The organism is Rhizobium sp. NZLR1b (assembly GCF_019685155.1).
Lineage (GTDB): Bacteria > Pseudomonadota > Alphaproteobacteria > Rhizobiales > Rhizobiaceae > Rhizobium.
This window is the reverse complement of sequence record NZ_JABDWC010000002.1, coordinates 338,405-395,611: the sequence shown is the minus strand read 5'-3', so window position 1 is coordinate 395,611 and position 57,207 is coordinate 338,405. Positions and strand designations below refer to the sequence as shown.

At 62.5% G+C, this 57,207-nt stretch carries 49 protein-coding genes and 2 pseudogenes (2 of these 51 only partly in view); 31 read left to right on the top strand and 20 right to left on the bottom strand.

Features of this window, described 5'->3' with window-relative positions; all coding sequences use genetic code 11:
• The 3 genes and pseudogenes from groEL to HJB84_RS04140 form a co-directional block, all read left to right on the top strand.
• Positions 1 to 471 (top strand): annotated as a pseudogene (groEL, locus tag HJB84_RS04150) (chaperonin GroEL); its annotated part reaches 606 nt to the left of the window's first position; the annotation flags it as partial.
• A gap of 68 nt (positions 472 to 539) precedes the next feature.
• On the top strand, positions 540 to 932 hold the full coding sequence (locus HJB84_RS04145; protein ID WP_207583535.1) for a hypothetical protein: 393 nt from the start codon (positions 540 to 542) through the stop codon (positions 930 to 932).
• A gap of 83 nt (positions 933 to 1,015) precedes the next feature.
• The gene (locus HJB84_RS04140; RefSeq protein ID WP_221115330.1) at positions 1,016 to 1,240 is read left to right on the top strand and encodes a hypothetical protein; all 225 of its coding nucleotides are present in this window, start codon (positions 1,016 to 1,018) and stop codon (positions 1,238 to 1,240) included.
• Positions 1,241 to 1,273: 33 nt separating this feature from the next.
• On the opposite strand, the gene HJB84_RS04135 is transcribed toward HJB84_RS04140, so the two are convergent.
• A complete protein-coding gene (locus HJB84_RS04135; RefSeq protein WP_207583536.1) occupies positions 1,274 to 2,179 on the bottom strand; it encodes a S1C family serine protease in 906 nt (301 codons plus the stop codon).
• Between the two features lie 288 nt (positions 2,180 to 2,467).
• Between HJB84_RS04135 and HJB84_RS04130 the strand changes: the two genes are divergently transcribed.
• Positions 2,468 to 3,871 (top strand): PLP-dependent aminotransferase family protein, encoded by a 1,404-nt coding sequence (locus HJB84_RS04130; RefSeq protein WP_221115329.1) that lies wholly within the window; start codon positions 2,468 to 2,470, stop codon positions 3,869 to 3,871.
• Positions 3,872 to 4,213: 342 nt separating this feature from the next.
• Positions 4,214 to 4,582, top strand: a complete 369-nt coding sequence (locus tag HJB84_RS04125; RefSeq protein ID WP_003587713.1) for a DUF983 domain-containing protein — start codon at positions 4,214 to 4,216, stop codon at positions 4,580 to 4,582.
• On the opposite strand, the gene HJB84_RS04120 is transcribed toward HJB84_RS04125, so the two are convergent.
• Complete coding sequence (locus HJB84_RS04120; protein WP_207583538.1) at positions 4,552 to 5,478, bottom strand: LysR family transcriptional regulator; 927 nt, start codon at positions 5,476 to 5,478, stop codon at positions 4,552 to 4,554. The two genes, HJB84_RS04125 and HJB84_RS04120, sit on opposite strands and share 31 nt — an antisense overlap.
• A gap of 145 nt (positions 5,479 to 5,623) precedes the next feature.
• Here HJB84_RS04120 and HJB84_RS04115 point away from each other — a divergent pair, with 145 nt between their 5' ends.
• From HJB84_RS04115 to HJB84_RS04100, 4 genes are all read left to right on the top strand, one after another.
• The gene (locus HJB84_RS04115) at positions 5,624 to 6,235 is read left to right on the top strand and encodes a glutathione S-transferase family protein (protein WP_221115328.1); all 612 of its coding nucleotides are present in this window, start codon (positions 5,624 to 5,626) and stop codon (positions 6,233 to 6,235) included.
• A gap of 60 nt (positions 6,236 to 6,295) precedes the next feature.
• Positions 6,296 to 7,249, top strand: a complete 954-nt coding sequence (locus HJB84_RS04110; RefSeq protein WP_207583540.1) for a pyridoxamine 5'-phosphate oxidase family protein — start codon at positions 6,296 to 6,298, stop codon at positions 7,247 to 7,249.
• Positions 7,250 to 7,356: 107 nt separating this feature from the next.
• Positions 7,357 to 7,818 (top strand): nuclear transport factor 2 family protein, encoded by a 462-nt coding sequence (locus tag HJB84_RS04105; RefSeq protein WP_221115327.1) that lies wholly within the window; start codon positions 7,357 to 7,359, stop codon positions 7,816 to 7,818.
• Positions 7,819 to 7,845: 27 nt separating this feature from the next.
• The gene (locus HJB84_RS04100; protein WP_207583542.1) at positions 7,846 to 8,406 is read left to right on the top strand and encodes a TetR/AcrR family transcriptional regulator; all 561 of its coding nucleotides are present in this window, start codon (positions 7,846 to 7,848) and stop codon (positions 8,404 to 8,406) included.
• Between the two features lie 108 nt (positions 8,407 to 8,514).
• On the opposite strand, the gene HJB84_RS33450 is transcribed toward HJB84_RS04100, so the two are convergent.
• Entirely contained in the window at positions 8,515 to 8,646 is a 132-nt protein-coding gene (locus HJB84_RS33450; RefSeq protein WP_259671014.1) for a hypothetical protein, read from the bottom strand.
• Positions 8,647 to 8,802: 156 nt separating this feature from the next.
• On the opposite strand from HJB84_RS33450, the gene HJB84_RS04095 reads away from it, so the two are divergent.
• A complete protein-coding gene (locus HJB84_RS04095; protein ID WP_207583543.1) occupies positions 8,803 to 9,489 on the top strand; it encodes a hypothetical protein in 687 nt (228 codons plus the stop codon).
• Positions 9,490 to 9,509: 20 nt separating this feature from the next.
• On the top strand, positions 9,510 to 9,815 hold the full coding sequence (locus tag HJB84_RS04090) for a Dabb family protein (RefSeq protein ID WP_207583544.1): 306 nt from the start codon (positions 9,510 to 9,512) through the stop codon (positions 9,813 to 9,815).
• Positions 9,816 to 10,101: 286 nt separating this feature from the next.
• Here HJB84_RS04090 and HJB84_RS04085 read toward each other — a convergent pair whose 3' ends face one another.
• A complete protein-coding gene (locus HJB84_RS04085) occupies positions 10,102 to 11,325 on the bottom strand; it encodes an MFS transporter (RefSeq protein ID WP_207583545.1) in 1,224 nt (407 codons plus the stop codon).
• 287 nt (positions 11,326 to 11,612) lie between these two features.
• Between HJB84_RS04085 and HJB84_RS04080 the strand changes: the two genes are divergently transcribed.
• The 12 genes and pseudogenes from HJB84_RS04080 (at position 11,613) to HJB84_RS04025 (ending at position 25,797) form a co-directional block, all read left to right on the top strand.
• Positions 11,613 to 11,861 carry a hypothetical protein gene (locus tag HJB84_RS04080; protein WP_207583546.1) on the top strand — a complete coding sequence of 83 codons (249 nt, stop codon included), beginning with the start codon at positions 11,613 to 11,615 and terminating at the stop codon, positions 11,859 to 11,861.
• Between the two features lie 54 nt (positions 11,862 to 11,915).
• Positions 11,916 to 12,587, top strand: a complete 672-nt coding sequence (locus tag HJB84_RS04075; protein ID WP_207583547.1) for a response regulator transcription factor — start codon at positions 11,916 to 11,918, stop codon at positions 12,585 to 12,587.
• Entirely contained in the window at positions 12,577 to 13,980 is a 1,404-nt protein-coding gene (locus HJB84_RS04070) for a HAMP domain-containing sensor histidine kinase (protein ID WP_116405261.1), read from the top strand. The genes HJB84_RS04075 and HJB84_RS04070 overlap by 11 nt, the downstream gene beginning before the upstream one ends.
• A gap of 118 nt (positions 13,981 to 14,098) precedes the next feature.
• Positions 14,099 to 14,524 carry a hypothetical protein gene (locus HJB84_RS04065; protein WP_207583548.1) on the top strand — a complete coding sequence of 142 codons (426 nt, stop codon included), beginning with the start codon at positions 14,099 to 14,101 and terminating at the stop codon, positions 14,522 to 14,524.
• Between the two features lie 51 nt (positions 14,525 to 14,575).
• Positions 14,576 to 15,770, top strand: a pseudogene (gene ccmI / locus HJB84_RS04060) (c-type cytochrome biogenesis protein CcmI).
• Positions 15,767 to 16,255: a cytochrome c maturation protein CcmE gene (gene ccmE, locus HJB84_RS04055; protein ID WP_207583550.1), complete on the top strand. Its 489-nt coding sequence runs from the start codon at positions 15,767 to 15,769 to the stop codon at positions 16,253 to 16,255. The pseudogene ccmI and the gene ccmE overlap by 4 nt, the downstream one beginning before the upstream one ends.
• Positions 16,252 to 18,249, top strand: coding sequence for a heme lyase CcmF/NrfE family subunit (locus tag HJB84_RS04050; RefSeq protein ID WP_221115326.1), 1,998 nt, complete (start codon positions 16,252 to 16,254; stop codon positions 18,247 to 18,249). Before ccmE ends, HJB84_RS04050 begins: the two co-directional genes overlap by 4 nt.
• Positions 18,246 to 18,701 carry a cytochrome c-type biogenesis protein gene (locus HJB84_RS04045; RefSeq protein WP_207583552.1) on the top strand — a complete coding sequence of 152 codons (456 nt, stop codon included), beginning with the start codon at positions 18,246 to 18,248 and terminating at the stop codon, positions 18,699 to 18,701. The genes HJB84_RS04050 and HJB84_RS04045 overlap by 4 nt, the downstream gene beginning before the upstream one ends.
• Positions 18,702 to 18,871: 170 nt before the next feature.
• A complete protein-coding gene (locus HJB84_RS04040; RefSeq protein ID WP_207583553.1) occupies positions 18,872 to 20,473 on the top strand; it encodes a Do family serine endopeptidase in 1,602 nt (533 codons plus the stop codon).
• Between the two features lie 67 nt (positions 20,474 to 20,540).
• Complete coding sequence (locus HJB84_RS04035) at positions 20,541 to 21,296, top strand: response regulator transcription factor (protein WP_405048986.1); 756 nt, start codon at positions 20,541 to 20,543, stop codon at positions 21,294 to 21,296.
• On the top strand, positions 21,293 to 22,702 hold the full coding sequence (locus tag HJB84_RS04030) for a HAMP domain-containing sensor histidine kinase (protein WP_221115325.1): 1,410 nt from the start codon (positions 21,293 to 21,295) through the stop codon (positions 22,700 to 22,702). Before HJB84_RS04035 ends, HJB84_RS04030 begins: the two co-directional genes overlap by 4 nt.
• A 137-nt stretch (positions 22,703 to 22,839) precedes the next feature.
• On the top strand, positions 22,840 to 25,797 hold the full coding sequence (locus tag HJB84_RS04025; RefSeq protein WP_207583555.1) for a bifunctional [glutamine synthetase] adenylyltransferase/[glutamine synthetase]-adenylyl-L-tyrosine phosphorylase: 2,958 nt from the start codon (positions 22,840 to 22,842) through the stop codon (positions 25,795 to 25,797).
• A 24-nt stretch (positions 25,798 to 25,821) separates the two neighbouring features.
• Here the strand turns inward: HJB84_RS04025 and HJB84_RS04020 are convergent, their stop codons facing one another.
• The 3 genes from HJB84_RS04020 to HJB84_RS33960 form a co-directional block, all read right to left on the bottom strand.
• Entirely contained in the window at positions 25,822 to 28,131 is a 2,310-nt protein-coding gene (locus HJB84_RS04020) for a PAS domain-containing sensor histidine kinase (protein ID WP_221115324.1), read from the bottom strand.
• Between the two features lie 191 nt (positions 28,132 to 28,322).
• A complete protein-coding gene (gene pepN, locus HJB84_RS04015; RefSeq protein ID WP_221115323.1) occupies positions 28,323 to 30,971 on the bottom strand; it encodes an aminopeptidase N in 2,649 nt (882 codons plus the stop codon).
• Positions 30,972 to 31,158: 187 nt separating this feature from the next.
• Positions 31,159 to 32,265, bottom strand: a complete 1,107-nt coding sequence (locus HJB84_RS33960) for a methyl-accepting chemotaxis protein (protein WP_221115322.1) — start codon at positions 32,263 to 32,265, stop codon at positions 31,159 to 31,161.
• A 337-nt stretch (positions 32,266 to 32,602) separates the two neighbouring features.
• Here HJB84_RS33960 and HJB84_RS04005 point away from each other — a divergent pair, with 337 nt between their 5' ends.
• Together HJB84_RS04005 and HJB84_RS04000 are read left to right on the top strand one after the other, a co-directional pair.
• A complete protein-coding gene (locus HJB84_RS04005) occupies positions 32,603 to 33,541 on the top strand; it encodes a DMT family transporter (RefSeq protein WP_207583559.1) in 939 nt (312 codons plus the stop codon).
• A gap of 245 nt (positions 33,542 to 33,786) precedes the next feature.
• The gene (locus tag HJB84_RS04000; protein ID WP_207583560.1) at positions 33,787 to 34,659 is read left to right on the top strand and encodes a hypothetical protein; all 873 of its coding nucleotides are present in this window, start codon (positions 33,787 to 33,789) and stop codon (positions 34,657 to 34,659) included.
• Here the strand turns inward: HJB84_RS04000 and HJB84_RS03995 are convergent, their stop codons facing one another.
• From HJB84_RS03995 to HJB84_RS03970, 6 genes are all read right to left on the bottom strand, one after another.
• A complete protein-coding gene (locus HJB84_RS03995) occupies positions 34,660 to 34,815 on the bottom strand; it encodes a hypothetical protein (RefSeq protein WP_207583561.1) in 156 nt (51 codons plus the stop codon). It abuts the gene before it with no gap.
• Between the two features lie 45 nt (positions 34,816 to 34,860).
• Entirely contained in the window at positions 34,861 to 35,052 is a 192-nt protein-coding gene (locus tag HJB84_RS03990) for a hypothetical protein (protein ID WP_007626614.1), read from the bottom strand.
• 132 nt (positions 35,053 to 35,184) lie between these two features.
• Positions 35,185 to 36,090: a uracil-DNA glycosylase family protein gene (locus tag HJB84_RS03985; protein ID WP_221115321.1), complete on the bottom strand. Its 906-nt coding sequence runs from the start codon at positions 36,088 to 36,090 to the stop codon at positions 35,185 to 35,187.
• Positions 36,091 to 36,158: 68 nt separating this feature from the next.
• Positions 36,159 to 37,451: an Hsp70 family protein gene (locus HJB84_RS03980; protein WP_221115320.1), complete on the bottom strand. Its 1,293-nt coding sequence runs from the start codon at positions 37,449 to 37,451 to the stop codon at positions 36,159 to 36,161.
• A gap of 220 nt (positions 37,452 to 37,671) precedes the next feature.
• Positions 37,672 to 40,788: an efflux RND transporter permease subunit gene (locus HJB84_RS03975; protein WP_221115319.1), complete on the bottom strand. Its 3,117-nt coding sequence runs from the start codon at positions 40,786 to 40,788 to the stop codon at positions 37,672 to 37,674.
• On the bottom strand, positions 40,785 to 42,092 hold the full coding sequence (locus HJB84_RS03970; RefSeq protein WP_221115318.1) for an efflux RND transporter periplasmic adaptor subunit: 1,308 nt from the start codon (positions 42,090 to 42,092) through the stop codon (positions 40,785 to 40,787). The genes HJB84_RS03975 and HJB84_RS03970 overlap by 4 nt, the downstream gene beginning before the upstream one ends.
• A 292-nt stretch (positions 42,093 to 42,384) precedes the next feature.
• Between HJB84_RS03970 and HJB84_RS03965 the strand changes: the two genes are divergently transcribed.
• Entirely contained in the window at positions 42,385 to 43,263 is an 879-nt protein-coding gene (locus HJB84_RS03965) for a phosphotransferase family protein (protein WP_221115317.1), read from the top strand.
• Between the two features lie 10 nt (positions 43,264 to 43,273).
• On the opposite strand, the gene HJB84_RS03960 is transcribed toward HJB84_RS03965, so the two are convergent.
• The gene (locus HJB84_RS03960) at positions 43,274 to 44,062 is read right to left on the bottom strand and encodes an SDR family oxidoreductase (protein ID WP_207583568.1); all 789 of its coding nucleotides are present in this window, start codon (positions 44,060 to 44,062) and stop codon (positions 43,274 to 43,276) included.
• A gap of 252 nt (positions 44,063 to 44,314) precedes the next feature.
• Here HJB84_RS03960 and HJB84_RS03955 point away from each other — a divergent pair, with 252 nt between their 5' ends.
• Positions 44,315 to 45,979, top strand: a complete 1,665-nt coding sequence (locus HJB84_RS03955; RefSeq protein ID WP_221115316.1) for an electron transfer flavoprotein-ubiquinone oxidoreductase — start codon at positions 44,315 to 44,317, stop codon at positions 45,977 to 45,979.
• A gap of 134 nt (positions 45,980 to 46,113) precedes the next feature.
• Complete coding sequence (locus tag HJB84_RS03950) at positions 46,114 to 46,728, top strand: L,D-transpeptidase (protein WP_221115315.1); 615 nt, start codon at positions 46,114 to 46,116, stop codon at positions 46,726 to 46,728.
• Positions 46,729 to 46,809: 81 nt separating this feature from the next.
• Here HJB84_RS03950 and HJB84_RS03945 read toward each other — a convergent pair whose 3' ends face one another.
• Positions 46,810 to 47,715, bottom strand: coding sequence for a DMT family transporter (locus HJB84_RS03945; RefSeq protein WP_207583571.1), 906 nt, complete (start codon positions 47,713 to 47,715; stop codon positions 46,810 to 46,812).
• A 144-nt stretch (positions 47,716 to 47,859) separates the two neighbouring features.
• Here HJB84_RS03945 and HJB84_RS03940 point away from each other — a divergent pair, with 144 nt between their 5' ends.
• Positions 47,860 to 48,333, top strand: coding sequence for an Lrp/AsnC family transcriptional regulator (locus tag HJB84_RS03940; protein WP_207583572.1), 474 nt, complete (start codon positions 47,860 to 47,862; stop codon positions 48,331 to 48,333).
• A 31-nt stretch (positions 48,334 to 48,364) separates the two neighbouring features.
• Here HJB84_RS03940 and mgtE read toward each other — a convergent pair whose 3' ends face one another.
• Complete coding sequence (gene mgtE / locus HJB84_RS03935) at positions 48,365 to 49,738, bottom strand: magnesium transporter (RefSeq protein ID WP_221115314.1); 1,374 nt, start codon at positions 49,736 to 49,738, stop codon at positions 48,365 to 48,367.
• Positions 49,739 to 50,002: 264 nt separating this feature from the next.
• Positions 50,003 to 51,229: an MFS transporter gene (locus tag HJB84_RS03930; protein WP_221115313.1), complete on the bottom strand. Its 1,227-nt coding sequence runs from the start codon at positions 51,227 to 51,229 to the stop codon at positions 50,003 to 50,005.
• 300 nt (positions 51,230 to 51,529) lie between these two features.
• On the opposite strand from HJB84_RS03930, the gene HJB84_RS03925 reads away from it, so the two are divergent.
• Positions 51,530 to 52,474 carry a diacylglycerol kinase family protein gene (locus HJB84_RS03925; RefSeq protein ID WP_207583575.1) on the top strand — a complete coding sequence of 315 codons (945 nt, stop codon included), beginning with the start codon at positions 51,530 to 51,532 and terminating at the stop codon, positions 52,472 to 52,474.
• 15 nt (positions 52,475 to 52,489) lie between these two features.
• Here the strand turns inward: HJB84_RS03925 and HJB84_RS03920 are convergent, their stop codons facing one another.
• Entirely contained in the window at positions 52,490 to 53,842 is a 1,353-nt protein-coding gene (locus HJB84_RS03920; RefSeq protein WP_207584279.1) for a glutamine synthetase family protein, read from the bottom strand.
• An 80-nt stretch (positions 53,843 to 53,922) separates the two neighbouring features.
• Between HJB84_RS03920 and HJB84_RS03915 the strand changes: the two genes are divergently transcribed.
• On the top strand, positions 53,923 to 55,290 hold the full coding sequence (locus HJB84_RS03915) for an aspartate aminotransferase family protein (RefSeq protein ID WP_221115312.1): 1,368 nt from the start codon (positions 53,923 to 53,925) through the stop codon (positions 55,288 to 55,290).
• 6 nt (positions 55,291 to 55,296) lie between these two features.
• Here the strand turns inward: HJB84_RS03915 and HJB84_RS03910 are convergent, their stop codons facing one another.
• On the bottom strand, positions 55,297 to 56,784 hold the full coding sequence (locus tag HJB84_RS03910; protein ID WP_221115311.1) for a glycosyltransferase family 39 protein: 1,488 nt from the start codon (positions 56,782 to 56,784) through the stop codon (positions 55,297 to 55,299).
• A protein-coding gene (locus HJB84_RS03905) for a glycosyltransferase family 39 protein (protein WP_207583578.1) crosses the window boundary here: on the bottom strand, positions 56,785 to 57,207 show its 3' portion. It continues 1,077 nt past the right edge of the window; the window shows 423 of its 1,500 coding nt (coding positions 1,078-1,500); its start codon lies beyond the right edge, outside the window — the gene reads right to left on this strand; the stop codon is at positions 56,785 to 56,787.

The following is a 57,207-nucleotide window of genomic DNA, read 5'->3' as shown; positions in this document are numbered from 1 at the left end:
GAGACGGAGGTCAAGGAAAAGAAGGACCGCATCGATGACGCGCTGAACGCCACTCGTGCCGCGGTCGAAGAGGGCATCGTGCCCGGCGGCGGCGTGGCACTGTTGCGCGCGAAGTCGGCGCTAACGGGACTGACCGGGGAGAACGCCGACGTGACAGCCGGCATCTCGATCGTGCTCAGGGCGCTCGAGGCCCCGATCCGGCAGATCGCCGACAATGCAGGGTTCGAGGGCTCGATCGTCGTCGGAAAACTCGCCGGCAGCAATGATTACAATCAGGGCTTCGACGCACAGACGGAGACCTATGTCGATATGATCGAGGCCGGCATCGTCGATCCCGCCAAGGTCGTGCGTACGGCTCTGCAGGACGCCGGCTCGATTGCAGCACTTCTGATCACCGCCGAGGTGATGATCGCCGACATCCCCGCAAGAGACTCTGCCCCTGCAGCCGGAAGTGGCGATATGGGCTATTGAGAACACCTGAGCCGTTTGGCCAGGGTGGTCCGACGGTGGAACCCGAACAACAGAGAGGGAGAATTCCAATGTCCATGCAGAGCAGCAGTAAGACATCGATCACCCAGCGTTTCGACAGTTACCAGCCATCCAAAACGTTACTCGTCTGGGCCTGCGTCGTCACAGCGATCGCCACGATGATTATCGGCTTCAGCTGGGGAGGTTGGGTCACAGGCGGCACGTCGAGCAAAGCGGCCGCCGCCGCCAGCGACATCGCACGCGGGGAGCTGGCGTCGGCCATTTGCGTCGAGCGGTTCAATGCGGCGCCGGATGCGAGTGCTAAACGTATCGAGTTCAGGGCGATTACCGAAGGCTACAAGCAGCGTCAGTTCGTTGAGGCCGGCGGTTGGGCGACCATGCCGGGGCAGACCTCAGCCGACAGCCGAAGTGTCCAAGGCTGCGCCACTGCGCTTGCCGTCTAACATCGTTTTTCCAGAGCGCTCCGATATGTGTGCGGAGCGCTGCCACCGTCAAAGCTGGAAATGACCAAAGCTGGAAATGACCAATGATCCGTTTCGTGAAAAAGAGCGACCCGCAGCCAGCCGCAGAAGACGCCGGCGAGGACTGCTTCGAGAAAGTCCGCGAGGCAGCAGCCGATGGGCATAAGAAAGCAGCCAACGATAGCCTCCGTAGCCGGGCGCCGCGGGCGGCGGAAGATGACGACCGGCTTATCGGAAATGGCGTCCTTGAGTCGGCCTCCAGACAGGCGGGATGTGGCCAATTTGGATAAGCGCCGGCGGTCTTCACGACGCCTGGAGCGACCTTACTGCAGCTGCGGCTTCTTGAGAAAGCTGTTGCGGTCGGCGGATTTGATGCGCAGCCAGGCTTCCCGGCCGTTCCTGAGTATCCGGATCGGAATCTCAGCGCCGGCCGGGCCGCTGCTCCAAACCTTGCGATAGAAGTCGGCCAGACCATCGACCTCTTCGTCGCGGATCTCCGAGATGATGTCGCCCTGTCGCAGGCCGGCCTTTGCGGCCGGACCGTCTTCGGCAACGCTCATCACCACCACGCCGCCATTGCTCTCGGCGGAGAATGCGCCGAGCCAGGGCCGCGGCGGCTTGTTGACCCGGCCGCGGTTCAGCAGATCGTCGAGGATCGGCGGCAAAAGGTCGATCGGCACGACCATATTGATATCGGCGACCTCGTCGCCCTGGCTCATCTGCAGGCGAAGCGAACCGATGCCGAGAAGCTTGCCGTCCGAACCGATCAGCGCCGCACCGCCCCATGAGGGATGGGCCGGCGCCGTGAAAATCGCTTCGTCCAGCAGATATTCCCAGTAGCCGGCGAATTCCTGCCGGGCGACGATGTTTGCCTCGACGAATTCTCCGATGCCATCGGCAAGCACGACGGGATCGCCGGCCTTGGCGCTTGCCGCGTCGCCGAGATCCACGGCCGGCGCATCAAGGGGCCCAAGCGCCTGCACCAGGCCGAAGCCGCTTTCCTGATCATAGGCGAGTGCATGCGCGGGAACGACGCGCCCGTCATGGGTGGTCAGCCAGACCTCTTCGGCCTCGGTGATGAGATAGCCGATGGTCAGCACCAGCCCATTGTCGCGAATGACCACGCCGCTGCCCTCCCGGACAATGCCCAGCGTCTCCGCTGTGAAGGCATCTTCCGGAATGGAAGAACGAACGGCCACGACTGACCGCAAAATCGGATCGATATTCATGCTTTCATCCCGATGAGGCACCGGCGCGAAAGGATGAAAGCCGGCGCATTTCACCCTGAATAAGTAAGAAGACGGACGGGTGGCGGCAAGGCTGCAGCGGATGGAATTTCCAAATCGGGGAAACCCAGGGGATGCATTCAATGCGCGATCAAATACGTTGTAAATGGCCGTTCCGTGCCAAGGTTCGGCACAACCAAACTTGTGGACGCGATATTTTTGATGACAGCGTCACCGTGCAACAATATACGGTCAATCCTATCAGGAATCAGGCTGACACGGATTTACGACATGAAAGACTGGCATCCCGATCTCAGCCGCAGCAGCAGCCCTCGTTATATGGCGATCGCCGATGTGATCGAAATGGATCTGCGCAGCGGCCATCTGGTGGCCGGCGACCGGCTGCCGCCGCAACGCGAACTCGCCAAGCGGCTGAATGTCGATTTCACGACGGTGGCGAGAGGTTATGTCGAGGCGCATAAGCGCGGGCTTGTCGATTCGCATGTCGGCCGCGGCACCTTCGTCACCGGTGGCGCCGATAAGGAGCGCCAAGGTTTCGCGCCCGGCGCCGCCCCCGATCCGCGCCGCGCATCCGTCGTCGATTTCTCGATGAACATGCCGCCGGAACCGAACGATCCGGAACTGCTCGCCCGCATGCGCGAGGGCATGTCGGCGGTGGCCGCCAACCTCATTCCGCTTCTGCGCTATCAGGGTTTTGGCGGCTCCGGCATGGACAAGGATGCCGCCGCCGCCTGGCTCAGCCGTCGCGGGCTGGTGCCCTCGCAGGAGCGGATATTCGTCACCCCTGGCGCCCATCCGGCCCTGCTGGCGATCTTCGGCCTGCTGGCAAAGCCGGGTGAAACCGTGCTTTCGGAAATCATTACCTATCCTGGCATGCGATCGATCGCTGCCCAGCTGCGGCTCAATCTGACCGGTCTGCCGATGGACGAGGACGGTATCCTGCCGGACGCTTTTGCCGAGGCCTGCGAGAGATTGAAGCCGAAGGCACTCTATCTCAATCCGACGCTGCAGAACCCGACGACGCTGACGATCCCGGCCAAGCGCCGTGAGGAAATCTCAGCTGTTGCCCGCAAATACCACGTGCCGATCGTCGAAGACGATGCCTACGGCTTCATTCCGCTGCAAGGCCCGGCGCCCCTCGCGGCAATAGCCCCCGATCTCACCTGGCATATCGGCGGACTGGCGAAATGCATCGGCGCGGGTCTGCGCCTTGCCTATGTCGTGGCGCCGGATAGCAAGGCCGTTTGGCCCTTCGTCAGCGCCATGCGCGCCAACAATGTCATGGCCTCGCCGCTGACCGTGGCGCTCGCCACCCGTTGGATCGAGGACGGCACCGCCGATACGATCCTGCGTTTCATCCGCGCCGAGGCCGCCGCCCGCCAGCAGATGGTCGCTGCCATCCTGCCGGCCGACAGCTACCGCGCCGATCCGATCAGTTTCAATATCTGGCTGCCGCTCTCCAACGGCTGGACCCGCTCCACCTTCGGCAGCCACACCCGCTCCTCCGGCATCGGCGTCGCGGCAAGCGATGTCTTCACAGTCGAGGGGACGGCACCCGAGGCCGTGCGTGTCTGCCTTGGCGGGCCGATCACCCGGGAGAAGCTGCAGGGCGCGCTGGAGTTCATGGCCCATGCGCTTGAGGGCCCGCCGGAAATGGCGGCTTCGTTCTTCTGACGTTCAAGCCTCGTGGCTGACGCCGTCGACGCATCCGAAAGCCGGAAGCGGTCGGGGTAATCGGCCGCGCCATGATTCACCCAAGATGAAGCCTAATGCATGTCGCCCGGAAGTGTGCAGCGGTTCCGGGATAAGGACATGCATAAAAACAAGAGCTAATGCGCATCGCATGAATCTAGTCCAATGCGACGCGCATTAGCCGTCAGCTGCCGCCAGCCGGCGGGACTGTGCGGCATTCTGACGAATTGACTGGTAATGTCGAGATGATGCAGTTATATTGAATGCATACATTGCTGAGCATTGATTGACTCGATGTTCCGCGCAGAAAAAGGCGATATCATCATGGAGACCGAATACCCCCCGCTTCCTCCGCTGCAGACCGGCATCAGGGGACGCTGCCCGCGCTGCGGCCAGGGCCATATGTTCAAGGGCTTCCTGACCTTGCAGCCGGAATGCGAGGCCTGCGGCCTCGATTATTCCTTCGCCGATCCGGCTGATGGTCCGGCTTTTTTCGTCATCTGCTTTGCCTGCATACCGAGCGTGCTGCTCGGCGTCTGGCTGGAGGTCGCTTTCACGGCGCCGATCTGGGTGCAGCTTCTGGTCACCGGCCCCTTCATGCTCGCCACCTGCATACCGCCGCTGCGGCCGCTGAAGGGCTGGCTGGTCGCCAGCCAGTATTTCTACAAGGCGGAAGAGGGCAAACTCGCCTGAGATCTGTTCAGCGTCGCGCGCAGGCGCGGCGTGGCGAAATTGATGAGCGCCCGCAATTTCAGCGGCACCAATCCCTGCTGGGGATAGACGAGATGCACCGGTGCCGGCGGCGGTTCGAAATCGACAAGCAGCGGCGTGAGTTGACCGGCCATCTCAGCGCCTGCGGCCTGGTAGGAAAGTACCCGGGTGATGCCGAGGCCGGCGACCGCCGCATCGACCGCAGCCTCGGCGGTGTTGACGCCAAGCCGTGAGCGGATCGGCACGATGAGGTCACGTTTTCCCTCGGTGAATGTCCAACTCAGCGTCGAGGCCATGGCCTCGAAGGTGACGCAGTCATGGGCGGTGAGATCGCCTGGCTGCTGAGGTGCGACGTGCCGCGTCAGATAATCCGGGCTGGCATAGACCGTCCGGCGGATTGCGCCGAGCCTGGTGGCGATCATGTTGCTGTCCGGCAGGTTGCCGATACGGAGCGCCACATCGATATGATCCTCGACGAGGTTGGACAGCCGGTCGCCAAGCATCAGCCGCAGATTGATATCGGGGTAGGCCTTCAGGAAATCCACCACCACAGGCAGGACATGCAGCCGCCCGAAGACGATCGGCGCAGTCATCGTCAACTCGCCCTTCGGTACGCTGTATTCACCGGCCGCCGCCCGTTCCGCCTCTTCCACCCGATCGAGAATTTCCCGCGCCGCCTCCACATAGGAGCGGCCTGCCTCCGTCAGCGCGACCTTCCTGTTGGTTCTCTGCAGCAACTGGGCGTTCAGATGTGCTTCCAGTTCGGAAACCTTGCGGCTGACAGTTGCCAGCGGGGACCGCAGATGCCGGGAGGCGGCCGACAGGCTGCCCTGTTCGACCACGGCAAGAAGCACGGTCATGGCGTCGAGGCGGTCCATCCTATCCTTCCATAAATTGGGAATATACCTTCCAGAATAGCACTCTACTGCACGCAAATGGAAGGCAATAAATTATGCCGCAGATGGTTCGAAGCGGCCATCATCAATCGCGGCCCGTCGATCGCAAAGATCAGAGGAAAACATCATGAAACTCTACTACCATCCGCTATCCGGTCATTCGCACCGGGTTCACCTGTTCCTGTCTCTGCTGGGCGTGCCCTATGAACTGGTCGAGCTCGACCTGGCGGCAGGCGACCACAAAGCGCCGGAGTTTCTGAAGCTCAATCCCTTTGGCCAAGTGCCGGTACTCGACGATAATGGCACGGTCATTGCCGATTCCTCTGCCATCCTCGTCTATCTCGCGCGCAAATATGGCCGTAACGACTGGCTGCCGGAAGAGGCATTGGCCGCGGCGCGAACACAGAAATGGTTGTCGGTTGCATCAGGCGAAATCGCCTACGGGGTGTGCGCTGCTCGCTTGGTGACCGTCTTCGGCGCCGATTTCCGTACTGAGGAGGTGATCACCCGGGCGCACCGCATTCTCGCGCTGATCGACGCGGAACTCGCCGACCGCAATTTCCTACTCGGCAACAATCCGGTGATCGCCGACGTCGCGCTCTACAGCTACATCGCCAATGCGCCGGAGGGCAATGTCGATCTCTCGGCTTATCCAAACGTCCGCGCCTGGCTCGCGCGCATCGAGGCGTTGCCGGGTTTCGTCGGCTTTCGCAAGACGAAGATCGGCCTTGCCGCATGAGACGTCGCCGGGACGGATCACCGTCCCGGTTTCCCAAATGGTGCCCGCAAGGAGGCCGTAATGCTGGAGCAGACAAGACAGGACGCCACATCACCCTGGCATCAAGGTGAACTCGCCATGCAGCGTAGCGTCGGGGTCGTCGAACGCATGGACGGACCCGGACGCAATTTCGTCCGCAAGGCAATGCCGGAGCAGCACCGCGCCTTCTTTCCAATGCTGCCTTTTGTCGTCCTCGGCGCCGTCGATGCCAAAGGCGATGTCTGGGCGACGGTGCGGGCTGAGCGACCGGGCTTCATGTCCTCACCGGATCCGGAGGTCCTGGATGTCGACCTGCGGCGCGACCCGGCCGATCCCGCCGATGCCGGCATGGAGGACGGCAATGCGATCGCAATGCTCGGCATCCAACTCGAGACCCGCCGGCGCAACCGGCTGAACGGCGTGATCCGCAGAACGGATGCCGAAGCTTTCCGCGTGCGTGTCGGCCAGAGCTTCGGCAACTGCCCGCAGTATATCCAGCCGCGCTCTTCCGTCTTTGTCCGCGATCCCGATAGGCCGACAGCGGTGGCGCCGCCGCATTCCGGTCAACTCGACCATCGCATGCGGCAGATGATCGAGGGTGCCGACACCTTCTTCGTCGCCTCCTATGTTGATCGCGACAATGGCGAGCGGCAGGTGGACGTCTCCCATCGCGGCGGCGATGCCGGCTTCGTCCGTCTCAGTGCTGGCGGCGTGCTGACCATTCCCGATTTTGCCGGCAATCGGTTCTTCAACACCCTCGGCAATTTCCTCGTCAACCCGAAGGCCGGTCTGGTCTTCATCGATTTTGAAACCGGCGACATGCTGCAGATGACCGGAACGGCAGAAGTGCTGGTGGATTCGCCCGAAATCACCAGCTTTCAAAGGGCGGAACGGCTGTGGCGTTTCACGCCGGAAGAGATCGTGTTTCGCCCGGATGCTCTGCCGCTGCGATGGAGCAAGGAGAGCGCCGATCTGCTGCGCCGTTCCCGCGGGTGAGGGGGACGCTTGGCTGCATCTCGACCTCTGCGGCAAAACGTTACCTTGGCGCCTTGCAACAATTGTACCGATCGGTACAATGATAACCATTCACTACAGGAGCGCCCATGTCCAGCCTGGCCCCAGCCTTCACCCTTGAGACCGCCACCCGAAAAGTCCGCCTTGCCGAGGACGGCTGGAACAGCCGCGATCCGGAGCGCGTCTCGCTCGTCTATACGCCGGACAGTTGCTGGCGGAACCGCGCCGAATTCGTCAACGGTCGAGCCGAGATCGTCGCCTTTCTCACCCGCAAATGGGCCAAGGAATTGGACTACCGGCTGATCAAGGAGGTCTGGGCCTTCACCGATGATCGCATCGCCGTGCGCTTCGCTTACGAATGGCACGACGACAGCGGCAACTGGTTCCGCTCCTATGGCAACGAGAACTGGGAATTCGATGCCGCCGGTCTGATGCAGCGCCGCTTCGCCTGCATCAACGACCTGCCGATTCGGGAATCGGAACGACAGTACCACTGGCCGCTCGGCCGGCGGCCCGACGATCATCCCGGTCTGAGCGAACTCGGCCTCTGACGCAAGCCAGGCCAAGGAACTCCGCCGGTGAAGACCGTCTACGAACGCGCCGACATCGTGCCGTTGCTGGCGGAAATCTTCCGCGAACTCGGCTATGAGGCCACGTCGCTCAGCCGCATAACCGAACGCATCGGCATCGGCAAGGGCAGTCTTTATCACTTCTTTCCCGGTGGCAAGGAGGAGATGGCGGGTGCCGTGCTCGCCGATGTCGATGCCTGGTTCGAACAGGCGATCTATCAGCCGTTAAGAAAGGACGACGCTCGTCAGGCTATCGCGGCGATGTGGACGCATGTGAACGATTATTTTCGCTCCGGCCGGCGCATCTGCCTCGTCGGCGCCTTCGCGCTTGATGAGACCCGGGAACGATTTTCGCCAGCAATCGGCGGCTATTTCATTCGCTGGATCGACGCCTTGCGTTCGGCGTTGATGCGGGCGGGCTGTGCAGAGGAGGAGGCGCAGGCGCTGGCCGAGGAGAGCGTCGCCGGCATTCAAGGCGCACTGGTGCTGTCGCGGGCGCTGGACGACACAACGGTCTTCACCCGATCGCTGCAGACGCTGGCGAAACGGCTCGAAGTCGTGATGCGATGAGGGCGGTCAAAGCGGCTGGGATGTTCCATTGCAGCCGTAAAGAATTCACCCGGCCACGATTGATTGGCCGGGGCCTCGATCGGGCGCTGGGCGGCGCTCGATCTTATATCAGCGTTGTTGTTGAGGCTGCTGGGCCGGGCGCGGATTTTCCCGCTCAGGGCGAATCTGGCGCCATTCATTTTCCATCTGGTCGACGACGTGCTGGGGAATGGTGGTTTGCGTTGTGGCGGGCGTCTGCATCGGAAGTCTCCTCGTTCTGTGGTAAGGCTTCAGGGCAAAGAGATGCATCGCACAAGACAAAAGGCGTGTAAATCAGTGGCTTAAACACTTTAAACGATTAAATAGATTTTAATCGATTAAGACGGTTTTAACCACGATATTTTTGGGAAGCGCGGAATGGTTGTCCACATGGACCGGGGTTTCTTTTTCGATGCGGTGCGGGACCAACTCTTCAAGGGAGAGATGACGCATCCTCAGGTAGTGGGCATCACAGCGATTATCGACGCTTGGGAAGAGCGGTTTCCCCATGCCGATCGGCGGTGGCTCGCCTATATCCTCGCAACCGCTTACCATGAGACCGCCTATACGATGCAGCCAGTGCGCGAGACGCTGGCGCACAGCGATAAACGCGCGGTCGAGATCCTGGAGACGGCCTTTGCTGCAGGCAAGCTTTCCTGGGTGAAAACCCCGTACTGGCGGCCGGACGAGGATGGTCGCAGCTGGCATGGACGCGGTCTGGTGCAACTCACCCACAAGCGGAACTATGAGGCGATGAGCACGCTGACGGGCATCGACCTCGTTGCCGATCCCGACCGGGCGATGGAGATGGCGGCGGCGGTAACGATCCTGATCGAAGGCATGCTGCAGGGCAGCTTTACCGGCCACAAGCTCGCCGATCACCTGAACTTGACGACGGAGGATTGGGTGAACGCACGCCGCATCGTCAACGGCACCGACCGGGCGGAAAAGCTCGCGGCTTACGCCATCATCTTCGCTGCGGCGATACGTCCGGATGCCCCGCATGGCATGTTCGCGCGGTTGAAGGCCTGGGGCTTGCGTGTTATCGCCCGGCTGACCCTCTGAAACTTGACAGGAGCTTCCGCGTGATCCGCCATATCGTCTTCTTCACCGTGCAGGAGGAACATCTGCAGGAGGTGAGGGCCGGGCTTTCGGTTCTGACCGGCATTCCGCATGCGCGGTTGCTGGAGATCGGCACCAATGTGAAAACCGATCAATTGGGCACCGAGATCGATCTCGTAGTCTACGGCGAATTCGACGACGAGGCGGCCCTTGCCGCCTATAAGGCCCATCCGGATTACCAGCTCTCGATCGAGCGCGTGCGGCCGCTCCGGGAAAAGCGCATCGCCGCCGATTACGACAGCTCCACGGCGGTGACGCGGCCGCTTTGAATCTCGCAAGCGTGCTGTTGCCATGCCACATTCCGTCGAAATTTCAGATGGAAGACTGATTTTCCGGAGGGGGGTCGCGCCCCGAAGTTCACTCAACTGTTGAGCCGCCGGACTCAACTTTCGAAAAAGCGGCGGCAAGCGATTCAAAAGATTCGCCAAAGCGGGCTGCGTGCTAATGGTCAGCTGGCTGCAGCAGTCGCGATACGCGGTCGGAAAGCCGCTCTCGTCCTGATGATGATGATAATCAAGACAGATTAAGAATGGCTGACTTGCCGGGCCCGGGCTCTCACGAGACGACCGGGCTCGGGTGCGATGCGTGGGCGCTGCGCACCACCGCCATCAACATCAGCACGAAACTCAACGACAAGGCGGCGAGAACGGCGCAGGCGACGAGTGCCGGGCCGGTGCCAGCGCGGTCGAGGATGGCGGTGAAGATGACGGGGGCGATGGCGTTGGCGAGGTTTTGCGGCAGCGACAGCCGGGCCGACTGCAGACCGTATTCGGCAGGTGAAAACAGCGCCAGCGGCAGAAGCGCGCGGGCGACGGTCATGACGCCGGCGCCAAAGCCGTAGAGCAGAATGAAGGTGACGAGCAGCGGTGTTGACGAGCCGGCGACCAGCATGATCAGGAAACTGATCATCATCAGGCCGATGCCCATCGCCGCGCTGAGCATGGGGTTGCCGCGCCGGCCGAGCAGCATGTCGAGGAAACGCGCCGAGATGCCGAGCACGCCGCGTGCCGAGCCGAGCTGCAGCGCGAAGGCCGGCGAGGCGCCGGACTGACGGAAGATTTCGAGCAGCGATGGCGAGATGCCGAAGGTGATGAAGGTCGAGATCGTCGTCGCCGCGGCAATCAGCAGGAAGGCTTTGCGCCGTGCCACCTTCGACAGCGGCACCGGGGCAATGTCTGCCGCGCCGCCTTCGATATGCATTACGATCGGTTTCGGCAGGGCGAAAAGATGCAGCGGCAGACAGACGAAGAATTGCAGCCCCGCGCAGACGAGAAAGGTGAGGCGCCAGCCGAGCGTCTCGTTGAGCAGGCTGAGGATCGGCCAGAAGATGGCGCTCGAAAGCCCGGTGAACAGCATGAGAATAGCGATGACGCGTTTGCCGTTCGCCCCTTCGCGCTCGACGACGGCCGTATAGGCCGGTGCCGAAAGGCCACAGGCGCCGCCGATGCCGATGATCACCCAGGCGGCGGCATAAAACACGATGCCGTTTGCGGCGGAAAGCAGAAGCAAGCCAAGCGCAAAGGTCAGTGAGGCGGCCGATAACACTCGGGCGGCGCCGTAGCGGGAGAGCCAGCGGCCGGTCGCGGGACCAATGATGGCGCTGACCATCATCATGATCGTCAGGCCGGCAAACGCGACCTCGTTCGCCAAGCCAAGAGCGGGTGCCACGACGCGGCCCATGACCCCGAGCATGTCGAACGTCGTGCCCCAGCCGATCAACTGGGTGATGGCAAGCACGGTGACCGTCTGCGCCGAGCGGAAGCGGAAGGAATTTGGCATTGGTGCTGAAATGGCCTGAATGCGGAAACACCAAGGACATACCAGTTTCAATCGGCCGGTAAAAGTTGCGATCGCAATTCCCGCCACACCTGATACCGAACGACTTTTTCCGATGCGGAGGAGGCCGCCGAAGCCTGCCGCGGCAGCGGTTTTCAGCAGCTGACACCGGTTGCCGTCAGCAGTCGAGAATGGTTCTAAATGCCCTGCGTTACAGCGCATTCATTTGCCATTCAGGTCGCGTGAGTACATATTCGGGCCACATTGGCATTACCTTGAAAGCATAGCACATGGCCTTTCCTCTGAGCGTCGCAGCGTTGGCCGCCGGACTGGTGGTATCGGCGCCCTCATCGGACGTCGTGGGCACTCTCGTTCACAGCGTGGCAGGTGACTGCAGCGCCGCCGCAGCCCAGGTGGTTGAGCAAACGGGCGGCCAGCTCCTGTCCGTGCAACCGGTGGGCGACACCTGCATCATCACCGTTCTGGTGTCGGGAAACGGCCAGCGTCCACGCAAAGTGACGGTAAAGGTTCCGATGTAGGCGGAATCGGTCTATTCAGGACATGATCGATTTGAAGCGGGCGAAGGCGGACCGATGCGCATTCTGGTAGTCGAAGACGATGTTAATCTGAACCGGCAGCTGGCCGACACGCTGAAGGAGGCGGGCTATGTCGTCGACCAGGCGTTCGACGGCGAGGAAGGCCATTTCCTCGGCGATACCGAACCTTATGACGCCATAATTCTCGATATCGGCTTGCCGGAGCTGGACGGGGTCACCGTCCTTGAAAAATGGCGCGGCGCCGGCCGCGGCATGCCGGTGCTGATCCTGACGGCGCGCGACCGCTGGAGCGACAAGGTCGCCGGTATCGACGCAGGGGCCGACGACTACGTCACCAAACCCTTCCATGTCGAGGAAGTGCTGGCGCGAATTCGGGCGCTGATCCGGCGCGCGGCGGGGCATTCCTCATCCGAGATCATCTGCGGGCCGGTGCGGCTCGATACCAAATCCTCCAAGGCGACGGTCAATGGCACGACGCTGAAGCTGACCTCGCACGAATACCGCCTTCTCGCCTATCTCATGCATCATATGGGCGAGGTCGTCTCCCGCACAGAACTGGTCGAGCACATGTACGACCAGGATTTTGACCGCGATTCCAACACGATCGAGGTCTTTGTCGGCCGTCTGCGCAAGAAGATGGGCGTCGATCTGATCGAAACGGTGCGCGGTCTCGGATACCGCATCCAAGCGCCGAAACATGCGAATTAAGTCGCTCACCGCACGTGTTTTGTTGTTGACCACAGTCTGGTCGACGGTGGCGCTGGTGGTGATCGGCCTGTTGATCTCCACCCTCTACCGCAAGAGCGCCGAACGCGGTTTCCAGGATCTGCTGCGGGCGCAGCTCTATAACGTCATCAACTCTGTGACGATCGGCGATCAGGGAGCGCTCAGCGGCAGCCCGCAGCTCGGCGACCTGCGTTTTGCCCAGCCGAAGACCGGTTGGTATTGGGTGGTGGAGCCGCTCGGCACCTATACGACGGCACCGCTGGTGTCGCCCTCGCTCGGCTCGGCGCTCATTCCGGTTCCCTCCGTCGTCGAGGCGCCTTTCGACAAGAATTACGAACGCTACTATCAGGTGACGGATGCCTCCGGGAACCGCGTGCAGGTGGCGGAAACCGAAGTGGTGCTCGATACTGACGGGCGCGCGGCGCGCGTCCGCGTCACCGGCAATGTCGATGTCGTCGAAGACGACGTGCGCACCTTTTCCCATAGCCTCTATCTGGCGCTGGCCGGCTTCGGCGTCGGCAGCCTGATCGTCAATGCCCTGGCGATTCTCTATGGCCTGAAGCCACTCGACAAGGCACGTGCCGCCTTGGAGCGCATCCGCGCCGGCGAGAGCGAGCAGCTCAAAGGCGACTTCCCGCGTGAGATTTTGCCGCTCGCCAACGAGGTCAACGCGCTGATCGACAGCAACCGCCGCATCGTCGAGCGGGCCCGCATGCAGGTCGGCAATCTCGCCCATTCGCTGAAGACCCCGATTGCCGTGCTTCTCAACGAGGCGCGCGTGCTCGAAAAATCCCATGGCGAACTGGTGCGCAGCCAGGCGGAATCGATGCAGGGACAGGTGCAGTCCTATCTCAACCGCGCCCGCATCGCTGCGCAACGCGAATCCGTGCTCGCCCGCACCGATGCCGAGCCGGCGCTCGAGCGGCTGGTGCGCGTCATGCGCCGGCTGAACGTCGATACCGAATTCGATCTCGTCGTCTCGCCGCCGCATCTGGCCGTCGCTATGGAGCAACAGGATCTCGAGGAGACCGTCGGCAATCTCTTGGAGAATGCGGCGCGTTTTGCCAAAAGCAAGGTACGGCTTTCGGCCGTCGAGGCCGGCGACGACGTCAAGGGAGCGGAGGCGAGTGCGCGCCGCCACTGGGTGGAGCTCGCCGTCGAGGATGACGGGCCGGGCCTCGAGCCCGATCAGATCCGCGAGGCGCTGAAGCGCGGCCGCAGGCTCGACGAAAGCAAGCCCGGAACCGGGCTCGGCCTTTCGATCGTCACCGAGATCTCCAGTGAGTATCAAGGACGGCTCGAGCTTTCCCGCGGCGAATGGGGCGGGCTCAAGGCGAAGCTTATCCTGCCCGGCATCACAAAGGATGTTGCATGAGCAACTGCTTGATGTCACAAAGATACTGGCAAATGCATAGCATGCTTTGCCTTAATGCTGACACGGGGACGCTGCACTTCGATCGGCTGAAATTGACCCCTGATCGTGGTTCGACGCAATGATTTTACGCTCGCAAGGCATGATCGCTTCCGCTCTTCTCGTCGCCGTCGCGCTCACCGGCTGCACGACGACGAAGGGTGCCGCTTCACGCGGCATTTTTTCGAGCAAGCCCTCGGCCTCGGCCGCCTTCCTCACCGCGCTGCAAGGCGGCCTTGCCGGCCGCAGCGGCGTGAGCTTGAGCGATAGCGACAAGCAGCGGGCGCTCGAGGCAGAATATCGGGCGCTGGAAGGCGCAGCCGTCGGCCAGCCGGTGCTGTGGACCGGCGAGGACGTCACCGGCAAGGTGGTCGCGGCAGCACCCTATCAGGTCGGTTCGCAGAACTGCCGCCAATATACCCATACGCTGACCGCCGACGGCAAGGACACCGTGGTGCGAGGCGTTGCCTGCCGCAACAATGACGGAAGCTGGTCGCCGCTCGGCTGAATCTGGTGAGTTGCGGCTCAAATCTTTGTCATTCCGGCTTTGGCAGTTGGAATGGCGGCGCGCATCAAGTATTTGGGCCGATATGCTGTTCTGGATTCTCGTTGCCGTTCTGACGGCAGCCGTCGCCATCATCCTGCTTTACCCCCTTCTGCGCGGAGCGAAGGCGGCGGAGAATATCCGCGCGGGCGAGGCGGCAGTCTACCGTGACCAACTGCGCGAACTCGACCGCGATCTCAATGGCGGACTGATCACGCCTGAAGAAGCTGACTATGCCAGGGCTGAAATCGGCCGGCGGCTGATCGCCGTTTCTGCCGATGAGCGGGAAGAAACGCCGAAACCCGCACGGCATCGCCGTTTCACCGAGGCCTTCGTGCTGCTGGTCCTGCCGGTTCTCGGGCTCTGTCTTTATTTGACGACGGGCAGGCCGGACCTGCCCTCGCAGCCGCTGGAAGCGCGGCTGGAAAATCCCGGCAACGATATGGCTGTGCTGATCACCAAGGCGGAACGGCACCTGGCGCAGAATCCCGATGACGGCAAGGGCTGGGACGTGCTGGCGCCGATCTATGTCCGCACGATGCGCGTGAACGATGCGCAACTGGCCTATCGCAATGCCATCCGGCTTCTCGGCCCAAGTCCGGTCCGGCTCGACGGCCTGGCCGAGACGCTGATGGCGATCTCCGACGGCGTCGTGACGGAGGAGACGCGCCAAGTGCTGGAACAGTCGCTGACGCTGGAACCCGACAATCCCCGCGCCCGCTTTTATATCGCGCTCAGCATGGAGCAGGCCGGACGGCCCGATGAGGCGCGCCAGGCCTTCGAGGCGCTGGCGAAACAATCGCCGGCCGATGCGCCCTGGCTGCCGCTGGTCAACCAGCATATCGCCATGAACGGCGGCGCGCCGGCAGTTCCCGATCAAGCAGCCCCGATTACCCCGGCTGCCCCGGCTGCCCCGGGCAATCCCACGCAGCAGGATGTGGCCGCGGCGGACAACATGAGCGCCGGCGACCGGCAGCAGATGATCCGCGGCATGGTCGAGAGCCTCGACGCCAAGCTGAACGAGGATCCGAACAATTTCGAGGGATGGGTGCGGCTCGTCCGCTCTTACGCCGTATTGAACGATAAGGATCGCGCCGCCGCTGCGCTGAAGCGCGGGCTTGCTGCCTTTCCGTCGGCCGGCGAGCAGGGCAGGCAATTGCTGGCGCTGGCCCGGGAACTCGGCATCGCCACGGAGGGAATGACGCAATGACGCGCAAGCAGAAGCGCCTGGCGGTGATCGCGGGCGGCATGGGCTTCATTGCCGCCGCCGTGTTGCTGGTGATGTTCGCCTTCAGCCAGTCGGTCGCTTATTTCTATATGCCGGCCGATCTGGCGAAGACGCCGGTGGCGCCGGAAACCCGCATCCGGCTTGGCGGCCTGGTCGGCGAAGGCAGCGTTGTGCGCGGCACAGGCTCGACCGTGGAATTTGCCGTCACCGACGGCAGCGCCAATGCCGTGAAGGTCAAATATACCGGCATTCTTCCTGATCTCTTCCGCGAAGGCCAGGGTGTCGTCACCGAAGGCATGTTTGCATCAGGGACCAACGTCTTCGTTGCCGATACCGTGCTTGCCAAGCATGACGAAACCTATATGCCGAAGGACGTGGCCGACAGGCTGAAGCAGCAGGGGCTGTGGAAGGAAGGCCAAGGCCCAACGAAGGAAGGTCAAGCCCAGGAAGTGAAGGCGACGCAATGATCATCGAGATCGGCCATTACGCGCTGGTGCTGGCGCTGGCAACAGCGCTCATCCTTTCCATCGTGCCGGTGATGGGAGCCCGTCGCCACGACCGGGCGATGATGGATGTGGCGACGGTCGGTTCGCTGGCGATGTTTGCGCTTGTCGCCTTCTCCTTCGGCGTGCTCACCTATGCCCATGTCGTCTCGGATTTCTCGGTCGAGAACGTCTGGGAGAATTCGCATTCGCTGGTGCCGCTGATCTACAAATATTCCGGCGTCTGGGGCAATCACGAGGGATCGATGATGCTCTGGCTGTTGATCCTGACGCTGTTCAGCGCCCTGGTCGCCGTCTTCGGCCGCAATCTGCCGGAGACGCTGAAGGCCAATGTGCTGGCCGTGCAGGCCTGGATTTCGGTCGCCTTCACGCTGTTCATTCTGCTGACCTCCAATCCCTTCCTGCGGCTCGATCCGGCGCCGGCCGAGGGCCGCGATCTCAATCCGGTCCTTCAGGATATCGGCCTGGCGATCCACCCGCCGCTGCTTTATCTCGGCTATGTCGGCTTTTCCGTCTGCTTTTCCTTTGCGGTTGCAGCACTCCTCGAAGGGCGCATCGATGCCGCCTGGGCCCGCTGGGTGCGGCCTTGGACGCTGGCCGCCTGGACTTTCCTGACGCTCGGCATCGCTATGGGCTCCTACTGGGCCTACTACGAACTCGGCTGGGGCGGCTGGTGGTTCTGGGACCCGGTGGAAAACGCCTCCTTCATGCCGTGGCTCGCCGGCACCGCATTGTTACATTCCGCCCTCGTCATGGAAAAGCGCGAGGCGCTGAAGATCTGGACGGTGCTGCTTGCCATCCTCACCTTCTCGCTGTCGCTGATGGGCACCTTCCTGGTGCGCTCCGGGGTGCTGACCTCGGTGCATGCCTTTGCCAGCGACCCGAGCCGCGGCGTCTTCATTCTCTGCATCCTGCTGATCTTTATCGGCGGCGCGCTGTCGCTGTTTGCCTTCCGCGCTCCGAAGCTGTCGGCCGGCGGCCTGTTCGCGCCGATTTCGCGCGAGGGCGCGCTTGTCGTCAACAATCTGATCCTGACGGTTGCCTGCGGCACGGTTCTCACAGGCACGCTCTATCCGCTGCTGCTGGAAACGCTGACCGGCGACAAGATCTCTGTCGGGCCGCCCTTCTTCAACCTGACCTTCGGCCTGCTGATGGCGCCGCTGATCGTTGTCGTGCCATTCGGACCGCTGCTTGCCTGGAAGCGCGGTGATCTCCTCGGCGCCTTGCAGCGGCTCTATGTCGTCGCAGGTCTCGCCTTCACTGCTGCGGTGGTCTTCTTCTATCTCCAACATGGCGGCCCGGTACTGTCCGTGCTCGGACTGGCAGCCGGGCTGTTCGTGGTTCTGGGTGCTGCGGCCGATCTCTGGTATCGCGCCGGCATCGGCAAGGTGGCGGGCAACGTCGCCTGGCGCCGTCTGACCGGCCTGCCGCGTTCGGCCTTCGGGACCGCCCTTGCCCATGCCGGGCTCGGCGTGACCGTGCTCGGCATCGTCGCGGTGACGACGTTTCAGACCGAACATGTGGTCGAGATGAAGCCCGGCGAGACGACCGATGCCGGCGGCTATAGCCTGCATTTCGACGGCATGCAGCCGGCGACCGGGCCGAACTATACCGAGGAGCGCGGCCACTTCACTATTCGCCGCGCCGGTGTCGCGGTCGCCGATACCTGGTCGGCCAAGCGCCTCTACACCGCCCGCCAGATGCCGACGACCGAGGCGGGCATCCTCACCTTCGGGCTTAGCCAGCTCTATGTCTCATTGGGTGACGCCACCAAGGACGGCGGCATCGTCGTGCGCATCTGGTGGAAGCCGTTCATCCTCTGCATCTGGGGCGGAGCGGTGCTCATGGCCTTCGGCGGCCTCGTCTCGCTCAGCGACCGGCGCCTGCGCGTCGGCGCCCCACGCAGGAAGGCGAAGGCCGCAAAGCCGGTAGCGCCCGCAATGGAGCCGGCGGAATGATGCGACGTCTCCTCCTGGCTTTGGCTTTGGTGCTGATGGCCGCGCCGGCCTTCGCCGTCAATCCGGACGAGGTGCTGGCCGATCCGGCGCTGGAGGCGCGGGCGCGGGGCCTTTCGGCGGAACTGCGCTGCATGGTCTGCCAGAACCAGTCGATCGACGATTCCAATGCCGATCTCGCCAAGGATCTGCGTCTGCTGGTGCGCGAGCGCATCACCGACGGCGACAGCGACGATGAGGTGCTGAACTATATCGTCTCGCGCTACGGCGAGTTCGTGCTGCTGAAGCCGCGTTTCAGCATGAAGACGAGCCTGCTATGGGGCGCCCCGGCGCTGCTGGTGCTCGCCGGCGGGCTGTCACTGCTGGTTTTTGCGCGCAGGAGGGCCGGCAAGCCGACGGGAAGCAAGCTGACGGCGGATGAGCAGGCGAAGTTGAGCGAGCTTTTGAAAAAGTAGGCAGTCCGCCGGCGGCAATCGTCCGCCGCAACCGGGCCAAGCATTTTCATACATTACCAATTTTTCATTGGCCGGACAGTTCGCAGTAAGGTGCGGCGTCCTATATCTTCATTCATCGACTGATCCGGCGCCGCCGGTCTGAAGATTTAAGAACAAGAGAAGGTGCTCCAATGCTCAAGAATTTCAACGGACGTCCGTCCCTCGCCACTGTGCTCAAGGCTTCTACCGTCGCCGGTATCGCAGCCGCTGTGCTTGCAACCGGCGTTCCGCTCGAAATCACCCGGTCTTATGCCGAAGCAGTCAAGGTTCAAGCACCTGCTGTCCCGAGCTTTGCCAATGTCGTCGATGCCGTTTCGCCGGCCGTGGTTTCCGTCCGCGTTGAAAACCGCGTCAATCCCGTCTCTGACAATGACGGTTTCTCCATCGAAGGCCGCGGCTTCGACGATCTTCCCGATGATCATCCGCTGAAGCGCTTCTTCAAGCAGTTCGGCGGTCAGGACCCAAATGATCAGCAGGGCCATCAGCGGCGCTTTGGCCAGAACGGCCCGGGCGGCCCGAATGGTCCCGGCGGCCCGAATGCCCCCGGCGGCAAGGGCCGTCTGCGTCCGGTCGCTCAAGGGTCCGGCTTCTTCATCTCCGAGGACGGTTACATCGTCACCAACAACCACGTCGTTTCCGATGGCCAGGCCTTCGTCGCCGTCATGAATGACGGCACCGAGCTCGATGCCAAACTGATCGGCAAGGATCCGCGCACCGACCTCGCCGTCTTGAAGGTCGACGGCAAGGGCAAGAAGTTCACCTACGTCAACTGGGCCGACGACAATAACGTCCGCGTCGGCGACTGGGTCGTTGCGGTCGGCAACCCCTTCGGCCTCGGCGGCACGGTCACAGCCGGTATCGTCTCGGCCCGCGGCCGCGATATCGGTTCCGGTCCATACGACGATTACCTGCAGGTGGATGCCGCCGTGAACCGCGGCAACTCCGGTGGTCCGACCTTCAACCTCAGCGGCGAAGTCGTCGGCATCAACACCGCGATCTTCTCGCCGTCGGGCGGCAGCGTCGGCATCGCCTTCGCCATTCCCGCCTCGACCGCCAAGGACGTCGTCGCCGATCTGATGAAGGACGGCCAGGTTTCGCGTGGCTGGCTGGGTGTGCAGATCCAGCCGGTGACCAAGGACATCGCCGAATCCATCGGCCTTTCCGAGCCGAGCGGCGCCCTCGTCGTCGCCCCGCAGGCCGGATCGCCGGGTGACAAGGCCGGCATGAAGGCCGGCGACGTCGTCACGGCGCTGAACGGTGAAACGATCAAGGATGCGCGTGACCTCAGCCGCCGCATCGGTGCGATGCAGCCGGGCAGCAAGGTCGAGCTTTCCGTCTGGCGCGCCGGCAAGGCCCAGCCTCTCACCGTCGAACTCGGCACGCTGCCGGCCGACCAGAAGGATGCGTCCGCCGATGACAACAGCCAGCCGCAGCAGCCTGAGGCACCGGCTTCCGAGAAGGCGCTTGCCGATCTCGGCCTGACGGTCGGTCCTGCCGATGACGGCAAGGGCCTGGCGATCACCGGCATAGACCCGGACTCCGACGCCGCCGACAAGGGCATCAAGGAAGGTGAAAAGATCACCTCGGTTAACAACCAGGAGGTCTCCAGCCCCGCCGATGTCGTCAAGGTGTTGAACCAGGCCAAGAAGGACGGCCGCACCCGCGCGCTCTTCCAGATCCAGTCCAGTGAAGGAAGCCGTTTCGTCGCGCTTCCAATCAACGGCCAGGGCTGATCCTTTAAGAAAACAGGAGCCGTGCGGATGAAAATCCGCGCGGCTCAATTCTTCTGACCTTTGAAGGATGATCGCGATGAGCGCCGCCCCGCAGGAAGATGCTTTGAGCCTTGCCGAAACGCAGCCGGTGGGTAATGTCGGCCGCATGAAGATTCTCATCATCGAAGATGATCTCGAAGCCGCGGTATACCTCACGAAAGCCTTTCGCGAGGCGGGCATCGTCGCCGATCACGCCAGCGATGGCGAGGCCGGCCTGTTCATGGGGTCGGAAAATACCTACGACGTCATCGTCATCGACCGCATGCTGCCGCGCCGGGACGGTCTCTCCGTTATCAGCGAGCTGCGCCGCAAGGCGATCCATACGCCGGTCCTCATTCTCTCGGCGCTCGGCCAGGTCGATGACCGCGTCACCGGACTTCGTGCCGGCGGCGACGATTACCTGCCGAAGCCCTATGCCTTCAGCGAACTGCTGGCCCGCGTCGAGGTGCTCGGCCGCCGCAAGGGCACGCCGGATCAGGACGTCGTCTATCGTGTCGCCGACCTCGAACTCGACCGACTTTCCCACGAGGTACGCCGCGGCGGCAAGGAGATATTGCTGCAGCCGCGCGAATTCCGCCTGCTCGAATACCTGATGAAAAATGCCGGCCAGGTGGTGACCCGCACCATGCTGCTTGAAAATGTCTGGGACTATCACTTCGATCCGCAGACCAATGTCATCGATGTGCACGTCTCGCGCCTGCGCTCGAAGATCGAGAAGGATTACAGCCAGCCGCTCCTGAAGACCATCAGGGGCGCGGGGTACATGATCAAGGACGAGGGATGAGCCGTTTCAGGGTTCTTTTCAAGTCCACCGCAGTCCGCCTCTCGGCACTCTATATCCTGCTTTTCGCCATCTGCGCCGCGACGCTCGTCTTCTATGTGACGGCGATGTCGGAACGGCTGCTGACCGGCCAGATCCGCGATGCCGTCAAGCAGGAGGTGGAGCAGGTACAGCGCGCCTATGACACTGGCGGCATGAACCTTCTCTTGCGTACCATGGAGCGGCGCGCCCGTCAGCCAGGCGCCAATCTCTACATCATCGCCGGTCCTTCGGGCGATATTCTCGCCGGCAACGTCGCCTCGGTGCAGCCGGGTGTTTTCGAGGAAATCGGCTGGACGTCCGCGTCTTTCATCTATCAGCGCTATACCGACAGCGGCGTCGAGCGCCGCCACAAGGCGATCGCCAATATCTTCGTGCTCGACAACGGCCTGAGGATTTTGATCGGCCGCGACCTCGGCGATCCCGAGCGTTTTCGTCTCTTGGTACGCCAGGCGCTGATGGTGGCCTTGGCGATCATGGGGCTCGGCGCCATCATTATCTGGTTCGCCATCGGCCGCAATGCACTGAAACGCATCGACCGCATGTCGGATGCGAGCAAGAAGATCATGGCCGGCGACCTGTCGCAACGCCTGCCGGTCGGCGGATCCGGCGATGAGTTCGACCGGCTGTCGATGTCCTTGAATACCATGCTGGAGCGCATCGAGAAGCTGAACGAGGGCCTGCGGCAGGTCTCCGACAATATCGCCCACGATCTCAAGACGCCGCTGACCCGGCTACGCAACAAGGCGGCCGATGCACTCGATATCGCCGATGGCGAGACGCGGCGGGGAGCGCTCGAAGGCATTATTTCCGAATCAGACCAGCTGATCCGCACCTTCAACGCGCTGTTGATGATCTCTCGCGTCGAGGCCGGATCGGTGGCGGCCGAGATGTCGCCGGTCGAGCTTTCGGCGATCGTTTCCGACAGCGCCGAGCTTTACGAACCGGCGGCCGAGGAAGCCGGGCTAGGCCTCACCGCCAGCGTCGAACCAGGTGTCGAAGTGCAGGGCAATCGCGAGCTGATCGGCCAGGCAATCTTCAACCTGCTCGACAATGCCATCAAATATTCCTCCGATACCGAAGGAGCAGGCACGGTATCGCTGAAGCTTGCCCGCCGCCCGGATGGCATCTGCCTTTCGGTGGCCGACCACGGACCGGGCGTTCCCGCCGAAAGGCGCGACGACGTGGTGAAGCGCTTCGTCCGCCTTGATGAAAGCCGTTCGAAGCCCGGGACGGGGCTCGGGCTTTCGTTGGTGGAAGCGGTGATGGAGCTGCACAACGGCCGGCTGGAACTCTCCGACACCGATCCCGACAGACCCGGACAGCGCGGCTTGACCGTCAGCATGATTTTTCCGGCCAAGGCCGCCTGAACTCTTCTGCCGAATGACCATCGGCCGAATCGCGTATTGGCGGTTTGGCGCCAAGACCCTAGTTTAATTCCGATCGAAGCAGACGGTTCGCGATTCTATGTGGCCGTTTTCTTCCGCTCAAAAGCCAGGGAGAGCGCATGCTGACGAAATCGACGCATGGCCTGAAGGATGTGGTCGAAGGGCTGCTTCGTCCGCTGAGCCAGACGGAGCTGAAGCTGGCGATGGCCGATCTTCAGGAGGCCGGCAAGAGCGAGCGGTCGGTGGCTGCAATGCTCAAGACCGACGGTCCGCTGCGCGATTTCATCGCCGCCGCGCTGACGCTGTCGCCTTACCTGCGCGAAATCGCCAATCTCGACCCTGCCGTCCTCGCTGGCGCCATCAGCGAGCCGCTGGAGCCGCAAATCGAGGCGCTGGTCGCTGAGGCCCGGCACTGCTGGCGGCCGAACGGCGAGGGGACAGCACCTACGGAATCCGTGGTGATGAGCAGGCTGCGCGTCATCAAGCGCAAGGTGGCCTTCCTCGTCGCACTCGCCGATCTGGCGCGGATCTTCGACGGGCGGGCGACGACGGCCTGGCTGAGTGCGCTGGCCGAAGCTTCGGTCGCGGCCGCAATCGACCACCTACTGCTGTCGGCGCATGAGGGCGGAAAGTTGAAGCTGCACAATCCGGCAGCACCCAGCGACGGCTCCGGCCTGATCGTGCTCGGCATGGGCAAGCTCGGCGCTTCCGAGCTCAACTATTCCTCCGATATCGACCTCGTTGTCTTCTTCGACGAGGAGGCAGGCATCGTGCCCGACCCGGATGACGCGATCGAGATCTTCCCCAGGATGATGCGCCGGCTGGTGCGCATCCTGCAGGAGCGCACCGCTGACGGCTACGTCTTCCGCACCGATCTCAGACTGCGCCCCGATCCCGGCTCGACGCCACTGGCGATCCCGGTCGACGCAGCGATGATCTATTACGAGGGCAGGGGTCAGAATTGGGAGCGGGCAGCCTTCGTCAAGGCTCGCGCCGTGGCCGGCGACCTGACGGCCGGCAGCGAATTCCTGCGTGGGCTCGCCCCTTTCGTCTTTCGAAAATATCTCGATTACGCCGCCATCGCCGATATCCATTCGATCAAGCGGCAGATACATGTGCATAAGGGCCACGGCGCGATCGCGGTCAAGGGCCATAACGTCAAGCTCGGCCGCGGCGGCATTCGCGAGATCGAGTTCTTCGTCCAGACGCAACAGCTGATCGCTGGCGGCCGCATGCCGGCCTTGCGGGGCCGGGCAACGGAGCAGACGCTCGGCGAACTGACCAAGGCGAAATGGATAGACGCCGAGACCCGTGACGAACTGACCGAGGCCTACTGGTTCCTGCGCGATGTCGAGCACCGCATCCAGATGGTGCGCGACGAGCAGACCCACCTGTTGCCGGAGACGGATGTCGACCTGAAGCGCATCGCCTTCATGATGGGCTTTTGCGACACGCCAAGCTTCTCCGAACGGTTGGTCGGCGTGCTGAAGACGGTGGAGCGGCGTTATGCCCATCTCTTCGAACAGGAGAGCAAGCTTTCCACCGACACCGGAAACCTCGTCTTCACCGGCCAGGGCGACGATCCCGATACGCTGGAGACGCTGAAAAAACTCGGTTTTAGCAGACCGTCCGACATCTCCCGCATCATCCGCACCTGGCACTATGGCCGCTACCGCGCGACGCAATCGGTAGAGGCGCGCGAAAGGCTGACGGAGCTGGCGCCGGAGCTTTTGCGGGTTTTCGGCGAAAGCAAGCGCGCCGACGAAGCGCTGCTGCGCTTCGACAGCTTCATTTCGGGCCTTCCCTCCGGCATCCAGCTCTTCTCGCTGCTCGGCAGCAACCCGGCATTGCTGTCGCTGATCGTCAACATCATGTCCTCGGCACCACGGCTTGCCGAGGTGATCGCCGCCAAGCCGCATGTCTTCGACGGCATGCTCGATCCCGGCCTGATGGCCGAGCTGCCGACCCGCGATTATCTCGGCGAACGGCTGAAGGGCTCGCTTGTCCAGGCGCGCCACTATGAGGAATTGCTCGACCGCTTGCGCATCTTCGCCGCCGAACAGCGCTTCCTGATCGGCATCCGCCTGCTGACCGGCGCGATCAATGGCCAGATGGCCGCACGCGCCTTCACCCATCTCGCCGACCTTATCATCGCAGCCGCACTCGAGGCCGTCGTGAGCGAGATGCGGGTAGCGCACGGCGACTACCCCGGCGGGCGCATCGCTGTCGCCGGCATGGGTAAGCTCGGCAGCTTCGAGCTGACGGCCGGTTCCGACATCGATCTGATCCTGCTCTATGATTATGACGACACCGCCTCCGAATCCGATGGAGAAAAGCCGCTCGACGCGACGCGTTACTTCACCCGCATCACCCAGCGGCTGATCGCCGCCTTTTCGGCGCCGACCGCCGAAGGCGTGCTCTATGAGGTCGATATGCGGCTGCGCCCGTCCGGCAACAAGGGGCCGGTTGCCACCCGCATCAATGCCTTCGGCAAATATCAGCGTGAAGAGGCATGGACCTGGGAGCATATGGCGCTCAGCCGCGCCCGGCTGATCTCTGGCGATGAGAGCCTCATCGCCGAGGCCGAACATATCGTCCGCGAGGTGCTGTCGGCCGATCGCGACATCGCCAAGGTGGCGCATGACGTCGCCGAAATGCGCGAGCTGATCGATAAGGAAAAGCCGCCCGCCGGCCCATGGGACCTGAAGCTGATCGCCGGCGGCGTCATCGACCTCGAATTCATCGCCCAGTATCTGGCGCTGATCGCGCCCACCAGGGGTGTCGGCATTGCGGTGAACGGCATGAGCACCGGCGAGGCCTTGAAGCAGCTTGGTGACAGGCTGATGGCAACAGTCGATCTCGACATTTGCCTGGAGGCCTTCGCGCTCTACACCGGGCTTTCACAACTGATCCGCCTCTCCATCGACGGCCTGTTCGATCCGAAGGAAGCACCTTCCGGCCTCGTCGAACTCGTCTGCCGCGCCGGCGATTGCCCCGACATCAGGACGCTGGAAGGCGAGCTGAAGCGGCTTTCGAAAGCGGTCAGAAAGATTTTCCTGAAAATCGTGAAGGCTTGATGCATCGACGAACTGCGGCGTGCTTTAGACGTCGTCGGGAATGCGCAGCGAGATCACCGTGCCCACCGCTTCGCGGGAGCGGATCTTCATGCGGCCGCCATGCAGCGCGGTCAGTGAGCGGGAGATGGCAAGCCCGAGGCCGGAGCCGCCCTTGCTCTTGGCATACTGGCTCTGCACCTGCTCGAAGGGCTGGCCGATCTTCGCCAGTGCCGAGCGCGGAATGCCGATGCCGGTGTCGGCGATGGTGACGACGACGGCGCCGTCGACACGGCGTGTGCGCACCGCGATGCGGCCGCCGTTGTCGGTGAACTTCACCGCATTGGAGAGCAGGTTGAGCAGCACCTGTTTCATCGCCCGGCGGTCGGCCATCAGCGTCAGCCCGGATGAGATACGCTGGTCGATGACGATGTTCTTTTCAGCCGCAGGCATGGCGGTGAAGCGCAGGCTTTCCTCGATCAGCGGCACGAGATCGATGCGCTCGCAGTGCAGCCTGACGTGGCCGGCCTCGATCTTCGACATGTCGAGAATATCGTTGATGACGTTGAGCAGATGTTTGCCGCTGTCATGGATATCGCGGGCATACTCGTCATATTTCAGGCAACCGAGCGGACCAAACATCTCGTTTTGCAGAATTTCCGAGAAGCCGAGGATGGCGTTAAGCGGCGTGCGCAGCTCATGCGACATGTTGGCAAGGAATTCCGATTTCGCCTGGTTGGCAGCCTCGGCGCGTTCTTTCTCAGCCTGATAGTTGGCGTTCGCCGTTGAAAGTTCCGATTTCTGGCTCTCCAGCGTCTGGCGCGAGGCGGAAAGGTCGCCAATCGTTGCCATCAGCCGGCGTTCGGATTCGCGCAGCCGTTCCTGATGGCGCTTCATCAGCGTGATGTCGGTTCCGACCGAGACCCTGCCGCCGTCGCGGGTGCGCCGCTCGTTGATCTGCAGCCAGCGCTCGTCGGCAAGCTGCACTTCCGTCGTCCGTGAATAGCCGGAGCCGTCGGCATCGGAAATCCGCCGCTCGATGACAGGACGGGCGGCGGCAGCATTGACGGCCGAGCGCTCAGTGCCGGGCACGAGCACGCTGTCCGGCAAGCCGTAAGCCTGCTGGAAATGCGTGTTGCACATGACCAGCCGATCGTTCTTGTCCCAGAGCACGAAGGCTTCCGAGGTGCATTCGATGGCGTCGGCGAGGCGCTGGTCGGCTTCGGCGTAGCGCTGCGCGAGCCGATGCTGCTCGGTCACGTCCATGGCGATGCCGATCAGGTGCACGCGGCCGGAATTGCTGCGGATCACCTGGGCGCGGGCGCGCATCCAGACATAGTGGCCGCCGGCATGGCGCATGCGGAAGATCTGATCGACCTGACCGGAGTGGCCCTTGGCGATGGCGCGGGCGATCTCGTAAAGCCCGCCGTCATCAGGATGCATCAGCCGCGCGGCTTCACCGAAGCCCATCGTCTTGTCGGAACCCGGCAGGCCGAGCATGTCGTACATTGAGCGTGACCAGAAGAATTCGCGGTTCTCGAAATCGAAGTCCCAGAGGCCGCAGCGGCCGCGCGACAGCGCCGTCTCGACGCGCAGGTTCGATTCCAGGAAGATGTCGTCGGCGTCGCGGGCGCGCTTCACCTGCGTGTAATAGGCATAGAGAATGACCAGCAGGATCGAGGAGATGCCGGCAAACAGCGTAACGTTGAGGGCCAACTGCTCGCGCCAGAGCCGGCTGATCTCGTCGAGCGAGGTGGCGGCGACGATATAGCCGCCGGCATTGCCCATCAGCGTGATCTCGGCATAGTGCGGCACGCCGCCTATGGTCGTTTCGATGACGCCGGCGCGGTCGCCGAACCGCCGGATCGCCGAGACCTCGGGGAAAAAATCGCTGACATTGCTGCCGACATGCGAAAGCCCGGCGGTCGTCGCGGCAAAAACCTTGCCGCTTGCCTGTACGAGCAGCACGAAGGCGCCGCTGTCGAGCCGATCCTGCGGCAGGAACCTGGCGAGCCGGGCCTGCGCTTCTGCGATATCGCCGCTGTCGAAAATGTCTGATGTATCGGCAAATACCGCAGAGGCGGTCGCTGCCGACAGCGCGGTGGCATGGCGAGCCGAGGCTTCCAGGCGGGAGTATTCGCTGACCATGCCGAAGAAATGCGATGCGGCAACGATGAAGAGGAAGGCGACGATCAGCGCCGGAATGGCGCGCTTCAAGAGCAGCTCGGCCTTCGGCAGATGACGCAGAAGAGGTTCCGATGTCGCATGACCGGAAAGGCTGTCTCGCCAGGCTTTCAACCCGTCAAAATCGACACGCAGCCGTCCTCCGGCCACGGTTGCCCGCCGCACGTCTATCATCTCTTCGCCTTGTCCCTCGTGTGATTCGCGCGCCGCTCGCTCGAACCTGACCTAGAGAATCATGGGTGATTCGCCTTGTCCAGAGGCAAAGGTAAAAATCCGTTAACTATCTATGATTTCGTGCTTTTCGGGCGATTCGACTCGCTAGGCAACCGGTCGCCGAATTTTTCGCGACGACCGGTCGAAGCAAATTACCCTTTAAGCGTGCGCTCGACGATATCGCGCACGTCGGTCGAAAGAGCGGCAGCCTGCTCGATCTCGATTAGCGCCAAACGGGCGTGATCGGCACGTGCCGGTTCAAGCGCGCGCCAGGAGCGCATCGAAGTGAGAATGCGGGCGGCAAGCTGCGGGTTGCGTTCGTCGATATCGAGAATCTGACCTGCGAGGAAACGATAGCCTTCGCCGTCGGCGCGGCCAAAGCCGGTCGGATTGGCGAAGGCGAAGGTGCCGACCAGCGCCCGCATCCGGTTCGGATTGGTCCGCTTGAACAGCGGATCGTCCATCAGCGCGCGAATCCGTTCCAGGGTTTCCGCGCCCGGAATGCCGGCCTGGATTGCGAACCATTTGTCGATGACGAGCGCATTTCCCGCGAAGCGGTCGCGGAAGTTTGCCAGCGCCTCGTTTGTCTCCGCGCTGCCGGCGAAACGATGGGCGAGGATCGTCAGCGCATGGCTGAGATCTGTCATATTGTCGGCAGCATCAAAGGCGGCCTTGGCGCGGGCCGGCGTCTGCTCGGCATAGGAGAGGTAGGTGAGGGCGGTATTGCGCAAGGCCCTGTGGCCGGCGCTTTTCGCGTCCGGGCTGAAATCGCCCAATGTCGTCATCGCCGCGTAGAGGTCGGCAAAAACATCCTTTCCGGCATCGGCGATCTGCTTCAGAACCGCTTGCCGGCCGGCATGGATGGCATCGGGATCATTGTTGCCGCCGAGTTCGCGGGCGATATCGGATTCGCTCGGCAGAGCCAGCGCCTGGGCGCGGAAGGCAGGCTCGAGGCGCTCGTCGGCGGCCGCCGCAATCAGCGTCTCGACGAAGGTCGCCTCGCAGACGACAGGCTTGCCCTCGCGAGCGTCGCGGGCTGCTTTCAGGAGGTTCGGCAGCGCCAGATCGGTCAGTGCCTGCCAGCGGGCGAAATGATCGGTCTCATGGCGGGCGAGGTGGGCGAGATCGGCCGGGCTCTGATCGAAATGCAGGTTGATCGGCGCGGAAAAGCTGCGGTTGATCGAAACGACCGGCCGCGAGCCAATGCCATGAAACACCGCCGTCTGCGTGCGGCCTGTGAGATGCAGCACCTCGCCGGCATATTCCGCGCCGTCGACCGAGCGAGGCTCGATCTTGCCGCCGTTTTCGCCGAAGAGCGCCAGGCTGAGCGGAATGTGCATCGGCTCCTTGTTCGGCTGGCCGGGTGTAGCGGGCGTCATCTGTTCGAGCGACAGGGTGAAGCTGCCGGCGGCCGCATCATAGCTGCCCGATGCGGTGACGAGCGGCGTGCCGGCCTGATGGTACCAGAGCGAGAATTGCGTGAGGTCGCGCCCGCTTGCATCCTCGAAGCATTTGACGAAATCCTCGATCGTCACGGCCTGGCCGTCATGACGATCGAAATAGAGGTCCATGCCCGTCTTGAAGCCGTCCTTGCCGAGCAGCGTCGCGATCATCCGCGTCACTTCGCTGCCCTTCTCGTAGACGGTCGTCGTGTAGAAATTATTGATCTCGCGATATTGCGTCGGCCGCACCGGATGAGCGAGCGGGCCGCCATCTTCCGGGAACTGCTCCGACTTCAGATGGCGCACCTCGGCGATGCGCTTGACCGGCCGCGAGCGCTGGTCGGAAGAGAATTCGTGGTCGCGATAGACCGTCAGGCCTTCCTTGAGGCACAGCTGGAACCAGTCGCGGCAGGTGATGCGGTTGCCGGTCCAGTTGTGGAAATATTCATGCGCGATGATCGCCTCGATATTGGCATAGTCGGCATCGGTGGCGAGTTCCGGATCGGCAAGGACGTATTTGTCGTTGAAGACGTTGAGGCCCTTGTTCTCCATCGCCCCCATGTTGAAGTCGGAGACGGCGACGATCATGAAGATGTCGAGATCGTATTCGCGTCCGAACCTCTCTTCGTCCCACTTCATCGAGCGTTTCAGCGCGTCCATCGCATAGGCTGCGCGCGGCTCGTTGCCGTGCTCGACATAGATCTTCAGCACCACCTCGCGGCCGGACATGGTGGCAAACGTGTCTTCGACGACGCCGAGATCGCCGGCGACGAGCGCGAAGAGATAGCTCGGCTTCGGATGCGGGTCGAACCAGGCGGCGAAATGCTTGCCCGGGCCGTAGCCGGCGCCGCCGAGGAAGTTGCCGTTCGACAACAGCAGCGGGTTGGCGTCCTTGTCGGCGATAATGTTGACCGTGAACGGCGCAAGCACGTCGGGCCGGTCGGGGAAATAGGTGATGCGGCGGAAGCCCTCCGCCTCGCATTGCGTGCAGTAGATGCCGCCGGTGCGGTAAAGGCCCATCAGCTTGGTGTTGGCCTCGGGGTTGATGACCGTAGTGATCGTCAGCTCGAAAGGCACGCTCTCCGGCAGGTCGCGCACCGTCAGGCTTTCCGCTGTTGCGTCATAACGCGAAGGGTCGAGCTCCACCTGGTCGAACAGCAGCCCGGACAGCGTCAGCTCGTCGCCGTCGAGCACGATTGGCGCCGTTGTATCGGCGCCCGGGCGGCGATGAAAGATCAGGCGTGCCTCGACTTTTGTCTCCGTCGGGTCGAGTTCGAAGGTCAGGTCCACGCGTTCCAGCACAAAGTCGGTGGGACGGTAATCTGCCAGATGGATGACCTGGCCGGTATCTGTTCGCATGGTGTTTCCTGAAGACCGTTATTTGACAACCGTGGAATACAGAGGCGGGCGCACTCTGCTATAATTTTGCCGGGCATGATTACATTAAAGTCTGAACTAAAGTTAAAGCAAATTGCCCGCGAACACCAAGTTCACGGGCAAAATATCCTCTTCAGAACTGAAGGACGCGGCTGCTGGGCGAAAGGTGCTATTTTAGATTGAGTGCCGCCTTGATCGTCGCGTCGCTTTCCGTCCGCTGTACGACGACGCCGTACCAGCCGAGCCCGTCGTAATCCTCGTAGCCGAGGGTGCGCGCGAAAGCGACGATCGAGCCGTTATTGTCGTAGTAGCTGCCCTTGGCCCGGCCGGACGGATTGGCGAGAGCAAAATGGGAAAACAGCAAGGCGGGATTGGTGGTGGCGATCACCCGGCTCTTGCCGTCGAGCAGCATGACTGTCGTCCTTTCCGCCAGTTGCGGCGGCAGGTTCGCCTCTTTCTCGACGATCGCCTGGCCCTGGTTCTGCCAGTCGAAATAGACGCCGAGCGTGCCGATCAGCCGTCCGTCGAGCTTGCCTTCTTCGCGGATGCCGGTGGCATAGACGAGCGCATGCCTGTTGTCATGGATCGGGCTCGCTTTGACCTCGTCGACACTATACGCCTCGCCGGAGGCGCAGGCAGACGCCGCGCGGAACCATGCATCACCGGCAAGGCTCGTGCCGGCAATCTTGCGCTGGAACTTGGGATTGGCCGATGCGATCACCTTGCCCGAAAGATCGGTCATGACCAGATCGAGGTAGACGGTGTAGAAGCGGTTGATGGCGCCGAGACGCTCCGCCGCAAAGGCGACGGTTTCCCGATCCGGGTTTCGCAGCGCCTGCCAGAGTGCCGGGTCCGTCGCCCACCAGCGCACATCGGCCGTGCGCTCGAAAAGATTGCGGACAATGAGCTGCACCAGCGTCTGCGCCAGATCGGTGAGGCGAACGCCCTCCATCTCCTCGACCAGCGAATCCGCCATGGCGCGGCTGAGGCCGATGCGCCCGAGCACGTTGCTCTCGAACCTGCCGGTGATGTCGGTGGCGACCTGCGCCAGCCGCTGCACCTCGTTGGCAACGACCGCAAAGCCCTTTCCGGTCTCGCCGGCTCTTGCCGCTTCGATCAGCGCATTGATGGCGAGCAGCTTGATCTGCTTGACGATATTGGTGTTGTCGGCGCTGAAGCGCTCGAGGTCGGTGCTGATGCCGTCGGTGACAACGCGCATCGAGCGCGGCGTCGCATTTTGCGACTGGGCAATGGTTTCGGCGCTAAGCGGCTTCATCAAATGATCCTGGAAGGGGCGGGCAATCGTTGCAGGGCGAAGAAAATTTCGAGTAAGCAAAAACGATGCGTGCCTATGGTTTTCAATTGGTTAACACCGACCGGTCAGAGGTGAACATTTTGCGGCGAAATGGCTGAAGAGAGCAAAAAATCGACGCGAGGGCGCGCATCCGCACCGTCGGGCCTGCGCCGGAAGGTGACTTTGCGATTCTTCCACGCTGCTTGCGATTTTTTCGCCAATCGGGATTTTCTTCGCTACGATGGGAGACGTCATCTTCTGCGTTCCCGAGTCGAACGCGTCTCCCCGTTGCTGTTAAGTCGACAAAAGAGCAAGGATCATGCACGCGGTTCTCAAAAACCCGATGAGAGGCATTGCGCTGAAGGTCTCGTCGGTCGTGGTCTTCCTGGCCATGCAGACTTTCATCAAGCTGGCGGGCTCAGACATCCCACCCGGTCAGGTCACCTTCTGCAGGTCCTTCTTCGCGCTTTTCCCGATCATGGCTTATCTCGCCTATATCGGGCAACTGCGCGCGGCCTTCTACACCGCCAATCCGATCGGCCACCTCAAGCGCGGCACGATCGGCATCATGTCGATGGCTTTCGGTTTCTACGGCCTGCTGCATCTGCCGCTGCCGGAAGCGATTGCGCTCGGCTACGCCTTACCGCTCGTCGCCGTCGTCTTCGCCGCGGTTTTTCTCGGCGAGACCGTGCGCATCTATCGTTGGAGCGCCGTCTTGGTCGGCATCGTCGGCGTCGCCATCGTCTCCTGGCCGAAACTCACGCTGTTTCGTGACGGCGGCATGGAAGCCGAGCAGGCCGTCGGCGCGCTCTCGGTGCTATTTTCGGCCGTTCTCGGCGGCATGGCGATGATCCAAGTGCGTCGTCTCGTCGAGGAGGAGAAGACGGCGACGATTGTGCTCTATTTCTCGCTCATCGCATCGGTCTTCTCGCTGGCCTCCCTGCCGTTCGGCTGGCTCGTCCTGCCATGGCCGTCGGCACTCTATCTCGTCGCCGCCGGTTTTTGCGGCGGCGTCGCGCAGATCCTGCTGACGGAAAGCTACCGCCATGCCGATGTCTCCACCATCGCGCCGTTTGAATATACCTCGATCCTACTCGGCATCATCGTCGCTTATTTCGTCTTCGGCGACGTGCCGAGCTTTACCATGCTGATCGGCACTCTCATCGTCATCTCCGCCGGCATCTTCATCATCTATCGTGAGCATCAGCTCGGCATCGAGCAGAGGGAGGCGCGCAGAGCCACGACGCCGCAAGCCTGACGCTTGCAACCGCATGATATGAAGGCTTTTAAGGCGAATATCGCCGCTTGGGGAAAATTGCTCGCTAAGAGCGAAAAGAATGGTGAATTCTTGGGATATCGCTGCCGCACGGAATATGTTTGTTGAAGATGAGAGAGTATCATTTATTCGAAGCTGTGCATGTCTGAATGGCCGCTGATACCGGGGAAGCTTCCGGTATTGCTGCTCCGAACGCTGGCCGGCGCGCGGAGGTGGAGAAAAGCATAATGGCATTCACGGCGGAGCAATTGGCGGGGAACTGCTCCTTTCTGATGAGCATCCGCTTTTTGGCTGGGCAGATGCGCGGCATGTTCGATGCCGGCCCGCGCCTGGCGCGATTGCTCGCTTCGCATCAGCGCTGGCTTCTGACCCAGACTGCCTATGCCCTCAACCTGGAATATGACCCGCGCGACCCGACCTCGGGTTTCACCGCCGTTCGGCTGACCGGACGCATCACCGCGCATAAGGTGGCGAGCCGCAACACCGTTCTCGCCTTTATCGAAGAACTCTATACCTACCGCTTCATTGTTCACACGCCCGGCGACGAGCGGCGGCGGCCACGTCATTTCGAGCCGGCCGACGTCAGCCATCAGGCGATGTTTGCCTGGATTCATTCCAATCTCGGCGCGCTCGATCTACTTGACGGCGGTCGAAGGGCAGCGTTTTTTCAGTCAAACCCATCAATGATGCGGCTGGTTCAGCCGCGCATCGCCCGCCATTGCCTGGAAGATGCCGCCTGGCGCGAGCCGCCCGAACAGGTGGCGCTGTTCCTCTGGACGGAGGCTGGTGGCCTCGTCGTCGACAACTTCATCGCTCGAATGGATATGGAAAGCAGCGAGCCGGATAGATTTTCCGTCGGCCGCGTCGAAACCCGTGCGCTCGCCGCCGATTTCATGATGTCGCGCACCCATCTCCAACGGCTCTTGGCAAAGGCGGCGCAGCGCGGCTGCGTCGGCTGGCATGACGAACCACGCAAGGCGCACATTTGGATATCGCGGGATTTCGTCGAGCAATACTGCGCCTGGCAGGCGGTCAAGTTCGCCTATGTCGACGAAGCCTTCGAATGGGCAAAAGCCCAGATCGAGGAAATTGCCGTCTGATTACAGAACGATTGCCGCAACACTTGGTCCAATGCAGGGGGCGGCGTCGACCGGCTTGAGCGATAGCTCGCGCTCATATTCCCGCGCGGCTGAGACCGCGACGCGGATATGCTCGAAGGTTTCGATGTTGCGCAGAAGCGATATCAGGATCGTCATCTTTGAGTACTCTTAACGCAAAAGGGCAGGCGAAGCGCCTGCCGCTCAATATTGCTGGAAGTCCGAAAAAATCGCGTCGGGGCGCGCTGTGCGGCCGTTGATGCCGGTGCCGCGGGCGATCATCTGTTCATTCGCGGCAAAGCCGAAGCGGCTGTAGCCGTGAGTGGTACGAACTTGGTCGCCGGCGAGGCGAAGGGTTTCAAACCCGCTATGGATAGGACGAAATCGTTTGTTCATGGCCTTGGTTCCTGTGGTTCCTCCCAAGACACCACTTCATATTGCGGTGCAGCATTGATTCCGCAATGCGTCATGGCGGGATGCAGCCATGCGTAAGGCGCATGGATCGATTCATAATATATTCAACTTTGGCTAATTTCTAAGCAAAGAGAGGGACTTAAGCTTCGCTTGAAAGGCGAGCAGGTCATTCCAGGCCAGCCGCTTGTTGACCGGCGCGGTCAACAGATCCTGCGGATGCAGGCTGGCTATGGCAGGAATGACACAGTCCGCAGCGGCAATCTCCTTCCAGCGGCCGCGCAAGCCGTGGATCGTGTCGTTTTCACCGAAGAAGAAGCGGGCCGAAAAATTGCCGAGCAACAGGATCACCTTGGGTTCGGCCAGGGCGATCTGCCGTTCGATGAAGGGCCGGCAGATGTCCATTTCCGCCGCCGAAGGCGCACGATTGCCAGGTGGCCGCCAGGGGATGACCTGCGTCAGCAGAACGCTTGAGCGCGTCAGCCCAATCGCAGCCAGCATCTTGTCGAACAGCTGGCCGGATTTTCCCGAGAAGGGCACGCCTTCGCGATCGTCTTCGGCGCCCGGCGCCGAGCCGATCACCATGATACCGCTTTCGGCATCACCGCTGGCAAAGATGGTCGAGCGGGCGCTGTGCTTGAGGTTGCAGCCGTTAAAGGCTTCGATCGCGGTCTTGAGTTCGCTCAGGGATCGCGCCGTCTCGGCGACGAAACGCGCCTGCTGCACCGCTTCGCCGTCCGGGATCGCCGGCTGCGGGCCGGAAGCGGCGCGTTCGGCCGGGGCCGGGCGTGACGCTGTATTCGGACGCGGCGGTGTCCGGCCGTCCCGAGCGACAGGACCTTCCCCAGTGATGGGAGCTTGTGGCTGCGCCTGTGCCGCCGGGCGTCGGGCCGCCTTCATCGCCTCGAACTCGGCGAAGCGGTCGATCGCCTCTTCCTCCAGCAGCCATTCCACGCCGGCATCCGCATGGAAATGCAGAAGCGCTGCAAGCTCGGCAGGGGAAAGGTCGTTGGCGGAGATCATATGGCAGGTTTAGCGGAGAGACAGTGGCATTGGAAGGGCAGGCGACAGATTGCCCACCCCTGCCTGATCTATTGCACAGTCCATTGCGCGATGTCCTCGCGTTCGCCGATCAGCGCCAGACCGTGGGCGATCGACAACAGCTCGCCACCGCTTTCGATCCGGTCGCGCTCGAAACGCTCGGTGAAGATGCGGCGCACCGCCGGCACGAAGGAGGTGCCGCCGGTCAGGAACACCTTGTCGATCTCCCCGGGCTTTGTCCTGGTCTTGTCGAGCACGTCATCGAGCGCGCCTTCGATGCGGGCGAGATCCTCGGCGATCCAGCCTTCGAAGTCGCTGCGTCGGATGCTGCGATGCCCGCCGCGGCCGAGCGGCGCGAAATCGAAAGGTGCTTCCTCCGCGGCCGACAGCGCCATCTTCGTCGCCGACACCGCCTGATAGAGCGGGTAGCCCTCGTCATGGTCGATGAGATCGATGAAGATTTCGAGCTTTTCCGGCTCCAGGCTGGTGCGCACCAGCTTCTTCAGATCCTCGAATTCGCGGGTGGTCTTGAAGATCGACAGCTGGTTCCAGCGGCCGAAGCTGGAATAGTAGTTGGACGGGACTTCAAGGATCTTGTCGAAGCTTTTGAAATGGCTGCCCTTGCCGATCAGCGGTGCAACGATGTTGTCGATCATCCTGTAGTCGAAATGGTCGCCGGCAACGCCGACGCCGGAATGGCCGATTGGCGTTGCCGTCAGCTTGCCGGCGGCCGTCTCGAAGCGGATCAGCGAATAGTCGGTCGTGCCGCCGCCGAAATCGGCAACCAGCACTGTCGCATCCTGCTTCAGGTTCTGCGCGAAGTAGAAGGCGGCGGCGACCGGCTCGTAGACGTAGTGGATTTCGGGAAAGCCGAAGCGCGACAGCGCCTCGTTGTAGCGTTGGGTCGCGAGGTCAGGATCGGGGCTGGCGCCGGCAAAATGCACCGGCCGGCCGGTGACGATGCGGCTGACATCCGAAGGCCAGTGGTCGCCGGCGTAATTGCGCAGGCGCCTGACGAATACCTCCATCAGATCCTCGAAATTATGCCGCTTGGCGTAGATCAGCGTGCCCTGGAACAGCGCGCTTGCCGCAAAGGTCTTGATCGACTGCAGAAAGCGGCATTCGCCGGGATTGTCGATGAACTGGCGGATCGCCGCATGGCCCGCCTCCACCTTCAGTGCTGAAGCGCCGAGTTGCGCATCCTTCATGAAGGAAAGTGCCGTGCGCATGCTGTCGGCCGTGCCTTCCGTGCTCGTGAACGCCATCGAGCGCGTTGCCCCGCCATCCGCCATGGCGAGAACCGTATTCGTCGTGCCAAAGTCCAAACCCAGCGCCTGAGCCATGCCCGCACCTCTTCATGCCGATTGTTATTGGAGACGGAGCATCGCTCCGCGACGGGCGTAAGCACGCCCCAGATTCAAGAGGGCGGGTGATGCCACAGGGGCGGGACACATTCAAGGGGATCGAAAGCTGATGTGATCGCGGGCGCACTTCTTCTCCCGGTCGGAAGAAGAAGTGCGCCGCAAGGGTTGATTGGCAAATGCCGAATTCAGAGGGCCATCATCATTCGGCAGCCATTGCCCTCGCCTCCTGCACCACCGGCTCCGCAACCTTCTTTCCGCCGATCAGGCGGCCGAGGAAGTTTCCGAAGCGGTCCATCTCGACGAAGATGACCGGGGTGATGAACAGTGTCAGCATCTGCGAGACGATCAGGCCGCCGACGACGGCGATGCCGAGCGGCTGGCGCAGTTCCGAGCTTGCGCCGGTGCCGAGCGCGATCGGCAGGGCGCCGAGCAAGGCGCAAAAGGTCGTCATCATGATCGGCCGGAAGCGTCGCACGCAGGCCTCGTGGATCGCCGCCGTGGCCTTTTCGCCCGTCGTGCGCATGGTCTCCACCGCCACGTCGATCATCATGATCGCGTTTTTCTTGACGATGCCGATCAGCATCAACAGGCCGATAAGCGCGATGATCGACAGATCGAAGCCCATGATCTTCAGCGCCAGCAGCGCGCCGAAGGCCGCGGCCGGCAGGCCGGAGAGGATGGTGAGCGGATGGATGAAGCTCTCATAGAGCACGCCAAGCACGACATAGATGGTCAGCACCGCCGCCAGGATCAAATAGGGCGTATTGCCCTGCGACTGCTGGAAAATCTCCGCCGTACCGCCATAGGAGGTGAAGACGTCCGCCGGCGTGGCGATGTCCTTCTTGATCTGGTCGACCGCCGCGGTCGCATCGCTGAGCGAGACGCCTTCCGGCAGGTTGAAGGAAACGGTGGTCGAGACCAGCTGCCCCGTCTGGTTGATGGTGACCGGGCCGGTGGTGCGTTGCACATAGGCGAAGTTCGACAGCGGCACCAGGCTGCCATTGGCGGAGACGACACGAATTTCCGACAGCTTCTGGTCGTCCCAGGGTTTGCTGGTGTCGTATTCGACGATGACATTGTAGCTATCGCCGGTCGACTGGATTTCCGCAGCTGAATAGCCGCTGAAGGATTCCTGCAGCGTCGTGCGCAGCGTGTCGTTGTCAATCCCATAGGCGGCCGCCCGCTCGGTATCGATGACGATGTTGGCCTGCAGGGCGTTGTTCTGGGCGTCCGAAGTCACGTCGGTGAACAGGCGGTCCTTGCGCATCGCCGCCTGGATCTTGCCGGCCCAGAGGTTGGTCTGATCGGCACTCAGCGCCTGCACCACCAGCTGATACTGGCTGGCGGTCTGGCGGCCGCCGAAGCGCAGGCTCTGGTTCGGCGTCACGAAGGCCTGCAGTCCGGGGATCTTGTTGATCGCCGTGCGCAGCTCGCGCAGCGTCTGGTCAAGCGGCGGACGCGCCTTCTTGTCCTTGAGTTCGACGAACATCGAGCCGTTGTTCTGCGGTTTGTTCGGATTGCCGCCGATCGTCGACATCACGTGGTTGACCGCCGGGTTCGCCTTGACGGCGGCTGCCGCCTGCTGCTGCAGCGCTTCCATGGCCGAATAGGAAATGTCCTGCCGGGCCTGCGTGCTGATCGTCAGGCGGCCGATATCTTCCTGCGGGAAGAAGCTCGTCGGCAGCGTCATGAAGAAGTAGATCGTCAGCGCCACCGAGCCGAGGAAAACCCCGAGGATTGTGGGGCGATGCTGAAGGCACCAGCCAACCGCCCTGTCGTAGCCGTTGAGCGTCCGCTCGAAGCCGGCATCGAAGATGCGGATGATGAGCGGTGGGCGGCTGTGGTTGTTGGACAGACGCGAGCCGAGCATCGGGGTCACGGTCAGCGAGACGATGGCCGACGAGATGATGGCGATGGCGACGACCATGCCGAATTCGTTGAACACGCGGCCAACGACGCCGCCCATCAGCAGGATCGGGATGAAGACAGCAATCAGCGAAACCGACATGGAAATGATGGTGTAGCTGACTTCGCCGGCACCCTTGATCGCCGCTTCCCGCACCGGCATGCCTTCTTCGACATGGCGCAGGATGTTTTCGAGCATGACGATCGCGTCGTCGACCACCAGCCCCACCGCGAGCGTCAGCCCGAGCAGCGAGATGTTGTCGATGCTGTAGCCAAGCACATACATCATACCGAAGGTCGAGATCAGCGACAGCGGAACCGCAAGTCCCGGAATGATCGTTGCGGTCGCATGGCCGGTGAAGAGGTAGATGACGAGAACGACGAGGCCGATCGTCAAGAGCAGCGTGAACTTCACGTCGGAAATGGCATCGCGAATGGGTTTTGCCGCGTCGTTCATGACGACGGTGTTCACCGAGGGTGGGATTTCGGCGTGAAGCTGCGGCAGCTTGGCGTTGATCGCATCGACGACATCGACCGTGTTGGCATCCGGCTGACGCTGGATGGCGAGAATGATGCCGCGCTGGCCGTCATACCAGCTTCCGGTATACTGGTTCTCGACACTGTCCTGCACATCGGCGATATCGCCGAGGTGGATCGGCGCACCATTCGGATTGGCAATGACGAGCGAGCGGAATTGTTCGGCGTTGGTGCGCTGCGTGTTTGCCGTGATGGTCATGCTCTGCGAGTTGTTCTGCAGCGTTCCCACCGGCTGCTGGCTGTTGGCCGCAGCTAGCGCCTTGTTGACGGTATCGATGCCGATGCCGCGGGTCAAAAGCTTGTTGGGATCGACCTCGACGCGCACGGCGTAGGTCTGCGCACCGTAGACGCTGACCTGAGCAACGCCGGGGAGTGTGGAAAGCGACGGCGAGATGATGTCCTCGGCGATCTCGTCGAGCTTGCTGCGCGGCATGGTGTTGCTCTGCACCGAAAGCAGCATCACCGGCGCATCGGCCGGATTGGTCTTGCGGTAGCTCGGCGGTGTCGTCAGGTTGTCGGGCAACTGCCGGGTTGCATGCGAGATCGCCGCCTGCACGTCGGCTGCGGCGGCGTCGATATTGCGATTGAGATCGAACTGCAGCACGATGCTGCTGCTGCCGAGCGAACTCGAGGCGCTGATTTCGCTGACCCCGGGAATGGTCTCGAACTGCTTGATCAGCGGCGTGGCAACCGAGGTTGCCATCGTCTGCGGCGAGGCGCCGCTCAACTGCGCCGAAACGTTGATTGTCGGGAAATCGACCTGTGGAAGTGCCGCGACCGGAACGCGTTGGTAACCGGCAAGGCCAGCCAAAATGACGCCGATGGCAAGCAGCGTCGTCGCGACGGGCCGCTGGATACAGAAATTGGGGATCATTGCTGAGCTCCCACCGCGATCGTCTCGGACTGCGGCTGCCGAGGCTCGTCGGCGGAGGCGACATCAAGCGCCTTTTCGTCGAACTGCTCGTTGATCGCCTGCTGATCGCTGAGCTGGCCCTGACCCTCGACGACAACGTGGTCGCCTGCCGAAAGACCGGATTCGATGGCGGTGAAGCCGCCATTTGCGCGGGCGACGGTGACCGGCGTCAGATGCGATTTGCCGTCCTTGGCGACGAAGGCGAAGAAACCCTCAGGGCCGGGGCTGACGGCAACCGTCGGCACCACCACCTGCTGTTCGTCATTGTTGAAATGCACCACGATGTTGACCGACTGGCCGGGCCAGAGCGCACCGGAGGCATTCTCGAATTTCGCCTTGGCGAGGATCGTGCCCGAGGCCGTGTCGACCGTGTTGTCGTAGAAGCTGATCTCGCCCTTTCGGACCTGTCCCTTGGTGGATTTGGGAACCGTGCTGACCGCGACCGGACCGGCTGCCAGAGCGCTTTTCAACGTGCGCAGGTAGCGCTCCTGCAGGTGGAATTTTATATAGATCGGGTCGTATTTGGCGATGGTGACGATTGCCGCGCCGGCACTGAGAAAAGCGCCTTTGCTGACGGCGATATCGCCGAGCCGACCATCGAAGGGCGCGCGAATGTCGGTGTGCTCGAGGATGACCTGATCGGAGACAAGCGATGCCTTGTCGGCGTCAACAGTGGCTGCGGCGGTATCACGGGCGGCGACCGCCTGGTCGAGGCTCTGCTGGGTGCCCGCCTTCTGGTCGAAGAGATCTCGCGCGCGCGTCAATGCGGTCGCGGCCTCCGAAAGGGTGGCGGTGTCGCGCACGATCATCGCATTGTCCTTGTCGACCGCTGCCTTGGCCGTCCGCCCGTCCAGCTTGGCGATCAGGTCGCCGGTTTTGACGGTCGCCCCATCCTGCGCATCGATGCTGACGATCAGGCCCTGTTCCTGTGCGGCAATGGTCGTGTTGTCATCGGCATCGGCCCAGCCGGTCGCCGTCACATCGGTCGGCAGCGTGGTTTTCACCGCTGCGACGGTCTTGACGACCGTCGGGCCGCCGCCGCGTCTGCGCCCGCCGCCCTGATGTTGACCACCGTTCTGCGTTTGATCGTCGGCCTGCGCCTGATCGCCCCGTGCTTGCTGCCCACCGCCATTGCTGCCGGCCGGCTGCTTGATGAACTGCGAGAGGGTGGGAATGCGAGAGGCATAAGGGATCAGATTCCCGAATTGCCAGACGCCGACGGCGGCAACTGCGATAACGCTGACAGTGATCCAAAATTTCTTCATGGGCGACAGACCGGGTGTTGAACGGGGTTGCGAATTTTATGCTCCGATTGAGCCGCTTATATTGCGGCGCAAAAAAGACATAATTCCCGGGTCGCAATCACTAAGTGGTTATAACGGCTTAAATTTTTGTAATGAATATTCCGTAATATTCAAACTATACTAATATAGGCCGAGCGTGCCCGATTGCCGTTTGACGGCTGCGGCGGGAGACCCTTCGCGAGAAGACGATATCAACCCGCAAGCCGTCGATGGCGCGGGAAAAACGCGGAAAAACCAGAGAAGGCAGGTCGTCATGACCGAGTTTAGCGCCAGCGAATTTCGCTCTCTCATCATAAGCGTGTTTCCCGAACTCACGGCCTCCGTCTTCAAGCTGGCGGCGCAGGGTTGGGACTCGCTTGCCGTCGACGTCGACGACACGCTGATCTTTAAATTTCCCCGCCATTCCGGCGCGGAAAGAGCGCTCGTCAAGGAAGCCGCCCTGCTCGACATCATCAGGCCGTCGCTGTCGATGGCGGTTCCAGACATGTGCATTCACGACGGGCCGCCGATCTTCTCCAGCCATGCCAAGCTCGAGGGCGAACATCTCATCGCCGAGGATTACGATGCGCTTGGCGAGAGTTATCGTCGGCGCCTCGCGGATGATCTTGCGCGTTTTTACGCCGAGCTGCACGTGCTCGATGCCGATCGCATGCGGTCGGCCGGCGCCGGGCCGATCCAGCCCTGGCAATCGTCGGAGGTGGTGCGAACCAAGGCCCTGCCGCTGCTGCCGCCCGACCTCCGGAGTTTTGCGCAGGCCATTATTTCCGATTTCGAAGCCCTGCCGCCTGATCCCCACGGCAACATCTACGGCTTCTTCGACGGTCATGGCTGGAACATGGCCTTCGACCATGCGCAAGGGAGGCTCAACGGCATCTACGATTTTGCCGATTCGGGCTTCGGTCCGTTGCACCAGGAATTCATCTACTCGAACTTCATCTCGCCCGATCTCACCGCTCGCATCGTATCGGCCTATGAAATGCTGACCGGACGCCGGCTCGACCGGCGGCGCATTGCAATCCTGACGGGCTTCCATCGTCTTTCCGAGCTCGCCGAATTTGCCGACGATCCGGCCTACCTCGAACAGATGATCCGAAGTGCTGCGACGTGGGCGGGGGCTGTCCACGTCGGCTGAAGCGAAACTGCTAGACTGATCGCGCCGCGCCGCCGTCGCAGCGGATCAGCGAGCCGGTGATGTAGCTTGCCGGCTGGCTGCAAAGGAAGGCAGCCGTTGCGGCAAATTCCTCCACCCTGCCATAGCGGCCGACCGGAATGCGCGCTTCCTTGTCGGTACGGATATCTTCGAGGCTCTTGCCCGTCCGCTTTGCCGCCGCCCCGTCGAGCTCGTCGAGCCTCCCGGTCAGGATGCTGCCCGGCAAGAGCAGGTTGGTGGTAACGCCGAAGCCGCCCACTTCGGAGGCAAGCGTCTTGCTCCAGCCGGCAAGTGCGGGGCGCAGCGTATTCGACAAAGCCAGATTGGCGATCGGTTCGATCACCCCTGAGGAGGCGACCGTCAGGATGCGGCCCCAGCCCTGCGCCTTCATTCCGGGCAGCAGCGCATTGGTCAGCGTGATCACGCGGGCGACCATGGAGATAAAATAGGTCTCGAGCTTTTCACCCGTCATGTCCTCGGTCGTACCGGGCTTCGGCCCGCCGGTATTGTTGACGAGGATATCGAGCCCGCCGAATTTTTCGTTCACCGCCGCCGTCGTCGTCTCGACGAAGCGTTCATCCCCGAGGTCGGCCCAGATCCAGTCGGCCCGGCCTTTGCCTTCGGCATTGATTGCCTTGCAGTTGGCGTCCAGCTGCTCGCCGCTGCGCCCGCAGAGCAGCACATTTGCGCCTTCGCGCGCCAGTGCTGCGGCGATGCCGAGGCCGAGGCCACGCGAGGAGGCGAGGACGAGCGCCCGTTTGCCTTCGATGCCGAGATCCATGATCGTTCCCTCCAATATCTTTGAGCGATGTATAAGGCGCATGCGCCGGAAAAGGGAAGGGCGTGTGGTCGGTTCGGCGTCGTTTGATAATTGACGTTCACGTAAACCGCATATAATTCTGGCGTCCAGGGCATATCATTGTGCGAATTGAAGATTGGCTGTCGTATCCCGGCTCGACAATGCTTTCTCGTTTTGACAAGAAAGTGCCTATGACGGGATGACGGCCGCGTGCCGCCAAGCGGAGACGAGTGAATGACCGAGACGACTGAGCTGCCCGAACGCGAGAGCATGGAATTCGACGTGGTGATCGTCGGCGCCGGTCCGGCTGGTCTTTCTGCGGCGATCCGGCTGAAGCAGGTCAATCCGGAGCTTTCGGTCGTCGTGCTGGAGAAGGGCTCGGAAGTCGGCGCCCACATCCTCTCCGGCGCCGTCGTCGATCCGATCGGCATCGACCGGCTGCTGCCCGGCTGGCGCGAAGAGAGTGAGCATCCCTTCAAGACCGAGGTCACCGCCGACCATTTCCTGCTGCTCGGCCCGGCCGGCTCGATCCGCCTGCCGAATGTGCTGATGCCGCCGCTGATGAACAATCACGGCAACTACATCGTCTCGCTCGGGCTCGTCTGTCGCTGGCTGGCCGGTAAGGCCGAAGAACTCGGCGTCGAGATTTATCCGGGCTTTGCCGCAACCGAAGTGCTCTATAATGACGAGGGCGCGGTCATCGGCGTCGCCACCGGCGACATGGGGATCGAGAAGAACGGTGAGCCCGGCCCGAATTATACGCGCGGCATGGAACTGCTCGGCAAATACGTGCTGATCGGCGAAGGTGTACGCGGCTCGCTCGCCAAGCAGCTGATCGCCAAGTTCGATCTGCAAAAAGGTCGCGAACCGCAAAAGTTCGGCATTGGCATCAAGGAACTCTGGCAGGTCAAGCCGGAGAACCATAAGCCCGGCCTGGTGCAGCACTCCTTCGGCTGGCCGCTCGGGATGAAGACCGGCGGCGGTTCCTTCCTCTATCACCTCGAAGACAATCTGGTCGCCGTCGGCTTCGTCGTCCATCTCAACTACAAGAACCCCTATCTCTATCCGTTCGAGGAATTCCAGCGCTTCAAGACCCATCCGGCGATCCGCGGAACCTTCGAGGGCGGCAAGCGGCTCTCCTATGGCGCGCGTGCCATCACCGAGGGCGGTTATCAGTCGGTGCCGAAGCTCTCCTTCCCCGGCGGGGCGCTGATCGGCTGTTCGGCTGGTCTCGTCAACGTGCCGCGCATCAAGGGCAGCCATAACGCGGTTCTGTCGGGCATGCTGGCGGCCGAGAAGGTGGCGGCGGCGATTACAGCCGGCCGCAGCCATGACGAGGTGGTCGAGATCGAAAACGAATGGCGCAAGGGCGACATCGGCAAGGATCTCAAGCGGGTGCGCAACGTCAAGCCGCTGTGGTCGAAGTTCGGCACGGCGCTCGGCGTGGCGCTCGGCGGTCTCGACATGTGGACCAATACGCTGTTCGGCTTCTCGTTCTTCGGCACGCTGAAGCATGGCAAGACCGATGCGCAGTCGCTCGAGCCGGCCGCAAACCACAAGCCGATTGCCTATCCGAAACCGGATGGCGTCTTGACCTTCGACCGGCTGTCCTCGGTGTTCCTGTCGAACACCAATCACGAGGAAGACCAGCCGGTGCATCTTCAGGTCAAGGACATGGGCCTGCAGAAACGTTCGGAGCACGACATCTATGCCGGCCCGTCGACGCGTTACTGTCCGGCCGGGGTTTATGAATGGGTCGAGAAGGACGGAGAGGAGACCTTCGTCATCAACGCCCAGAACTGCGTGCACTGCAAGACCTGCGACATCAAGGATCCCAACCAGAACATCAACTGGGTGCCGCCGCAGGGCGGCGAGGGGCCGGTCTATCCGAACATGTGAGGCGGATTATCCACGCCGCCGACAATTTTACGTGCTGACGCCTTCGTATCGCCTGCGGCGGGCGGCCGTTAGCCGTTCGTTAACCATAATTTCCTTAGCGTGCGACATCTTGTTGACGCACTAAGGACACATTCATGACGATCTCCCGCCGGGGTTTCCTGATCGCTCTGCCGCTTTTTGTCGCCGGCTGCTCTTCGACCGGCCTGAACAGCCAGACCAATTACGCCGCACTTCCGGATGAAAAATTCCCGTTGAGGCAGGTGCCGATCGACAAGATCAAGCCGGAACTCCGCCGTCAGGAAGTGGCCTACGAAACCACCCATGACGCCGGCACCGTGGTGGTCGACACCCCGACGCGCCGTGCCTATTATGTCCTCGGCGGCGGCAGGGCGGTGCGGTACGGCGTTGGCGTCGGTCGCGAGGGGCTGGCATTTGCCGGCAACGCCTATATCGGCCGCAAGGCCGAGTGGCCGAGCTGGACGCCGACGGAAAACATGCAGCGCCGCGAAGAGCGTTATCGCAAGCTCGCCGGCGGCATGCCGGGCGGTCCGAACAACCCGCTCGGCGCACGAGCGATGTATCTCTATCGCGGCGGCGGCGACACGCATTTCCGCATTCACGGCACCAATCAGCCGCAATCGATCGGGCTCGCCATGTCGAGCGGCTGTATTCGCATGATGAACCACGACGTGATCGACCTCTATAGCCGGGTCGAAGTCGGCGCCAGGGTCGTCGTCATCCAGGCTTGAGCGAGCAAAATCACGTTGATTGAAAAAGCCGCCGCAGCGATGGCTGTCGGCGGCTTTCGACGTTCGTTGGTCCGGTGGCGGTCAGCGGCGCTGGGCGGCGATCCCCGTGGAAAGCGCAACGCCCATGCCGGTGATCACGGCGGCGCTGATTTCCGTCAGGCCGATCGGTTCGCCAAGCAGCAAGCCGCCGCCAAGCGTTGCCAGCACAGGCGTCAGCGCCGTGAAGGCGGCGGCCTGCGTTCCGCCGAGCGTTGTGACGGCGGTGCCGTAGGCGACCATGGCGACGAGGCCGGAAAGAATGCCCTGGCTCAGCACCTGCAGGCCGATTTCCGGAAGCGGTGCCTGCTGCAGCGAGATGCCGAAGATGAGGGCCAGCGCGCCCATGATCAGGAAGGACCAGACGGCGATCAGCGCGCTTGCCTGCACGGCCGTCAGGCCGGAGCGGCGGAAGGCATGCGTATAGCTCGCCCACAATACGGCGCCGGCCGGTAGCAGCACGAAGCTCGTCCATGGAAGCGAGGCGTCTGCAAGGCTGTGGGTGAGCAGGATCAGCACGCCGGCGACGATTGCGACCAGCCCGGCGATGCGGGTGGTATCAGGTCTTTCGCCAAACAGCACGATGCCGATCAGCGCCGCCGCGAGCGGCATCGAGCCGCCGAGCAGGATGCCTGAAGACGCAGCCGGCGTCGAATGGATTGCCAGCGTGGTGAGCAGGAAGAAAACGGCGCCGGACCCGGACACCATGATCGCCACCAGGTGCAGCGGCAGGGACTTCGGCAACAGTCCGGTCTTCAGCCAGACCGGCGAAAGCACCAGCGCCGGAATGCCGAAGCGGATCAGCCCGATGTCGACCGAGCCGAGCGGCGTTGCGGCGCTGTGGCGGGTGACGAGAAACCATGTCGCCCAGATCAGTACGGTAACGGTGCCGCCGGCATAACCCAGTGCCTGCGAAGGCGATTTGTCGTTCGTAAATGCAATGGTGGTCATCGTCCTGTCCCTTCCTTCATCCGGAGCCTTTCCGGTTGAGGAAAAGATTAGTCCCAGAGGGCAGGGCATGTCCTTGCTATCTCTGGCTCAAAAATCATATTATGCGCAATATTCTGCCAATCGACGCCAACAGGGATCGCGAAAATGCCAAATCTCGATAAATTCGATATCGCCATCCTGAAGTGCCTGCAGGAGGATGCACGGGCAACCAATGTCGAGATCGCCGAGAAGGTGAACCTTTCGCCGTCGCCCTGCCTGCGCCGCATCCGCAATCTCGAACGCTCCGGTATCATCCGCGGCTACACGGCCGATATCGACCGTAAGGAGGTCGGCCTCGGCCTGACCGTCTTCGTCGAATTCAAGGTCGCCCATCACAGCCGTGAGAATTCCGAGGCGCAGCAGAAGGCGCTGCTCGCCATCCCCGAGATCGTCTCCTGTTTCCTGATTTCGGGCACGGCCGATTTCCTCGCCGAAGTGGTGGTCGAGGATCTCGCCGCCTACGAACGGCTTCTGACGGAAACGCTGTTGACCCTGCCGAATGTCAGCGACATCCGCTCCAACTTCGCCATCCGCAGCATGAAGACGCATGGGCCGTTGAAGCTGCCCGAGGGAAAATAAATCCCCTCGGGCTTGCTGCCATTTGCGGGTGCTACAGCAGCGTCCCGCTGAGGATGAGCAGGGCCACCGAGAAGTAGATGACGAGCCCGGTGACGTCGACCAGCGTGGCGACGAAGGGGGCCGAAGCGCTGGCCGGATCGAGCCGGAGCTTCTGCAGCAAGAAGGGCAGCATCGAACCGCAGATCGAGCCGAAGGTGACGATCCCGATCAGGGCGGCAAACACCGTGATGGCGACCATCTGCCAGTGCGGGCCGTAGTCGTAGAGGCCGGCCGACTGCCAGAAGACGATGCGAATGAAGCCGACGAGGCCGAGGATCGCGCCGAGCACGATGCCGGTCGGCAGTTCGCGCAGCAGCACCTTCCACCAGTCCGAAAGCTTCAGCTCGCCGAGCGCCAGCGCCCGAATGATCAGCGAGGTCGCCTGCGAACCGGAATTGCCGCCCGAGCTCATGATCAGCGGGATGAACAGCGTCAGCACCACGGCCTTTTCCAGCTCGCCTTCGAAATGCTGCATGGCGCTTGCCGTCAGCATCTCGCCGAGGAAGAGGGCGGCGAGCCAGCCGGCGCGCTTGCGGATCATGCCGGCGAAGCCGATCTTCATGTAGGGCTGGCCGAGCGCCTCCATGCCGCCGAACCTCTGGGCCGCTTCCGTCGTGTCTGATATCATCGTGTCGATCACGTCGTCGACGGTGACGATGCCGAGCATCTGCCCATGTTCGTCGGTGACCGGCAGGGCGAGCAGGTCATGCTTGCGGATCAACCGGGCGACATCCTCCTGCTTCATCAGCGGATCGGCCGAAACCGGCGCACCCTTCTGCGCCACCGAGAGGATGGAAGCATCCGGCTCGCCGGTGATGAGGCGGCGCAGCGTCACCACATGCATGAGCGCATGGCTGATCTCGTCGAGCACATAGATGGCGTAGACGGTCTCGCGCGAGCGTTCGACCTGGCGCACATGGTCGAGTGTCTGGGCGATGGTCCAGTTCACCGGCACGCTGACGAATTCCGTCGTCATGATGCCGCCGGCCGTGCGCGGCGGGTAGCCCATCAGGTGCTGGATCGCGATGCGCACCGGCTCGTCGAGGCTGGCAAACAGCCGGGCGCGGGTCTCGCCGTCGAGTTCGAGCAGCACGTCGGCGACACGGTCGTTGGACATGCCATGCAGCAGGCGTGCAGCGTCCTCGGCGCTGATCAGCGCCAGGATCTGTGCAGCGTTGCGAAGCTCCGGCCGGTCGAGGATGTTGACGGCATAGTCGAGCGGCATGCCGGTCAGCACGCGGCCGGCGTCCTGGACGGTCAGCGCGTTCAACGATTCGACGTGTTCGGCGATCGTTGCGCCGCGGCTGTTGTTGATGAAGGCACGGGCGGCATGGCCTGCCCGAAGAGGGAAGCGATTGATATTCATTTGAGGCTCGCCTTTCCGTCGATCCGCCGTAGCGTCCCGACCGGGCGAGCCGACAGGAGTCGGTCAGCGCACGAGGGCCGCGTACGGCAAGGGCAATCGACTGCTACTGTCGCTTGGCATCGTTAAGATGGCTCCGTTAAAATCCGCGGAAGACGAGTGCCGTCCACGTGAGATTCTAGGTGGTCCCGAACGCGAAAAAAGTCAAGCGGGGTAAAAGCTTAACGCCAGAATGTCGCACACCCGCGCATTGTGGGCGGAGACGCTCTACGCGGCCTGCGTGCTCCGGCTGCGACGCTCCAGCCGTGCTGAGGCCGCAAAGACGAAGAGGCCGAGGAAGGACAGTGCTGCGCCGACATAACCGGTTGCCGCAAAACCGTAGCCCCAGGCGATGACGAGACCGCCGAGCCAGGCGCCGATCGCATTGGCGATGTTGAAGGCGGAATGATTGGAAGCGGCGGCAAGCGTCTGCGCATCGGCGGCGACATCCATCAGCCGTGTCTGCAGCGCCGGGCCGGCGGCAAAACCGCAGCCGACGAGGAAGACGGAGAGGCCGAGCATATAGGGATTGGCGGCGGTCAGCGAGAAGGTGGTCAGCACGACGATATTATAGACGAGCGAGCCGCCGATCGTACCGAGCAGCGATTTGTCGGCGAGCCATGAACCGATGAAATTGCCGGCATTCATGCCGACGCCGAAGAGCACCAGCATGATCGGAACCGCTGTTTCCGGCAGCATCGCCACCTCGGTTGTCGTCGAGGCGATATAGCTGAACATCGCAAACATACCGCCGTAACCGACAGCGGCGATGCCGAGCGTCAGCCACACCTGCGGCCGGCGGAAAGCCCCGAGTTCGCGCAGGAAGCTTGCCTCCTCGGAAACCCTGTCCTTGGGAACGTAGAACCAGATCAGCGCCACCGTCAGCAGGCCGAGCACGCCGACCGAGAAAAATGCGATCTGCCAGTCGAGCGACTGGCCGAAGAACGTCGTCAAGGGCGTGCCGAGAAGTGTTGCGACGGTTAGGCCGAGCATGACGCGGCCGACGGCACGTGCGCGGCGGTGCACAGGCACCATCGAGGCGGCGACAAGGGCTGCGACGCCGAAATAGGCGCCATGCGGCAGGCCGCTGACGAAGCGCAGCAACGTGAAGGTTTCGAAGGTCGGCGCCATGGCGCTGAAGATATTGCCGGCGGCAAAGATCAGCATCAGTGTCAGCAGCAGCGTACGGCGCGCCATCTTCGCGGCGAGCACGGCGATGACGGGCGCGCCGATGACGACGCCGAGTGCATAGGCGCTGATGACGTAGCCGGCTTGCGGGGTCGTGACCGAGAAGGTCTTGGCGACATTGGGCAATAGGCCCATAATCGCGAATTCGCCGGTGCCGATGCCGAAGCCGCCGCAGGCGAGCGCCAGCTGGACCAGCGCTACTGTCGTTGCCGAGGGCAGCCCTTCATCCTGGCTATCGATGGAATCATTGACGGTGATCTCACTCACGAGAGCTCCTCGATGCGGTTTTCTGATTGGCGATGGCCTTGGCGCTGGCACGGCCGCGGGCCGATCGTTCAAAATGGCGGGAGGTGGAGACCTGTCTCCGATCCTTCCATCTATCCGTGACGACCCGGCCGGCGTCGAGTGCGTTTTTTGCAGTGCAGCGTCCTGCTATGTGCATATGTCCGTTGCAATTTTTGCATTTCTGTCGTCTCCCGGGAAAGGTACTGGCGCTTGAAATCGCCGATCCCGAAACCATCTGATGGGCAAGGCAGGATTATTTCCGCGCCAGAGACGGGAGCCCTCATGAAGCTTGTAGGCTTTTTCAATCGCGACGGCGGTACCTTCAGGACCACCGACATGCTGGCCTACGAAAAGAGGGCGGAGGCGGCTTTCCGCGAAGCTGGGCACGATTTCGACGCCATCGTCTTCTCCGGAAAGGAGATCATTCCCGCCATGGAGCGGGCGGCCAAGCGCGACGACATCGACGGGATCGTCGCCGGCGGCGGCGACGGCACGATTTCGGCGGCGGCATCGATCGCCTGGAAAAACGGCATTGCGCTCGGCGTCGTGCCGGCCGGCACCATGAACCTGTTTGCCCGCTCGCTGCGTGTGCCGCTCGATATCTGGCAGGCGCTCGATGTGCTTGCCTCTGGCGAGATCGACAATGTCGATATCGCCAGCGCCAACGGCCGGCCCTTCATCCACCAGTTTTCCGCCGGCCTGCATGCCCGAATGGTGCGCTACCGCAACGCCTACAGCTATCGTTCGCGGCTGGGCAAGATACGGGCGAGCACAAAGGCGGCCTTGGGCGTCATCTTCAACCCGCCGGAATTCGAAGTCGAGTTCGAGGCGGCCGGCATGCGCGAGCGCCGCAGGGTGTCGGCAATCTCCGTCTCCAACAATCCCTTCGGTGAGAATGCGCTGCTTTACGCCGACAATCTGAGAAGCGGCGAGCTCGGCTTCTATACGGCAAATCCGCTGAAACCGGTCGGTGTCGCCCGTCTCGCCATCGACATGCTGCGCGGCAAGGTCCGCGAGAATGCCGATGTCATGGTGATGCATCCGGCGGAGGTGCAACTGCATTTCCCGAAACTGCGTTACAAGGCCAATTGTGTCATGGACGGCGAGTTGCTGCCGCTCGAACGCGACGTCTCGATCCGACTGCATCCAGGCGAGTTGAAGGTTCTCGTCAAGCAGGGTCTCGCCGCGCAGGTGGATGCGGCCGAGCGCCGCGAGCCGGCTGTGTAGGTCTTCTGCTGAATTTCAGAGCCGCGGCAGATAAGTGCGATAGTCGAAATCCGAGACGGTGCGCAGATGCGCAAGCGCTTCCTTGCGCTTGGTGTCGCCGTAGAGCGCCTGATAACGTGCGCCGAAGATATCGGCGATGAAGGGCGAGGCACGGAAGGCTTCGACGGCACTCAGGAAATCATGCGTCAGCCGCGCGGTATTCGCCGGTGTGTGCGACGGCGACGTCTCCTCGCCGGGGTCGAGTTCGCCGTCGAGACCGATAAGCATGCCGCCAAGGATCGCGGCGAGCAGCAGATAGGGATTGGCGTCGGCGCCGGCGACGCGGTGCTCGATGCGGGCGGCCGGCCCATCCTTGTCGGGTATGCGGATCGCCGTGCCGCGATGGCCGCTGCCCCAGGTCAGATCGACAGGTGCAAACGAGCCCGGCTGGAAGCGGCGATAGGAGTTGGCGAACGGGGCGAAGATCAGCTGCGCCGCGCGCATGGTGTCGAGCAGGCCTGCTGTCACCGATTTCAGCAGTTTCGGTTCGCCGCCCTTGGCATCGAGAATGTTGCGGCCTTGCACATCGATGATGCTCGCATGCACATGCAGGCCGGAGCCGGCATGGTCGGAATAAGGCTTGGCCATGCAGGTCGATTTCAGTCCGTGGCGGCGCGCCGCCTGCTCGGCGATGCGCTTGAGGTAGAGGCAATCGTCCGCCGCGGCCAGCGCATCGGGGCGGTGCAGCAGGTTGACCTCGAACTGACCAGGGCCGAATTCCGCCGTCGTCGCATCCGCCGGCAGCCCCTGCGCCTTCGCATAGGCCCTCAGCGTCCCGAGATAGACGTCGAGTGCATCGACGGCGCTCATGTCGTAAAGCTGGAAGCCGTTCGGTTCGCCGCGATAGGTGAGGCTTTCGGGCGGGGAGGGGCGGCCGGCCTCGCGCCAGTCCCCTGACATCACGTAGAATTCCAGCTCGGTCGCCACCACGGGTGTCAGGCCGCGTGCACGATAACGATCGAGCACCGAGGCGAGGATGGCGCGCGGATCCATGAAGCTCGGGATGCCGTCGAATTCGTGCATGGTGGCAAGCACCTGCATCGAGCCCTCGGGCGCCCAGGGCATCGGCGCGAGGCTCCGCCGGTCGGGGACGAGCTTGCCGTCCGGATCACCGATCGTCAGCGACAGGCCGGTAATGTCGTCATTGTCGTCGCCCCAGATGTCGAGCGATTGCGTCGAGGTCGGCAGGCGGATGTCGCCGGCCCAGATCTTGTCTTCGGCGCCGGGCGGAAGCTGCTTGCCGCGCAGATCGCCGTTCATGCCGACGATCAGGATCTCAAAACGAGGATCGCCGCCCTCGGCCTTGCCGTCCACCCTGTCGCTCGCCATGACCTTGAAAATCCTCCGGGACAAGGCCAAGCTCCTATCCCATCGATAACAGCCTTTCAATCCGCGAGGGTCTTCCCATTATGCCCGATACCTACCCACCCTCGAACCTTGCGGCGATCGACGCCGCGCATCACCTGCATCCCTTCGCCGACATGAAGAAGCTGAATGCCGAAGGCACGCGCATCATCCAGCGCGGCGAGGGCGTTCATATCTTCGACAATCACGGCAGGAAATATCTCGATGGCTTCGCCGGCCTCTGGTGCATCAATATCGGCTATGGCCGCCGCGAGATCACTGACGCCGTTGCAAGACAGATGAACGAGCTGCCCTATTACAATACCTTCTTCGGCACGAGTTCGACGCCGGCGACGCTGCTTGCCCAGAAGGTCACCGCCCACGCGGGGGCGCGTTTCAACCATATCTTCTTCACCGGCTCCGGCTCGGAGGCGAACGACACCTGGTTCCGCATGGCCCGCGTCTATTGGAGCGCCGTCGGCAAGCCGTCGAAGAAAATCGTTATAGCAAGGAAGAACGGCTATCACGGTTCGACCGTCGCCGGCGCCAGCCTCGGCGGTATGAAATACATGCACGAGCAGGGCGACCTGCCGATCCCTGGCATCGTTCATATCGGCCAGCCCTATTGGTACGGCGAGGGCGGCGATCTCTCGCCTGATGAATTCGGTCTCAAGGTCGCCCGCGAACTCGAAGCGAAGATCGACGAGTTGGGCGAGGAAAATGTCGCAGCCTTCGTCGCCGAACCGGTGCAGGGGGCTGCCGGCGTCATCATCCCGCCCGAGACCTACTGGCCGGAGATCGACAGGATCTGCAAGGCGCGTAATATCCTGTTGGTGACCGATGAGGTGATCTGCGGTTTCGGCCGGCTGGGCGCCTGGTTCGGCTATCAGCATTTCGGCGTCGAGCCCGATCTGGCGCCGATCGCCAAGGGACTGTCCTCCGGCTACCTGCCGATCGGCGGCGTGCTCGTCAGTGACCGCATCGCCGACGTGCTGATCAACGAGGTCGGCGAGTTCAATCACGGCTTCACCTATTCCGGCCATCCCGTCTGCGCTGCCGCCGCCCTCGAAAACCTGCGCATCATCGAGGAGGAGAAATTGGTCGAACGGGTGCGCGACGATATCGGCCCCTATTTTGGCAAGGCCTGGGCGGCCCTTGCCGAGCATGATCTGGTCGGCGAGGCCGTCAGCATCGGCCTGATGGGCGCCCTGCAGCTGACTGCCGACAAGAGCACGCGCACGCGTTATGACAAGCCCGATCAGGTCGGTGCGCTGGTGCGCAACCATGCGCTGGCGAACGGCCTCGTGCTGCGCGCCACGGGCGACCGCATGCTGGCCTCGCCACCGCTTGTCATCAGCCATGCGGAGGTGGACGAGATGGCAAGAATTACCAGCCTGGCGCTGGATTTGGCCTGGAAGGAACTGAAATCCTGATTTCGCTTAGTCCGGCTGGTTGATCCAGGCATAGCCGAAACGGTAGCGATCCTCGCCGCGCCCGTAGAAATAGGGCGCGTCGATCACCGACCCATCCGGTGCGGACGTGCCGAGATTGGCTTGGAGCCATTGAGCCATGGCCGGCGGGAGGGCTTCGCTTCCCCCTTTCGGCGGTATCAGCCAGACGAGGAGAAGCGGTCGCCGGTCGGTCAGATCCGGATGGAAGCCGGGATAATCCACAGAGAGAACCGGCAAGCCGGGAATATCCTGCCGGAGATTGCCGGCAAGCAGGCTGTCTCCGGCAAGGATCGCCGCCGGCTCGGCCTGTTTGCGCAGGCTTTCCAGCATCGTGGCATAGGGCCTGTTCAATCGTTCGTAGTGACCGGTGAAGCGTGCGGCCGCGACACTGCCGTAAAGGGCCGCTGGCACGCCGATCATGATGATGGCGACGATCGCCATGAAACGCCGGAACGCTCTACCTGTCGCGACGCCCGCGGCCTCGATCTTCAGGCAGAAATAGAGCGGCAGGATGAAGAGCATCGGCACCAGCCAGCGATCCTTGATACCGGCCGCACCGCCGAAGACGATCAGAAACAGAATGCCGGCCAGGAAGACGAGCATCATCCGCTCGAGCAGCCGCGTCCATTCCGAGCCGGCAGTCAGCGCCGGACGAAGGCTCTTGCGGAAGGCGATGGCGAATACCGCCACCGTCAATCCGGCAAAGCTGATGGTGGCGAGAGCGAGCGAGCTGACACCCATGGTCACCTGCGCGAGATAGCTCGCATGGCCGCTCGCGGTCATCTTCTCCAGGGTGCGTGCGGTGGCGAAATCGAGATTGTCCTTCAGCCAGAAGAGATGCGGCAGGGTGATGACGAATGCCACCGCCGCCGTCAGCGCCAGTCGCCGGTCGAAGATCCGCGGCCGCAGGCGCGCATCCGCCAGCGCGGCAATCAGCGCTGCCGCCGGAAGGATCGCGAAATTATATTTGGCAAGCAGGCCGAAACCGATGCCGATGCCGGCGACCAGATAGGAGGCAAGGCTCGGCTGCTTCAGGCTGCGGATGAAGCCGTAAAAGAAGATGCTGGACGAGAAGAACACGGCGACCGTATGCGTGAGGTCGCGCTGCATCTCGAAAGCCATCTGCGGGATCGTCAGCAGCCCCAGTGTTGATATCGCCACCAGCGCCTTGTCGCGCAGCAGGAGACGCGCGGTCAGGCCGTAGAGCAAGTAGGACGTGAACAGCAGAAGGTTTTTCACCACCGAAAGCGCGGCAAGCGAGACGCCGGCAAATTGGAAGACGGTGTATTGCAGCCAGTTGTAGAAGGGCGGCTGAGGGCCGTAGCCGGCGGCAAGCCATTGCGAGCGGAAGGCCTGTTCGGCTTCGTCGAGATCGAGCGAATGCGAGGTTGCCAGCCGCACGCCGACCTGAAGCACGAAATAGGCCGCCAGCAGGACGAAAATCCACCGGATGTCGCGGCTATTGGTTTCGCTCATCTATCTGGCCCTCGGCTGAACCCAGGCGTAACCGAGCGCGAAATTGTCACCCGGGCGGCCGAAATAATAGGGAAGCGACAGCGAGCCGATCTCCTGCGGCGCGATGCCCGCTGCCGTCAGCGCCGATGAAAACTGCTCCGGCATGACCGCATCGGCGGCCGTCGCCGTCTTCTTGCCGCGCCAGACGACCAGCACTGGTCCCTTCGCCTCGGCATAGGCTGGAATGCCAGGTGCCGGGAAATCGGGGATGACCGCGGGCACATCGGGAAATTGCAGCCGCATGTTTCCGCCGACATAGGTGTCCGAGGCGATCACCAACGCCGGTTCCGCCTGCCGCGACATCTCGCGAGAAAGGCCCGCCATCGGCACGTTCGGCCTGCTGTAGACGCCGATCAGCCCGGCGCCGACGACACGCAAGCCGAG

Bases quoted from the DNA above. Each gene is read 5' to 3' on its own strand.
- HJB84_RS04145 (WP_207583535.1), top strand. From the start codon at position 540: ATGTCCATGCAGAGCAGCAGTAAGACATCGATCACCCAGCGTTTCGAC.
- HJB84_RS04140 (WP_221115330.1), top strand. From the start codon at position 1,016: ATGATCCGTTTCGTGAAAAAGAGCGACCCGCAGCCAGCCGCAGAAGAC.
- HJB84_RS04135 (WP_207583536.1), bottom strand. From the start codon at position 2,179: ATGAATATCGATCCGATTTTGCGGTCAGTCGTGGCCGTTCGTTCTTCC.
- HJB84_RS04130 (WP_221115329.1), top strand. From the start codon at position 2,468: ATGAAAGACTGGCATCCCGATCTCAGCCGCAGCAGCAGCCCTCGTTAT.
- HJB84_RS04125 (WP_003587713.1), top strand. From the start codon at position 4,214: ATGGAGACCGAATACCCCCCGCTTCCTCCGCTGCAGACCGGCATCAGG.
- HJB84_RS04120 (WP_207583538.1), bottom strand. From the start codon at position 5,478: ATGGACCGCCTCGACGCCATGACCGTGCTTCTTGCCGTGGTCGAACAG.
- HJB84_RS04115 (WP_221115328.1), top strand. From the start codon at position 5,624: ATGAAACTCTACTACCATCCGCTATCCGGTCATTCGCACCGGGTTCAC.
- HJB84_RS04110 (WP_207583540.1), top strand. From the start codon at position 6,296: ATGCTGGAGCAGACAAGACAGGACGCCACATCACCCTGGCATCAAGGT.
- HJB84_RS04105 (WP_221115327.1), top strand. From the start codon at position 7,357: ATGTCCAGCCTGGCCCCAGCCTTCACCCTTGAGACCGCCACCCGAAAA.
- HJB84_RS33450 (WP_259671014.1), bottom strand. From the start codon at position 8,646: ATGCAGACGCCCGCCACAACGCAAACCACCATTCCCCAGCACGTCGTC.
- HJB84_RS04095 (WP_207583543.1), top strand. From the start codon at position 8,803: ATGGTTGTCCACATGGACCGGGGTTTCTTTTTCGATGCGGTGCGGGAC.
- HJB84_RS04085 (WP_207583545.1), bottom strand. From the start codon at position 11,325: ATGCCAAATTCCTTCCGCTTCCGCTCGGCGCAGACGGTCACCGTGCTT.
- HJB84_RS04080 (WP_207583546.1), top strand. From the start codon at position 11,613: ATGGCCTTTCCTCTGAGCGTCGCAGCGTTGGCCGCCGGACTGGTGGTA.
- HJB84_RS04075 (WP_207583547.1), top strand. From the start codon at position 11,916: ATGCGCATTCTGGTAGTCGAAGACGATGTTAATCTGAACCGGCAGCTG.
- HJB84_RS04070 (WP_116405261.1), top strand. From the start codon at position 12,577: ATGCGAATTAAGTCGCTCACCGCACGTGTTTTGTTGTTGACCACAGTC.
- HJB84_RS04065 (WP_207583548.1), top strand. From the start codon at position 14,099: ATGATTTTACGCTCGCAAGGCATGATCGCTTCCGCTCTTCTCGTCGCC.
- ccmE (WP_207583550.1), top strand. From the start codon at position 15,767: ATGACGCGCAAGCAGAAGCGCCTGGCGGTGATCGCGGGCGGCATGGGC.
- HJB84_RS04050 (WP_221115326.1), top strand. From the start codon at position 16,252: ATGATCATCGAGATCGGCCATTACGCGCTGGTGCTGGCGCTGGCAACA.
- HJB84_RS04045 (WP_207583552.1), top strand. From the start codon at position 18,246: ATGATGCGACGTCTCCTCCTGGCTTTGGCTTTGGTGCTGATGGCCGCG.
- HJB84_RS04040 (WP_207583553.1), top strand. From the start codon at position 18,872: ATGCTCAAGAATTTCAACGGACGTCCGTCCCTCGCCACTGTGCTCAAG.
- HJB84_RS04035 (WP_405048986.1), top strand. From the start codon at position 20,541: ATGATCGCGATGAGCGCCGCCCCGCAGGAAGATGCTTTGAGCCTTGCC.
- HJB84_RS04030 (WP_221115325.1), top strand. From the start codon at position 21,293: ATGAGCCGTTTCAGGGTTCTTTTCAAGTCCACCGCAGTCCGCCTCTCG.
- HJB84_RS04025 (WP_207583555.1), top strand. From the start codon at position 22,840: ATGCTGACGAAATCGACGCATGGCCTGAAGGATGTGGTCGAAGGGCTG.
- HJB84_RS04020 (WP_221115324.1), bottom strand. From the start codon at position 28,131: ATGATAGACGTGCGGCGGGCAACCGTGGCCGGAGGACGGCTGCGTGTC.
- pepN (WP_221115323.1), bottom strand. From the start codon at position 30,971: ATGCGAACAGATACCGGCCAGGTCATCCATCTGGCAGATTACCGTCCC.
- HJB84_RS33960 (WP_221115322.1), bottom strand. From the start codon at position 32,265: ATGAAGCCGCTTAGCGCCGAAACCATTGCCCAGTCGCAAAATGCGACG.
- HJB84_RS04005 (WP_207583559.1), top strand. From the start codon at position 32,603: ATGCACGCGGTTCTCAAAAACCCGATGAGAGGCATTGCGCTGAAGGTC.
- HJB84_RS04000 (WP_207583560.1), top strand. From the start codon at position 33,787: ATGGCATTCACGGCGGAGCAATTGGCGGGGAACTGCTCCTTTCTGATG.
- HJB84_RS03995 (WP_207583561.1), bottom strand. From the start codon at position 34,815: ATGACGATCCTGATATCGCTTCTGCGCAACATCGAAACCTTCGAGCAT.
- HJB84_RS03990 (WP_007626614.1), bottom strand. From the start codon at position 35,052: ATGAACAAACGATTTCGTCCTATCCATAGCGGGTTTGAAACCCTTCGC.
- HJB84_RS03985 (WP_221115321.1), bottom strand. From the start codon at position 36,090: ATGATCTCCGCCAACGACCTTTCCCCTGCCGAGCTTGCAGCGCTTCTG.
- HJB84_RS03980 (WP_221115320.1), bottom strand. From the start codon at position 37,451: ATGGCTCAGGCGCTGGGTTTGGACTTTGGCACGACGAATACGGTTCTC.
- HJB84_RS03975 (WP_221115319.1), bottom strand. From the start codon at position 40,788: ATGATCCCCAATTTCTGTATCCAGCGGCCCGTCGCGACGACGCTGCTT.
- HJB84_RS03970 (WP_221115318.1), bottom strand. From the start codon at position 42,092: ATGAAGAAATTTTGGATCACTGTCAGCGTTATCGCAGTTGCCGCCGTC.
- HJB84_RS03965 (WP_221115317.1), top strand. From the start codon at position 42,385: ATGACCGAGTTTAGCGCCAGCGAATTTCGCTCTCTCATCATAAGCGTG.
- HJB84_RS03960 (WP_207583568.1), bottom strand. From the start codon at position 44,062: ATGGATCTCGGCATCGAAGGCAAACGGGCGCTCGTCCTCGCCTCCTCG.
- HJB84_RS03955 (WP_221115316.1), top strand. From the start codon at position 44,315: ATGACCGAGACGACTGAGCTGCCCGAACGCGAGAGCATGGAATTCGAC.
- HJB84_RS03950 (WP_221115315.1), top strand. From the start codon at position 46,114: ATGACGATCTCCCGCCGGGGTTTCCTGATCGCTCTGCCGCTTTTTGTC.
- HJB84_RS03945 (WP_207583571.1), bottom strand. From the start codon at position 47,715: ATGACCACCATTGCATTTACGAACGACAAATCGCCTTCGCAGGCACTG.
- HJB84_RS03940 (WP_207583572.1), top strand. From the start codon at position 47,860: ATGCCAAATCTCGATAAATTCGATATCGCCATCCTGAAGTGCCTGCAG.
- mgtE (WP_221115314.1), bottom strand. From the start codon at position 49,738: ATGAATATCAATCGCTTCCCTCTTCGGGCAGGCCATGCCGCCCGTGCC.
- HJB84_RS03925 (WP_207583575.1), top strand. From the start codon at position 51,530: ATGAAGCTTGTAGGCTTTTTCAATCGCGACGGCGGTACCTTCAGGACC.
- HJB84_RS03920 (WP_207584279.1), bottom strand. From the start codon at position 53,842: ATGGCGAGCGACAGGGTGGACGGCAAGGCCGAGGGCGGCGATCCTCGT.
- HJB84_RS03915 (WP_221115312.1), top strand. From the start codon at position 53,923: ATGCCCGATACCTACCCACCCTCGAACCTTGCGGCGATCGACGCCGCG.
- HJB84_RS03910 (WP_221115311.1), bottom strand. From the start codon at position 56,784: ATGAGCGAAACCAATAGCCGCGACATCCGGTGGATTTTCGTCCTGCTG.